At 70.5% G+C, this 57442-nt stretch carries 48 protein-coding genes (1 of these 48 only partly in view); 18 read left to right on the plus strand and 30 right to left on the minus strand.

Annotated elements, in window-relative coordinates; genetic code table 11:
* Window positions 1-65: 65 nt before the first annotated feature.
* The 3 genes from J2853_RS28220 to J2853_RS28230 form a co-directional block, all read right to left on the minus strand.
* A complete protein-coding gene (locus J2853_RS28220) occupies window positions 66-1070 on the minus strand; it encodes a LacI family DNA-binding transcriptional regulator (RefSeq protein ID WP_307563156.1) in 1005 nt (334 codons plus the stop codon).
* 146 nt (window positions 1071-1216) lie between these two features.
* Window positions 1217-3988: a glycoside hydrolase family 3 protein gene (locus J2853_RS28225; RefSeq protein WP_307563158.1), complete on the minus strand. Its 2772-nt coding sequence runs from the start codon at window positions 3986-3988 to the stop codon at window positions 1217-1219.
* A gap of 162 nt (window positions 3989-4150) precedes the next feature.
* Entirely contained in the window at window positions 4151-5356 is a 1206-nt protein-coding gene (locus J2853_RS28230) for an ROK family transcriptional regulator (RefSeq protein ID WP_307563160.1), read from the minus strand.
* Between the two features lie 213 nt (window positions 5357-5569).
* Here J2853_RS28230 and J2853_RS28235 point away from each other — a divergent pair, with 213 nt between their 5' ends.
* The 5 genes from J2853_RS28235 to J2853_RS28255 all read left to right on the plus strand — a co-directional run bounded on the left by J2853_RS28235 (window position 5570) and on the right by J2853_RS28255 (window position 11237).
* Entirely contained in the window at window positions 5570-7264 is a 1695-nt protein-coding gene (locus J2853_RS28235) for an extracellular solute-binding protein (protein ID WP_307563162.1), read from the plus strand.
* Entirely contained in the window at window positions 7257-8276 is a 1020-nt protein-coding gene (locus J2853_RS28240; protein ID WP_370879349.1) for an ABC transporter permease, read from the plus strand. The genes J2853_RS28235 and J2853_RS28240 overlap by 8 nt, the downstream gene beginning before the upstream one ends.
* Window positions 8273-9172: a carbohydrate ABC transporter permease gene (locus tag J2853_RS28245; RefSeq protein WP_307563164.1), complete on the plus strand. Its 900-nt coding sequence runs from the start codon at window positions 8273-8275 to the stop codon at window positions 9170-9172. Before J2853_RS28240 ends, J2853_RS28245 begins: the two co-directional genes overlap by 4 nt.
* Before the next feature lie 203 nt (window positions 9173-9375).
* A complete protein-coding gene (locus J2853_RS28250; RefSeq protein ID WP_307563165.1) occupies window positions 9376-10056 on the plus strand; it encodes a response regulator in 681 nt (226 codons plus the stop codon).
* Window positions 10053-11237, plus strand: a complete 1185-nt coding sequence (locus J2853_RS28255; protein WP_307563167.1) for a sensor histidine kinase — start codon at window positions 10053-10055, stop codon at window positions 11235-11237. The genes J2853_RS28250 and J2853_RS28255 overlap by 4 nt, the downstream gene beginning before the upstream one ends.
* On the opposite strand, the gene J2853_RS28260 is transcribed toward J2853_RS28255, so the two are convergent.
* On the minus strand, window positions 11186-11887 hold the full coding sequence (locus J2853_RS28260; RefSeq protein WP_307563169.1) for a hypothetical protein: 702 nt from the start codon (window positions 11885-11887) through the stop codon (window positions 11186-11188). The genes J2853_RS28255 and J2853_RS28260 overlap by 52 nt on opposite strands.
* A gap of 147 nt (window positions 11888-12034) precedes the next feature.
* On the minus strand, window positions 12035-13288 hold the full coding sequence (locus J2853_RS28265; RefSeq protein ID WP_307563171.1) for an MFS transporter: 1254 nt from the start codon (window positions 13286-13288) through the stop codon (window positions 12035-12037).
* Between the two features lie 88 nt (window positions 13289-13376).
* On the opposite strand from J2853_RS28265, the gene J2853_RS28270 reads away from it, so the two are divergent.
* Window positions 13377-13916 carry a CGNR zinc finger domain-containing protein gene (locus J2853_RS28270; RefSeq protein ID WP_307563173.1) on the plus strand — a complete coding sequence of 180 codons (540 nt, stop codon included), beginning with the start codon at window positions 13377-13379 and terminating at the stop codon, window positions 13914-13916.
* A 54-nt stretch (window positions 13917-13970) separates the two neighbouring features.
* On the opposite strand, the gene J2853_RS28275 is transcribed toward J2853_RS28270, so the two are convergent.
* The 4 genes from J2853_RS28275 to J2853_RS28290 form a co-directional block, all read right to left on the minus strand.
* Window positions 13971-14624, minus strand: a complete 654-nt coding sequence (locus J2853_RS28275; RefSeq protein ID WP_307563175.1) for a hypothetical protein — start codon at window positions 14622-14624, stop codon at window positions 13971-13973.
* 180 nt (window positions 14625-14804) lie between these two features.
* Entirely contained in the window at window positions 14805-16070 is a 1266-nt protein-coding gene (locus J2853_RS28280) for an ABC transporter permease (protein WP_307563177.1), read from the minus strand.
* On the minus strand, window positions 16067-16822 hold the full coding sequence (locus J2853_RS28285) for an ABC transporter ATP-binding protein (RefSeq protein WP_307563179.1): 756 nt from the start codon (window positions 16820-16822) through the stop codon (window positions 16067-16069). Before J2853_RS28285 ends, J2853_RS28280 begins: the two co-directional genes overlap by 4 nt.
* A gap of 92 nt (window positions 16823-16914) precedes the next feature.
* Entirely contained in the window at window positions 16915-18099 is a 1185-nt protein-coding gene (locus J2853_RS28290) for an efflux RND transporter periplasmic adaptor subunit (protein WP_307563181.1), read from the minus strand.
* A gap of 227 nt (window positions 18100-18326) precedes the next feature.
* On the opposite strand from J2853_RS28290, the gene J2853_RS28295 reads away from it, so the two are divergent.
* On the plus strand, window positions 18327-19070 hold the full coding sequence (locus J2853_RS28295; RefSeq protein ID WP_307563183.1) for a response regulator transcription factor: 744 nt from the start codon (window positions 18327-18329) through the stop codon (window positions 19068-19070).
* Window positions 19060-20877, plus strand: a complete 1818-nt coding sequence (locus J2853_RS28300; RefSeq protein WP_307563185.1) for a sensor histidine kinase — start codon at window positions 19060-19062, stop codon at window positions 20875-20877. The genes J2853_RS28295 and J2853_RS28300 overlap by 11 nt, the downstream gene beginning before the upstream one ends.
* A 35-nt stretch (window positions 20878-20912) precedes the next feature.
* On the opposite strand, the gene J2853_RS28305 is transcribed toward J2853_RS28300, so the two are convergent.
* The gene (locus tag J2853_RS28305; protein ID WP_307563187.1) at window positions 20913-21389 is read right to left on the minus strand and encodes a MarR family transcriptional regulator; all 477 of its coding nucleotides are present in this window, start codon (window positions 21387-21389) and stop codon (window positions 20913-20915) included.
* Window positions 21390-21490: 101 nt separating this feature from the next.
* Between J2853_RS28305 and J2853_RS28310 the strand changes: the two genes are divergently transcribed.
* A complete protein-coding gene (locus tag J2853_RS28310; RefSeq protein ID WP_307563189.1) occupies window positions 21491-22924 on the plus strand; it encodes an MFS transporter in 1434 nt (477 codons plus the stop codon).
* A gap of 89 nt (window positions 22925-23013) precedes the next feature.
* Here the strand turns inward: J2853_RS28310 and J2853_RS28315 are convergent, their stop codons facing one another.
* The 4 genes from J2853_RS28315 to J2853_RS28330 form a co-directional block, all read right to left on the minus strand.
* A complete protein-coding gene (locus tag J2853_RS28315) occupies window positions 23014-23697 on the minus strand; it encodes a TetR/AcrR family transcriptional regulator (protein WP_307563191.1) in 684 nt (227 codons plus the stop codon).
* Entirely contained in the window at window positions 23690-24541 is an 852-nt protein-coding gene (locus tag J2853_RS28320) for an oxidoreductase (RefSeq protein ID WP_307563193.1), read from the minus strand. The genes J2853_RS28315 and J2853_RS28320 overlap by 8 nt, the downstream gene beginning before the upstream one ends.
* A gap of 131 nt (window positions 24542-24672) precedes the next feature.
* A complete protein-coding gene (locus tag J2853_RS28325) occupies window positions 24673-25539 on the minus strand; it encodes an aldo/keto reductase (RefSeq protein ID WP_307563195.1) in 867 nt (288 codons plus the stop codon).
* Window positions 25540-25760: 221 nt separating this feature from the next.
* The gene (locus tag J2853_RS28330) at window positions 25761-26399 is read right to left on the minus strand and encodes a TetR/AcrR family transcriptional regulator (protein ID WP_307563197.1); all 639 of its coding nucleotides are present in this window, start codon (window positions 26397-26399) and stop codon (window positions 25761-25763) included.
* Window positions 26400-26572: 173 nt separating this feature from the next.
* Between J2853_RS28330 and J2853_RS28335 the strand changes: the two genes are divergently transcribed.
* Window positions 26573-28201: an FAD-dependent monooxygenase gene (locus J2853_RS28335; RefSeq protein WP_307563199.1), complete on the plus strand. Its 1629-nt coding sequence runs from the start codon at window positions 26573-26575 to the stop codon at window positions 28199-28201.
* On the opposite strand, the gene J2853_RS28340 is transcribed toward J2853_RS28335, so the two are convergent.
* From J2853_RS28340 to J2853_RS28380, 9 genes are all read right to left on the minus strand, one after another.
* On the minus strand, window positions 28191-31112 hold the full coding sequence (locus tag J2853_RS28340) for a glycoside hydrolase family 3 protein (RefSeq protein ID WP_307563201.1): 2922 nt from the start codon (window positions 31110-31112) through the stop codon (window positions 28191-28193). The genes J2853_RS28335 and J2853_RS28340 overlap by 11 nt on opposite strands.
* Window positions 31113-31229: 117 nt before the next feature.
* On the minus strand, window positions 31230-32045 hold the full coding sequence (locus J2853_RS28345; RefSeq protein WP_307563204.1) for a carbohydrate ABC transporter permease: 816 nt from the start codon (window positions 32043-32045) through the stop codon (window positions 31230-31232).
* Window positions 32042-32920 carry a carbohydrate ABC transporter permease gene (locus tag J2853_RS28350; protein WP_307563206.1) on the minus strand — a complete coding sequence of 293 codons (879 nt, stop codon included), beginning with the start codon at window positions 32918-32920 and terminating at the stop codon, window positions 32042-32044. Before J2853_RS28350 ends, J2853_RS28345 begins: the two co-directional genes overlap by 4 nt.
* Window positions 32921-33076: 156 nt before the next feature.
* Entirely contained in the window at window positions 33077-34381 is a 1305-nt protein-coding gene (locus J2853_RS28355; protein WP_307563208.1) for an ABC transporter substrate-binding protein, read from the minus strand.
* 8 nt (window positions 34382-34389) lie between these two features.
* The gene (locus J2853_RS28360) at window positions 34390-36678 is read right to left on the minus strand and encodes a TIM-barrel domain-containing protein (protein WP_307563210.1); all 2289 of its coding nucleotides are present in this window, start codon (window positions 36676-36678) and stop codon (window positions 34390-34392) included.
* A gap of 169 nt (window positions 36679-36847) precedes the next feature.
* Entirely contained in the window at window positions 36848-38254 is a 1407-nt protein-coding gene (locus J2853_RS28365) for a pyridoxal phosphate-dependent decarboxylase family protein (protein WP_307563212.1), read from the minus strand.
* A gap of 357 nt (window positions 38255-38611) precedes the next feature.
* On the minus strand, window positions 38612-39373 hold the full coding sequence (locus J2853_RS28370) for an SDR family NAD(P)-dependent oxidoreductase (protein WP_307563214.1): 762 nt from the start codon (window positions 39371-39373) through the stop codon (window positions 38612-38614).
* Window positions 39374-39560: 187 nt separating this feature from the next.
* Window positions 39561-41015 (minus strand): MFS transporter, encoded by a 1455-nt coding sequence (locus tag J2853_RS28375; RefSeq protein ID WP_307563216.1) that lies wholly within the window; start codon window positions 41013-41015, stop codon window positions 39561-39563.
* A gap of 266 nt (window positions 41016-41281) precedes the next feature.
* The gene (locus tag J2853_RS28380) at window positions 41282-41863 is read right to left on the minus strand and encodes a TetR/AcrR family transcriptional regulator (RefSeq protein ID WP_307563218.1); all 582 of its coding nucleotides are present in this window, start codon (window positions 41861-41863) and stop codon (window positions 41282-41284) included.
* A 152-nt stretch (window positions 41864-42015) separates the two neighbouring features.
* Between J2853_RS28380 and J2853_RS28385 the strand changes: the two genes are divergently transcribed.
* Together J2853_RS28385 and J2853_RS28390 are read left to right on the plus strand one after the other, a co-directional pair.
* A complete protein-coding gene (locus J2853_RS28385) occupies window positions 42016-44025 on the plus strand; it encodes a beta-galactosidase (RefSeq protein ID WP_307563220.1) in 2010 nt (669 codons plus the stop codon).
* Window positions 44026-44111: 86 nt separating this feature from the next.
* Window positions 44112-45293 (plus strand): pentapeptide repeat-containing protein, encoded by a 1182-nt coding sequence (locus tag J2853_RS28390; protein WP_307563222.1) that lies wholly within the window; start codon window positions 44112-44114, stop codon window positions 45291-45293.
* 159 nt (window positions 45294-45452) lie between these two features.
* Here J2853_RS28390 and J2853_RS28395 read toward each other — a convergent pair whose 3' ends face one another.
* Window positions 45453-46847 (minus strand): NAD(P)H-quinone dehydrogenase, encoded by a 1395-nt coding sequence (locus tag J2853_RS28395; RefSeq protein ID WP_307563224.1) that lies wholly within the window; start codon window positions 46845-46847, stop codon window positions 45453-45455.
* Between the two features lie 143 nt (window positions 46848-46990).
* On the opposite strand from J2853_RS28395, the gene J2853_RS28400 reads away from it, so the two are divergent.
* From J2853_RS28400 to J2853_RS28410, 3 genes are all read left to right on the plus strand, one after another.
* On the plus strand, window positions 46991-47446 hold the full coding sequence (locus J2853_RS28400; RefSeq protein ID WP_307563226.1) for a gamma-glutamylcyclotransferase family protein: 456 nt from the start codon (window positions 46991-46993) through the stop codon (window positions 47444-47446).
* 268 nt (window positions 47447-47714) lie between these two features.
* The gene (locus J2853_RS28405; protein WP_307563228.1) at window positions 47715-48518 is read left to right on the plus strand and encodes a purine-nucleoside phosphorylase; all 804 of its coding nucleotides are present in this window, start codon (window positions 47715-47717) and stop codon (window positions 48516-48518) included.
* 85 nt (window positions 48519-48603) lie between these two features.
* A complete protein-coding gene (locus tag J2853_RS28410) occupies window positions 48604-50265 on the plus strand; it encodes a phospho-sugar mutase (protein WP_307563230.1) in 1662 nt (553 codons plus the stop codon).
* Between the two features lie 133 nt (window positions 50266-50398).
* Here J2853_RS28410 and J2853_RS28415 read toward each other — a convergent pair whose 3' ends face one another.
* The 5 genes from J2853_RS28415 to J2853_RS28435 form a co-directional block, all read right to left on the minus strand.
* A complete protein-coding gene (locus J2853_RS28415; RefSeq protein WP_307563232.1) occupies window positions 50399-51052 on the minus strand; it encodes a hypothetical protein in 654 nt (217 codons plus the stop codon).
* Window positions 51053-51080: 28 nt separating this feature from the next.
* Window positions 51081-52160 carry an adenosine deaminase gene (locus tag J2853_RS28420; protein WP_307563235.1) on the minus strand — a complete coding sequence of 360 codons (1080 nt, stop codon included), beginning with the start codon at window positions 52158-52160 and terminating at the stop codon, window positions 51081-51083.
* Window positions 52161-52295: 135 nt separating this feature from the next.
* Window positions 52296-52649, minus strand: a complete 354-nt coding sequence (locus tag J2853_RS28425; RefSeq protein WP_307563237.1) for a cupin domain-containing protein — start codon at window positions 52647-52649, stop codon at window positions 52296-52298.
* Between the two features lie 187 nt (window positions 52650-52836).
* On the minus strand, window positions 52837-53463 hold the full coding sequence (locus J2853_RS28430; protein ID WP_307563238.1) for an AMIN-like domain-containing (lipo)protein: 627 nt from the start codon (window positions 53461-53463) through the stop codon (window positions 52837-52839).
* A gap of 395 nt (window positions 53464-53858) precedes the next feature.
* Entirely contained in the window at window positions 53859-55295 is a 1437-nt protein-coding gene (locus tag J2853_RS28435) for an MFS transporter (RefSeq protein ID WP_307563240.1), read from the minus strand.
* Window positions 55296-55382: 87 nt separating this feature from the next.
* Between J2853_RS28435 and J2853_RS28440 the strand changes: the two genes are divergently transcribed.
* The 3 genes from J2853_RS28440 to J2853_RS28450 all read left to right on the plus strand — a co-directional run bounded on the left by J2853_RS28440 (window position 55383) and on the right by J2853_RS28450 (window position 57058).
* On the plus strand, window positions 55383-55787 hold the full coding sequence (locus tag J2853_RS28440) for a MarR family winged helix-turn-helix transcriptional regulator (protein ID WP_307563243.1): 405 nt from the start codon (window positions 55383-55385) through the stop codon (window positions 55785-55787).
* Window positions 55788-55871: 84 nt separating this feature from the next.
* Window positions 55872-56201, plus strand: coding sequence for a PadR family transcriptional regulator (locus J2853_RS28445; RefSeq protein ID WP_307563246.1), 330 nt, complete (start codon window positions 55872-55874; stop codon window positions 56199-56201).
* Window positions 56198-57058 carry a hypothetical protein gene (locus tag J2853_RS28450; RefSeq protein WP_307563248.1) on the plus strand — a complete coding sequence of 287 codons (861 nt, stop codon included), beginning with the start codon at window positions 56198-56200 and terminating at the stop codon, window positions 57056-57058. The genes J2853_RS28445 and J2853_RS28450 overlap by 4 nt, the downstream gene beginning before the upstream one ends.
* Window positions 57059-57121: 63 nt before the next feature.
* Here the strand turns inward: J2853_RS28450 and J2853_RS28455 are convergent, their stop codons facing one another.
* Window positions 57122-57442, minus strand: partial view of a thymidine phosphorylase gene (locus J2853_RS28455; RefSeq protein WP_307563250.1) — the final stretch only. 960 nt of this gene lie beyond the right edge of the window; the window shows 321 of its 1281 coding nt (coding positions 961-1281); the start codon falls outside the window, past its right edge; the stop codon is at window positions 57122-57124.

Genomic DNA, 57442 nt, shown 5'->3' on the forward strand with positions numbered 1-57442 from the left:
GAGAGCCGGAGACGGGCACGTTCCTGAAAAGGAACGTGCCCGTCGTCATGCCGGGCGATGCCGGCTCAGGTGCTGTCGCGTACGGCCAGCCGGGGCTGGAGCAGCGTGCCGTCCGGTACGGCACCGCCTTCGAGCTTCTCCATGAGCAGTCGCACCGCCTGACGGCCGACCTCCTCGGCCGGGATCAGCACCGAGGTCAGGGCCGGGCTGGACCGTTCCGCTATGTCGTCGGGGCAGATCGCCACCACCGCGATGTCGCCGGGCACGCGCCTGCCGTACTGGCGCAGTGCCCCGAGCACGTGGTTGACCGCGGCCTCGTTGTGCACGACCAGCCCCGACAGGCCGGGCCTCGCGTCGAGCAGCTCCCCGACCTCGGCGGACACCTGGTCGAAGTTCTCCTCGCACGGCAGCGCGACTCCGGTCAGGCCGTGCCGGGCCACGGCCTCGGTGAACCCCTCCCTCGTCCGGCGGGCGAAGCCGGTGCCGCGCTCGTAGACCACCGAAGGGGCGCCGAGCAGTGCGATCTCCCGGTGCCCTCGTTCGGCCAGATGCTCCACGCAGAGCGCGCCCGCCCGCGTGAAGTCCAGATCAACGCAGGTCAGCCCGGCCGAGTCGGCGGGAAACCCGATCAGCACGCTGGGCTCGGCGAGCTCCCTGAGCAGCGGAACCCTGCTGTCGTGGAGCTCCACGTCCATCAGCACCAGCCCGTCCACCAGCGCGCTCGCCGCCGCCCGGCGAAGCCCGTCGGACCCCTCGTCAGCGGTCAGCAGCAGCACGTCGTGGTCGTACTGCCGCGCGGCGGTGACCACCGAGGTGGCGAACTGCATCAGCACCGGGACGTGCATGCCCGCCCGCAGCGGCAGGACCAGCGCGATGACGTTGGCCCGCTTGCTGGCCAGGGCCCTGGCCCCGGCGTTGGGGTGGTAGCCCAGTGCCCGCACGCTGTCCAGCACCCGCCGGCGGGTGTCGGCCGAGATCGCCCGCTTTCCGCTGAGCACGTAGGACACCGTGCTCACCGCGACTCCGGCGTGCCTGGCGACCTCGCTGATCGTCACCGCCCGCCCCGTCATGCTCCCCCCTCGTCCGGTGGCCGGGAACCCGCGTTCGCGGGCGCCCCGCGGCCACCGGCCGCCTCGTCACCCTGGCTCATGCGGTCCTCTCACCCGGCCGCTCGGAACCGTGTTCGGCGACGCCCCATACCTACCGGCTTCCTCGGTCATGCGCGTTTCCCAAAGTCGAGGGTGGCCACGGTGATTCCCGCGTTCTCGAGCACCACATAAAGATCGTGCACTCCACGGGCGTCCGCAAGGCCGGTACGCAACTCGGCGAGGTCGTAGCGGCCGGCCCGGGGAACGGGAAGGGCGCCGACGACCGGCCCATAGAGGGGATCGTCCAGCCGCAGGGTGATCACGCCGCCCTCGGTGCCGGCCGCCCGGACCGCCGCCGAGTCGGCCCCCGCCCCGAAGTCGACCGAGCGGAACAGGATCCACGCCCCCTCGGCCGTGGACCGTACGGCGTCGCCGGAGACCTTGGCCGCGTCCACGAACGCCACCGAGTCGTACTCGTCGTGGTTCACCGCGGGGATCGGGCCCGCGAGGGCGGCGCGGGGCGGGATGATCTCGCCCTCGACGTGGAAGCGGGCGCTCAGGCGGAGGTCGCGGGCGGAGCCGCCGACCATGATCTTGTGGGGCGCGTCCTCGACGACGAACCGGTTCCTGGTGACGTCCCAGAAGGCCAGCTCGCCGACGTCGAAGGTCCAGCGGACCTCGGTGCTCTCCCCGGGGGCGAGCCGCACCTTGACGAAGCCCCGCAGGCGGCGCAGGGCCTGCTTGACCCGGGAGCGCTGCTGGTGGGAGTAGATCTGGACGACCTCCACCCCGGCGCGGGAGCCGGTGTTGGTGACGGTGGCCGAGACGGTGACCCTGCCCTCCAGCACCGACACGGTCAGGTCGTCGTAGCCGAAGGTGGTGTAGCTGAGCCCGTGGCCGAAGGGGTAGAGGGGGGTGCCTCTGAAGTACTGGTAGGTCGCGTCGGTGGCGATGATGTCGTAGTCGAGCAGGTCGGGCAGCTCGCACGCCGAGCGGTACCAGGTCTGGGTGAGCCGCCCCTCGGGGTCGGCGTCGCCGAACAGCACCTCGGCCAGCGCGTGGCCGTACTCCTGGCCCCCGTGCGACGACCACAGCACCGCGGGCAGGTCCTCGTCGGCCCAGGTGACCGGGTAACCGCTGCTGATCACCATGACGGTTCTGGGGTTGGCCGCGCGCACGGCCCTGACCACGGCCTCCTGCGCGGCGGGCAGGTCCAGGTCGAGGCGGTCCTCGGTCTCCCTGCCGTTGACCAGCGGGTGGTCGCCGACGACCACCACGGCCACGTCCGCCGTCGCGGCGAGGGCGGCGGCGGCCTCGGCGCCGTTGACGATCCGCTCCATCGTCAGCCAGACGGCCGCGTCGGCGTCGTCGACCAGGCGGAACACCCCGTCCTCCAGCGCGACGTAGCGGCCGGTGGAGATGTGCCGGAGCGCCAGCGTGCCGCGCGGCCGGTCCTCCATCCGGAAGGTCTGGCGCACCTCCCAGCCGCTGGGGCCCGGCTGGTCGTTGACCAGCACGCCGTCGTCGTCCACCGACAGGTGGCGTCCGGTCGCCACGGCCCGCAGCGCGTATGATCCGCCGCCCCAGTCGAAGAGGTCGAACGGGTCCGGCTCGGCGCCGATCCCGAGGGGCCCGCCGTCGAGGTCGACGATGACCGGACCGCCCTCGGCGGACAGCGTGACCCGGTCCACGGCCTCGCAGAACAGGGTCTCGCATCGTTCGGAGAGCCCGGCCCGGGCGGTGACGGCGTACGGGAGCGTGCCCGAGTACCAGTCTTCCATCAGCGTGTCGCCGAGCTGGCCGATGACCGCGATCGTCGTGACCGAGGTCAGCGGGAGGATGCCGTCATTGCGCAGCAGCACGATCGAGCGCCGGGCCGCCTCGCGGGCCAGCGTCTGGTGCTCGGGGCAGTTGACGACCGCCTCGGTGATGTCGTCGTACGGTGTGGCGGGGTCGAACTCGCCCAGCCGGAAGCGGATGGACAGCGCGTGCCGTACCGCCACGTCGACGTCCGGCTCGGTGAGCAGGCCCCGTTCCAGCGCCCGGCGGATGTGTCCGAGGGTGGCCTCGGTCCGGTCGTCGTCCTGGGTGAAGCTGTCGAGTCCCGCCTTGATCGCGTGGGCGTAGGCCTCGGGAAGGTCGTCGTGGTAGGCCTGCAGCCCGGTGAGATTGCCGGGCGCGTAGGCGTCGCTGACCACCAGGACGTCGCCGGAGGCCCAGCCCCGCAGCACCTCGTTGATCAGCGGGCTGAGGTGGGCCGGCCGGCCGTTGACCAGGTTGTAGGAGGGCATCACGGCGACCGCCGCCCCGTGCTCCAGAGCGGGCCGGTAGGCGGGGAGCTCGTACTCGTGCAGCACCCGGGGCGGCAGGTCGCTGGAGGTGACGCAGCGGTCGGTCTCGTTGTTGTAGCCGAGGAAGTGTTTGAGCGTGGGCGCGGTCTTCAACACCGTGGGATCGCTCCCACGAAGGCCGGAGGCATACGCCGTGGCCATGACACCGGTCAGCCACGGGTCCTCGGAGTAGCCCTCCTCGTTGCGGCCCCAGCGGGGGTCGCGGAGGGGGTTGACCACCGGCGCCCAGACGTTGAGCCCGGCCGCGCCCGGGTCCTTGTGGTGGAAGGCCACGACCTCGTCGCTCGTCGCCTCGCCGACCCGCCTGACCAGTTCCGGGTCCCAGGTGCTCGCCAGCCCGACCGCCTGCGGGAACACCGTCGCGGGCCCCAGCCAGGCCAGCCCGTGCAACGCCTCGGTGCCGGTGCGGAAACGGCCCAGCCCGAGCCGCCCGACCGGTGCGTGGTACTGGTGCAGCAGCCCGATCTTCTCCTCCAGCGTCAGCCTGGCCTGAAGGTCGGCGATCCGCAGGGCGAGGGGGAGCTCCGGGTCGCGGAACGGTTCGTTCATGGGGGGGACCATCCCTTGGAGAGCGTCGAAGCGCTTCGACGAGCGCCCGTGAAAACGCGCCTCTGTCGAAGCGCTTCGATGATCGGTCCAGGAAAACTCCGTTCGTTACACGCGTGTTTCGAGCGGAGCTTCCCTGAAGGGTGCACTTCTGTGAGGCTCAGGTCAAGAGACTCGGGGCAAACGGCCCGAATCCACCGAGTCGAGAACGCGCGCGGCACCCCCCAGGGCCGCCGCGCCGTACCCCAGGGTGGAGGCCACGACCCTGCAGCCCCCGAGGTCCGGCGCGATCGTGCGCCCCCGCAGCTCGGCCTCCACCTCGGGCAGCAGCCACGGCGCCAGCGGCACGTAGTAGCCGCCCAGGATGACCACGTCGGGGTTGAGCAGGTTGGCCATCATGGCCACGCCCTTGCCGAGGTTGCGGCCCACGGTGCCCAGCACGTTGAGTGTGCGGGGGTCGCCCGCGTGGGCCAGCCGTACCACCTCGTCGAGCTCGACCTCGACCTCAGCGGGGGAGAGCGCGGCGTGCTCCAGCACCGCCCCGATCCCGGCGACGGCCTCCAGGCAGCCCAGCCGCCCGCAGCGGCACTCGGCGCCGAGCGGATCGAGCTGGATGTGGCCGATCTCCCCGGCGTATCCCCGCCCGCCGCGACGGAGCCGCCCGTCGAGGATGACCCCGGCGCCGACCCCGATCTCGCCGGTGAGATAGACCAGGTTGGCCACTCCCGCCTGCGAGCCGAAACGGTGCTCGGCCAGGGCCGCGAGGTTGGCGTCGTTGTCGACCTGAACGGAGAAGCCCGGGTCGCGCAGGGCCTTCGCGAGGTCGCCGGACAGATCGACGTCATGCCAGCCGAGGTTGGGTGCGATGCGCACGGAGCCGTCCGTGCCGACCAGCCCCGGCACGCCCACGGTGAGGCCGAGGACCTGGCGCTCCTCCTTCGCCATCCGGTTCACCACCCGGCGGACGATCGCCGCGACGCTCGCGATGGCCTGACCGGCCGTGACGGTCGCGCCGGCGAAGGAGCGCCGCCAGGACAGCAGCCTCTCCCCCGACAGGTCCACCGCGACGGCGGTGACGTAGTCGACGTTGATCTCGATGCCGATCGCGGCGTACGGCGAGCCGTCGAGCACCAGCATCGTGGCCGGGCGGCCGACGCGATTCTCGGTCAGCCCGGTCTCCCTGACCAGACGGCGGTCGATCAGGTCGGCGACCAGGCTCGACACGGTCGCCTTGTTGAGGCCCGTGGAGGCCGCGATGTCCGCCCGCGAGCACGGCGCGTGCTCGCGCACGAACCTCAACACAACGGCGAGGTTGGTGGCCCGGACGTCGGCGAAGTCGGCCGGCTGCGGGTCAGTCGTAGATGTGATCAAGGTCAGTCCCGCTCCCGCTCGGCCAAGCTGGCCCCATCATGCCCCATCGTTCACCAATCTGTGACCGCCCTCCGGCGTCCGGCGATCGGCGGTCCCTTGTGGCGGAGGTCACCCTCGACTAATTTGTTTGGTCGAAAGACGAACTAATTCTACGCACAGCCATCCCCCACCGACACCCCCTGACACGTGTCGAACCAATGAAGGGAGCGCGCCGTGAATGATCTCCCCCGAGGCGCGACGACCAGCCGCCGCGGGTTCCTCGGCCTGGTAGGACTCAGCGCCACGATGGTCGCCGGCGGCGGCCTGCTCAGCGCGTGCTCCACGCCGAGCGGCCCCAGGCCGGGCAGCGGAGGCGCCACGGCGGCGGCAGCGGACAGGCTGACGTCCCTGACCCCCACGTACACCGCCTTCCCCGGCGTCAAACCCGACGTCCCGGGTACCGTCTCCACCCTGCCCGGAGTGCCCGACGTCAGCGGCGGTTTCACCACCTACCCCGCCGCCCCCACCGCCGCCCTCTCCCAGAAGGCGGGCAGGGGCGGCACCTACAAGGCCATGACGCCGCTGTGGGGCCCGCCGCCGCCCGGCCTCGCGGACAACTCCTACTTCCAGGCCGTCAACGCCGACATCGGCGCGACCGTGGAGTTCCAGATCACCGACGGCAACGTCTACGGCGACAAGACGATCGCCCGGCTCGCCGCGGGGGACATCCCGGAGATCATGGTCATCCCCAGCTGGGAGATCGAGAAGATGGCGGACTTCAACACCGCCGTCGACCAGGCCTTCGAGGACCTCACCCCCTATCTGCAGGGCGACAAGGTCAAGCCGTACCCCCTGCTGGCCAACCTGCCGACCGCCGCATGGCAGTGGTCGGTCTGGAACAACAAGCTGATGGCCGTGCCGTACCCCACCGAGCCGTACCCCTATGCCCTGCTCTACCGCAAGGACCTGTTCGCCAAGAACGGCTGGAACGAGAACCCCACGACCGCCGACGAGCTCTACCTGCTCGGCAAGGAGATCACCGACCCCAAGGCCAAGCGCTGGGCGTTCGGCAGCATCCACGAGATGATGTGGCCGACCTTCGGCATCCCGCAGGAGTGGCGCTACGAGGGCGGAAAACTCGTCTACAAGTATGAGACGCCCGAGTTCGAGCCGATGCTCGCGTTCATGCAGAAGATCTACAAGGAGGATCTGGTCCACCCGAACGTCGTCGGCAGCAAGGGCGCCAACGAGAAGGACCTGATCGGGGCCGGGCAGATCCTCGTCTACCGCGACGGGCTCGGCGGCTGGAAGGAGCTGCTCCAGCAGCACACCGGCAAGAACCCCGAGTTCGCCCTGGGCGCCTTGCCGCTGTTCGCCCACGACGGCGGCACGCCGATCATGTATCACAACACCGCGGCGGGCATCTTCACCTTCATCAAGAAGGGTCTCCCGAAGGAGAAGGTGGAGGAGATCCTCTCCATCCTCAACTGGTCGGCGGCGCCGTACGGGACCAAGGAATACGAGCTCGCCAACTTCGGGGTGGAGGGAAAGCACTTCACCCGGGGCGCGAACGGCATCCCGGAGCTCAACGACCTCGGCCGCAAGGAGGTCGCCCCCACCTACAGCTTCCTCGGCGGGCGTCCGCTGTTCGTGGACTGGCCCTTTCCCGAGGCGGTCAAACTCAACATGGAGTGGCAGAACGCCGGCTTCAAGTACATCGAGAAGATCCCCTTCGACGGGATCCGGGTCCAGCGGCCGTCCAAGATGTCCGGCCTGCAGATTCCCACCGAGGACAAGTTCACCGACATCATGCGGGGGCGACGTCCGGTGAGCGACCTCAAACAGATCGTCAGCGAGTGGCGGAGAGACGGCGGCGACGAGGCCCGCGACTTCTACATGAAGGTCCTGCGGGACAACGGCCGTGCTTAGCGACCGTGTAAGGACCGGGCCGGCGGGTGACCTGACCTCACCCGCCGGCGCCGGCACCTCCAAGGATGTAGGTAAGAAGGCCGCCAGGACAAGCCGGACGCGCCAACCGCTGTCTTCCCGGTTGAAACGTGACTGGCAGTTGCTGCTGATGACGCTTCCCGCGATCGCCCTGCTGCTCGTTTTCCACTACGTGCCTCTGCTCGGCAACGTCATCGCCTTCCAGGACTACTCGCCCTATGTCGGCATGAAGGACAGCCCCTGGGTCGGCCTGTCCAACTTCCAGTGGCTGCTGCTCGACGAGAGCTTCTGGGACGCGACCCTCAACACGCTGTCGATCACGGCCTTTCAGCTGATCTTCTACTTTCCCGTTCCGATCATGCTGGCCGTACTTCTCGACAGCGTGGTACGGCCCCGCCTGCGCCTGTTCGTCCAGGGCATCGTCTACATGCCGCACTTCTTCTCGTGGGTGCTGGTCGTGACGTTGTTCCAGCAGATGTTCGGCGGCGCCGGCGTGCTGTCGCAGACGCTGCGCAATCAGGGGTATGACGGCATCGATCTCATGACAAATCCGGATACGTTCATCGCGCTCGTGACGGCGGAGACGATCTGGAAGGACGCGGGCTGGGGAACGATCATATTCCTGGCCGCCCTGGCGGCCATCAACCAGAATCTCTACGAGGCCGCCGCCGTCGACGGCGCGAGCCGCTGGCGGCGGATGTGGCACATCACCCTGCCCGGCCTGCGACCGATCATCATCCTGCTCCTCATCCTCCGTCTCGGAGAGGCGCTGAACGTCGGCTTCGAACAGTTCTTCCTCCAGCGCGACGCGGTCGGCAGGGACGCCGCCGAGGTGCTGGACACCTTCGTGTACTGGCGCACGCTGCTGACCGGCGAGTGGAGCTACGGCGCGGCGGCGGGCCTGGTCAAGGGCCTGGTGGGACTGATCCTGATTCTGGTGGCCAACAAGGTCGCCCATCGGTTCGGCGAGGACGGGATCTACAAGCGATCATGACGACTCTTCCCCCCTGGGCCGAGCGGCCGAGCCGCGCCGGCGGGCTCGTCAAAGGGCTCCTCCTCACGCTCATCACGCTGTGCGTCCTGTTCCCGATCTACATGGTCGTACTGACCAGCCTCTCCACGCAGGAGGCCGTGACCGAGGCCGGCGGCCTGGTCACGGTGCCCGGCGAGCTCTCCTTCGCCGCCTACGGGGAGCTCTTCTCCGGAGGGGTGGTGAGCAGGTCGGTCATGGTCAGCCTGGGCGTGACCCTCGTCGGCACGACGATCAGCCTGACCGTCACGGTGCTGGCCGCCTACGGCCTGTCGCGGCCGGGCTCCCTGCTGCACCGGCCGATGCTCTTCCTCGTCCTGCTGACGTTCCTGTTCGGCCCCGGGATGATCCCGAGCTACCTGCTGATCAGCTCTCTGGGACTCATCGACACGTACTGGTCCCTGATCCTGCCCGGCGCGGTCGCCGCGTTCAACCTCGTGGTGATGCGGTCGTTCTTCATGAACATCCCCGCCGAGGTGACCGACAGCGCGCGCGTGGACGGCGCGAGCGAGTTCCGCATCCTGCTTCGGCTCGTGCTGCCGATGTCGAAGGGCGTCACCGCGGTCATCGGCCTGTTCTACGCGGTCGGCTACTGGAACTCGTTCTTCAACGCCGTCCTCTACCTGAACGACAACGCCAAGTGGCCCCTGCAGGTCGTGCTCCGGCAGTACGTGCTCCAGGGGCAGTCCCTGATCGTCGGCCAGACGGGAAACACCACGATCGCGGGCCAGCCGCTGCCCCCCAGCCTCGCGATCCAGATGGCCATCGTCGTCATCGCGCTGCTCCCGGTGCTGTTCGTCTACCCGTTCGTCCAGCGGCACTTCACCAAGGGAGTGATCATCGGCGCCATCAAGGGCTGACGGAGAACGGCTCCTCGACGGACGGAGACCCGCGTACAGGCCTGGGCCGTATGGCCGGGGTCTTCGTCCGCAGGCACACGATTCCGAGCGTGTCAACGAACAACCTGAAGTGGTCCGGGTCCGTCACGTGGTGGAGGCCGGCCGGCCCACAATCCCTCTTCCTGAGGATCGTCAGTCCGCCATCGTCTCTATACCCTGTCCTCATGCCAGGCCCCCCCTTGACGATCAGGTTGATCATCGCGGACGATCAGGCCTTGATCCGGTTCGGCCTGCGGCTCATCGTGGAGACCGCCCCCGGCATCGAGGTCGTCGGGGAGGCGTCCGACGGACTCCAGGCCGTCGCCGAGGCCCGGCGACTGCGGCCGGACGTGCTGCTGATGGACATCTCGATGCCGCGGCTGGACGGGCTCAGCGCCGCCCGGCGGCTGCTCGGCGATCCCCACCCGCCGAGGATCGTCATGCTGACCACCTTCGACACCGACGAGAACCTTCATGTCGCGCTGCGCACGGGGGTGAGCGGTTTCCTGCTCAAGAACTCGCCGCCGGAGCGGCTCCTGGAGGCGATCCGTGCGGCGACCGCCGGGGACGCGCTGATCGACCCGGCGGTCACCACACGGTTGATCGCCGCCTTCGCCGGCCGCCACGAACCCACCGCGCCACCGGAGCTGGCCACGCTCACCCCGCGCGAGTCACAGGTGCTGCTCCTGCTGGCCCGTGGCCTGGCCAATATGGAGATCGCCCGGGAACTGAACATCGGGGAGGCGACCGTACGGACCCACGTCATGCAGGTGCTGCGCAAGCTCGGGCTCCGCGACCGGGTGCAGGCCGTGGTGTTCGCCTACGAGGCCGGAGTGGTCCGGCCCGGGGCACAGGACCTGCCGTGACACATCCGGCGCTTCAAGGCTGGCGACCCACCCTGCTCGATCTGCTGCTCTCCCTCGCCGTGGTGGTCGCAGGCCTGGTCGAGTCGTTCGGTCGCCAAGGGCCGCTGCCCGGGCAGATCGACCACCCGGTGCCGCTGGCGGCGGGCGCGGTCGCCGCCGGGGCACTGCTGCTGTTCCGGCGCAGGTTCCCGACGACCATACTGCTTCTGCTGACCGCGGACGGCTATGCGGTACGGGTGGTCACCGACGCCGGTTACTACGCCGCCTGGCACTTCTACTCCACGCTCATTTTGGTGCACACCGTGGCCAGCGCGGCGGAGCTGCGCAGCCGGCGCGGCCTGGGAGGGCTGGCGTGCGTGCTGACCACGTACGGCTACCTGCAGACCTTCCAGCACAACGACATGGCCGAAGTGCTGATCAGCGCCATCTTCATGGGCGTGGCGTACACCAGCGGCATCCTGCTGCGCCGCCAGATCGACCAGACGATGCGGCTCACCGTCCACACCACGCGGTTGGAGCTGGAGCGCGAGGAACGAGCTCGGTGGGCCGTGACGGAAGAGCGCAACCGGATCGCCCGCGAGCTGCACGACGTCATCTCACACAACGTGAGCCTGATGACCCTGCACACCGGAGGGGTGCGGATGCTGCTCGGCGACGACCGGGCGCGGGAGCGCGACCTGCTGCTCGGCGTCGAACGGGCCGGGCGGGAGGCGGTCGAGGAACTGCGGCTCATGCTGGGGATGCTCCGCGGCGCGGACGGCAACGATCCCGAGGCCCTCCAGCCGAGCCTGGACCGCCTGAACGACCTGGTCGCTCAGGTCGGGAAGGCCGGGCTGGAGGTCCGCCTGCGGATCGTCGGGGAGCCTTACCCGCTGTCACCGGGCCTCGACCAGTCGGCCTACCGGGTGATCCAGGAGGCCCTGACGAACGTGATCAAGCACGCCCACGCCGCCAAGGCCGAGGTCGTCATCGGGTACGACCGGGCGGAGCTCAGTGTGGAGGTCACCGACGACGGTATCGGTCACCCGCCGGGCGGTGGGCACGGGACGGGACACGGCCTGATCGGGATGCGGGAACGGACCGCGATGTACGGCGGTGCTCTGGTTACCGGTCCCGTCCCGGGCGGCGGCTACCGCGTGTCCGCCAGGTTCTCGCCCACCGGTTTGCCGGCGGCTTCCTGAACGACGGCCCCGCCGGACCATTCGACATCGGCCATCCGCAGCAGCCGCAACCCGATGACCCCGGAGCCCGCCAGGTAGAGCAGGCCGCCCACCGACGTGCCGATCGGGAAGATCGGTGCCCCCAGGATGCCCGCGAGCATCGCGAAGGGAGACCACCAGGGCGCGTGGCGTGCGTGGGCCAGCGCCAGGCCGAGCAGGAAAAGGCCGAGCAGCCCGGCGAAGCCCGGGATCTGGAACCCCCAGCGAGCTCCGGCGTCGGCGAATGCCTCGTCCGCGAGCTTGGCCCCTTCGGCCGGTGGCAGTGCGCGTTCGAGACGGGAGTAGAAGAAGTCGCCGAGCATCAGCCCGGAGAAGTTCACGATGCCGAGCAGCGCGAGACCACCGGCGATATGACCGAACAGGACCCCGCGATGCCGGATGAGGTGAATCATCCCGATGATGCCCGGGATCAGCAGGACCCAGCTCCAGTGCAGCAGCGAGGCACTGACCGAGACCTGTTCCGGGTACCTGCCGTAGACGCCGACGGTGTCACCCCCCTGCCTGATCGCCGGGTCCGCGACGAGACCCGCCACGTAAACGAGAGGCGCGGCGAGCAGGCAGATCCCGGCCGCGGACCTGCGCAATGTGTGTGAATCGGAAAGCACCGACATGAGACCTTCCTTGCGTGTCCGGCCCACCGGAGGCAGGCGGGTGGAGACGGAACGTTAGGCGGCGGCGATGCCCCGCCGCCTCCACCGCACGGGCTACCGGCCGTCCGCATCCTGTTGGGCGGCGTTTTCGCGGAGAGCCGGGAGAGGTCAGGGGCGGCGGCCCGGGGCCAGGGGCACGCCCAGCAGAGGTGCCAGCGCGGCGACGGCCCACACCACGCTCCACGAGGACTGCTCAAGCAGGACGGGGATGGCCAGGGGGACGACGAAGCCCACGGTGAAGAGTGTCGTCCCCTCCAGGCCGAGTGCCGCGCCCGCCCGGCGGGCGCCCGCCATGGTGGCGATCTCGGTGTAGGCGACGCCGTGCCAGGCGTTGGCGAGCACTCCCCCGGCGGCGAGCGCGGAGGCGGTGAGGAGGACGGGCGCGCCGGCGAGGGTGAGACCGGCCGCGCAGGCGATCACGACACCCGACAGCGCGCCGACCGTCCGGAAGTAGCCCCGGCGGTTGCCGTGCCTGTCGGTGTACCGGCCGCTCCAGACGCGCGCCGCCCCACCGCCGAGCTGTCCCACCAGGACGACCAGGGGGCCCGCGACCGCTCCGGCGTGCTCCGCGTCGTGCAGGAAGATCGCGGCGAAGGTGAGGACGGCCATCTGGGGGACGGACAGCAGGGCGCTCGCCAGCGCGAGGCGCCAGACCTCCCGGCTCCGGAGCGGCGAGCGCTCCCGCACCGGCTCGCCCGCCGTTCCCCCGCCGCCCTGTGGCGCGTCGTCGGGCTCGTGGAGCCACTTCCAGGTCGCCACCGCCGTGACCAGGCAGAACGCGGCCAGCACGGCGTAGACCGGGCGGAAGCCGTGACTCGCGGCGAGCCACGGCAGCAGGGCGACCCCGACGGCGCCGCCCACGGGGATCGCGGTCTGGCGGATGCTCATCGCGAGGCCCCGCTGCCCCTCCCGGAACCAGGTCATGACCGCGCGCCCGGACGACCCGTTGACGCTGCCTCCGAGGACACCGGCGAGCAGCAGCCCCGCCGCGAGCAGCGGCATCGGAGGCCGGCCGTCGCCGGTGGGGACGACGGCGAGGCTCATGAGCACGAGCAGCGCGCCGGTGGAGATCAGCCCGGTCAGCAGGATCCGCCGGTCACCGAAGCGGTCGGTCAGCAGCCCCCACACGATGTCGGACGCCGCGACGCCCAGCGCGGTACAGCCCAGGACCAGGCCCAGCTCCCCGGTCGACAGGCCGTAGTCGGCCCGCATCGTGATCGCCGTGACCGGGATACCGGAGAACATCGCGGAGAAACTCGCCTGCGCGGCCACGCCGACGCCGAGGATGACCCAGCGGTGCTCCGGCCCGAGGGGTGGTCTCCGGCGCGGCGTCTCCGGCACCTGGTCTGTGTGAGTGGGCACGGGCTCCCCTAAGGCAAATAACCGTTAAATGAGGTTACTCACCTTGGCAACACTGTCCATAACCTGTCAATACAGTTATGCTGAAGTCGTGGACTTCACCTTCATCAGCGGGAACCCGGGCCTCGACCTCGCCGGCACCGTCGGGCACCGGCGGCACGAGCGATGGGAGCTGCTGGAGTCACCGGAGGACCTGGCCCGATGGACGGTCTCGGCCGGGCTGCTCGACGCGCCGCCCGCCGTGGACCCGGCCGAGCTCGTCGCGGCGCGGACCCTCCGGGAGGCGATCTACCGGCTGGCCCGTGCGAGCTGCGACGGGACCGAGTACGGCCGGGCGGATCGCGAGCTGCTCAACCAGGCCGCGGCGGGGATGCCGGTGGGCGTCCGCCTCGGCGACGGGGCCCGCGTCGAGCGCGCAGGCGACCTGGCGACCGCGATGACCACCGTGGCGAGAGACGCGGTCGAGCTTCTCGGCGGCCCGTCCGCCCGGGACATCCGAGAGTGCGACGAGGAACGGTGCACCCGCCTGTACGTGGACGGCTCCCGGCGCGGCTCGCGCCGCTGGTGCGACATGCGCGAGTGCGGCAACCGGGCCAAGGCCGCCGCCTTCCGCGCCCGGCACCGCCTCTGACCTCCCTCGCCGAAGGCTGGACCCGCCCTCCGCTCCCCGACGGTCGTCATCGGGCTAGAGCCCCTTCCCGCCTCCGAAGGCCTTGACCTGGCACTCGTTCTGGATCTTCTCGATGTCCACCCCGTTCCCCGGGATGCTGTCGTACGTCCAGGAGATCTCGTTGGGGTCCGAGCCGGTGGCCGGAACGACGCGCACCTTGAATCCGTAACCCTTCATGCACTTCACCTGGGCTCTGACGGCGTCGGCGTAGTGCGGGTTCGTCTTGGGATTCATCTCCGGCGGCAGGAGCGGAACCTTGTCCTCGCACGCCTTCGCCGCGGCCTCTGCCGCCTTGATGCCCGCGGCGCTGGGAGCGCTGTTCGTCTTGGCCGGCATTCCATGGTTCTTCAGGCAGGTGGCGTATGCCTGCCGGTACTTCGTCACCTCCTCCGGAGAGCTGTCCAGCCGTAGCTGGGGGCGGTCGTCGTCCGCGGCGGGCTTCTTCGACGAGCCGGCATTCGCCGTGCCGGCACCGCCGCCGGCGGCTTCGCCGGGGGATTCACTGACCATCGAGGCGACGCCGTCGTCCTTGGCCGCGGCGCTGCCGCCCGAGTCGGCGCCGCCGCACGCGGTGAGCAGGAAGGAGCCGGCGAGCGCCACGGCGGCGAGGACGGCGACGCGTTTCACGGGGGTCCTGGTGGCGGTGACGTGACCGGTGGAAAGAGTCATGCGGAAGAGGATGCAGGGCCGATGTGAGGAACCTGTCAGGGAGCGGTGAGATTGTCTTGTGCCCTTCGACGGGGCACGAACGGATCCGCGACCGGCCCCATCGGGACCTGGCAGGTCGTACGGCCCGCACCACCCGAGGACCTGGTCCACCGGTGCCGGCGAAGGGGACGATCCTGTGAGTCAGGGTGCGGCCAGGGCCTCGGTGGGGGTCAGCCGTGACGCGCGAACCGACGGGTACACGCCGGCCAGCATGCCGACCACCACCGCGCCGCCGATCCCGCCGGCCACCGCCACCGCGGGGATGACCGGGGGCCATCCCTGGTAGGCCGCGTAACCGAGGGTCGCCGCCACGCCCAGTGCGGTGCCGATCACACCGCCGAGTCCGGACAGCGCCACCGACTCGGTGAGGAACTGGGCGCGGATCTGGCCGCGGGACGCGCCCAGCGCCCGCCGCAGGCCGATCTCGCGCCGGCGTTCCAGCACCGAGACGACCATGGTGTTGGCCACCCCGATTCCGCCCACCAGCAGGGCGACGCCGGCCAGCCCGAGGAACAGCGCGGAGAAGGTGCTCTCGGTCACGCGTTTGGCGGCGAGAGCGTCGGAGGGCCGGCTGACCTGGACCAGGTCGGGAAGCTCGGGGTGGAGGGTGGCGGGCAGCACCTCCCGCACGTCCTCCAGCGCGTCCTCTTTGACCTGCGTGTAGATGACCGTGGGGTGGCCGTCGAAGCGCAGGAGGTGGCGGGCGGCCTCCCAGCCGACCAGGACGGAGCGTTCTATGTCGGGGGCCAGCGGCATCGGGCCGAGGATGCCGGTGACGGTGAACCAGTGCTCGCCGATGAACACCTGCGGGGGTTCCCCGCCGGGCGCCAGGTCGTTGATTCCCAGACGGCCGGCGGCGACGTAGCCGAGGACCACGATGGGAAAATCGTCGGTCGCGGCGCTGAGGAACTTTCCCGTCTGGACGGTCCCGTTGATCGCGTCGAGCAGGTTGGCCCGGCTCGCGAGCACGCTGATCCCGGCGGAGTCGCCGGCGTCCGCCTTGTCCGAGCGGGCCAGGGCCGCGTGGGTGTTGGCGACCGCACTCGCCACCGTGACGGGTGCGATGCGGGCGGCCATGCCGTCCGCCTCTTCCGGCAGCAGGACCGGCGGGTCCTGGTCGGACATGGGTTCGGCGCGCAGCACGTTGGTGCCGAGCGCGGAAAGCTCGTCGAGCAGGGCCTTCTGGCTGGAGGCCGGGATGCCCGTCACGATGATCAGGGTGGCGATCCCGATCGAGACCCCCAGGGCGGACAGCGCGGCCCGCGCCTTCCGGGTGCGGATGCCCAGCAGGCCGAGCCGCAGCACGTCGGCCGGCGCCAGCCGTACCGGCCGGCGCCGTGCCACGGTCTCCGCGGTGCCGTCCGCGCCGCTCCCCCGGGCCGGAAGATCTGGGAGAACGTCCGTCATGTCCTGCCCCCTCGGTGCGTGTCGCTCATGATGCGGCCGTCGCGGATCTCCACCCGCCGGGGCAGCCGCGCCGCGATGTCCCGGTCGTGGGTGATGACCGCGATGGTGGACCCCTCGCCGTTCAGAGTGGTCAGCAGTTCGAGCACGGCCTGGCCGTTGGCGGTGTCGAGGGCCCCGGTCGGCTCGTCGGCGAGGATCAGCGCGGGCTCGTTGACCAGGGCCCGGGCGATGGCGACCCGTTGCCGCTCGCCGCCGGAGAGCTGGTGTGGCAGGTGCCCGACCCGGTGGGCCAGGCCCACGCGCGCCAGTGCCTCCAGCGCCAGCGGACGACGCCTGCGGTGCGGCACCCCGGCGTAGAGCAGTCCGGTCGCCACGTTCTCGGCGGCGCTGAGCCCGTCGGTGAGGTGGAACTGCTGGAAGACGAAACCAAGCAGCCGTCCGCGCAGCGCGGACAGCAGGCGGTCGGACAGGGTGGAGACGTTCTGCCCGCCGATCTCCACGGTGCCGCTGGTGGGCAGATCGAGCGTGCCCATGATGTTCAGCAGCGTGGACTTGCCCGATCCGGACGGGCCGAGGATGGCGAGCAGCTCGCCTTCCTCGATCACCAGCGAGACGTCGTCCAGTGCGGTGACCCCGCCCGGATACGTCTTGCTCGCCCGGTGGACCCGCAGGACGGGTGTGGCCGGCGCGGACCCCGTGCGCGTCGGCCGGAACCGCGCGTCGCGCGGGTCCGACGTGGACCCCGCGGGCATCGGCGGAACGGACGAGTCCGGCGCGGACCCCGTACGCGCCGGTTGAACCCGTGGAGCGGGCGAATCCGATGCGGAGCCCGGACGCGCCGGGCTCATGAGCTCGTCACCACTTTCAGGCCCGAAGTGATGCCGTCGCCGCTGACCTCCACCATTCCCCTGGCGAACATCCCGGTCTCCGCGGCGACCAGCCTGCCGTCGGTGAGCTGGAGTGCGTAGCCGCCCTCACGCAGGGCGAGCAGCGCGCCGACCGGTACGGCGAGCACGCCCCGCCGTACCCGGGAGGTGACGTTCACCTGGACCGCCGCGGAGTCCAGCGCCTTCACGTCCGTGCTCCGGTCCGGTGTGACCGTGACGTTCAGCTGCGGCGTACCGGACCCGCCCGGCGTCTCGTTGTCCCGCGTGTCCTTGCCGATCGCGGTGACCTTCCCGCTGATCTTCTTGTCGTCGGGGAGGACGACGGTCATCCGCGTGCCCCGGCGGATCGTGCCCACATCGGTGGCGTCCACCGGTACGGTCACCACCTTCCTCGTCGAGGTCACGGTCATCAGCTCCTCCGCGACCACGTCCCCGAGCTGCGCCTTCACCGAGCCGACGCGGACCGGCCCGGGAAGGACGACGACCTGGCCGACGTCCAGCGTGCCGGTCGGCTCCAGCCCGGAGTCCAGTTGCCACCGCTTGAGCGCCGCGCCGAGGGAGGCGGTGAAGACGTCTCCCGGCAGGAGGGGCTTGTCCCTGCCGGCAAGAGGCACCCGGGACGCGTCTGCCCCCGGAGCGGTTTTGGCCGTGGTGACAGCGGACGTCCGGGGCGGCGGAAGGCCGATGTCATAGCCGAGTGCTTTGAGGTTGTTCGCCACCACCGTCACGTCACGGCCCTGGACGCCCTCCTCACCCAGCTTGCGAAAGAGCGGCGTGTCACCGAAGAACGCCGTCACGGGCCGGTCGTCCACCCAGTACAGCGGCTTGCCCCTGAGCACCGCGGCGCCCGCCTTCGGCAGCCGGGTGACCAGTCCCTCCCCCACGCCCCGCAGGGGTCTCTCCGCGCCGAAGCCCAGGGAGCCGGGGAGCGTCCGGGTGTCCGACAGGTCGGTCTTGACCACGGAGGCGATCTCCACGTGGGGCTTGACGGTTCCCGCCGTCTCCGGTTTCCCCTCGTGACCGGCCAGCGCGACCGCGACCACCCCGGCCGCCGCGACGGCGATCAGCGCCACCGCTCCGGCGACGACCGGCTTCCACCTTCGCCCGCGCCCCCTCGCGTCCGCGGCTTCGCTACTCGCCACTGAAGTCCTCCAACCGGCGGCCCCCGCCGATGCCGGTCCCCACCACGGCGGCGCGTGGCAGGCGGATGCGTGGGCCGGGAACAGAGCTCGGGGATTTCGGCATGCCGACGAGGATTATCCGGAGATGTTAGGAACCTGTCAGGAACCCATGGTCGTCCCGTGATTCCGCCTCGGCCGACGGCCCGCTGGGCGGACAGTGGTGTCCAGGCCGACCTAAGCTCGGCGATATGTGCGCATATGTCCTAGTAGCGGAGGACGACCTGAAGCAGGCCGAGCTGGTCCGTCGCTATCTGGAAAGGGAGGGGCATTCGGTCGTCGCCGTACACGACGGACGCTCGGCGCTGGACGCCGTTCGCCGCCGGCTCCCCGACCTCCTCGTCCTCGACGTGATGATGCCCAGGGTCGACGGGCTGGACGTGTGCCGGATCCTGCGCGCCGAGTCGGACCTGCCGATGCTGATGCTGACCGCCCGGACCACCGAGGACGACCTGCTGCTCGGCCTCGACCTGGGCGCCGACGACTACATGACCAAGCCCTACAGCCCGCGCGAGCTGATGGCGCGCGTCCGCACTCTGCTCCGGCGGGCCCGTCCGGTCGTCACCGAGCCCGATCCGGTGCTGAGGGTCGGCGCGCTGGCGGTGGATCCCGGCCGTCACGAGGTCAGCGTGGACGGCAGGCACATCGAGTGCACTCCGGGCGAGTTCGAAATACTGGAGTTGCTGGCGACACAACCCGGCCGGGTGTTCTCCCGGGAGCAGATCCTCGGACATCTCCACGGCTTCGACCGCTACATCACCTCCCGGACCGTCGACGTGCACGTGATGAACCTGCGCAAGAAGATCGAGCCGGAGTCGCGCAGGCCCGCCCGGCTGGTCACCGTCTACGGGGTGGGCTACAAGCTGACCGCCCCCCGGGGCGAGGCCACCGGGGACGGTTCCGGCGGCCGGCAGGACACGCCTGATGCGCCGTGACGTGCCGCTACGCCGCAGCCTGCTCCTGAGGTTGCTGGCGGTCTCGGTGCTGGTGTCCGTCTGCTCCATCGTGGCGACCGCCTGGCTGACCGTACGGAGCACCACCGTGGCGATCCAGCAGGAACAGGGCCAGGCTCTCGCCGACGACGCCCGGATCTACGACGAGCTCCTCGGCTACGCGGCCGGCCACTCCACCTGGAAGGGCGCGGACAAGACGGTACGCCTGCTGGCGCAGCAGACCGGGCACCGGGTCACGCTGACCACCGAGGACCGCAGGCCGGTCCTCGACTCCGATTCGGGTCCGTCCTCGCTGCCCGCGAAGCCGACGGCGGTCATCGAGCCCCTGGCCGTCGACACCGCCCTGACCGCCGCCTCGTCGTCCGACCGCATCGATCCGCGTGCGGTCGGACCGTTCCGGCTTCCCCGCAAGGAGCGTGACGAGCTGCACACCGCGGCCCTGCGAACCGCCGCCTGCCTGCGCGACAACTTCAGAACCATCACCAAGATCGTCGATGGTCCCAGCGGGCGTCCGCGTGTCGAGACCCCCGCGCTCAACCCGGATTTCTCCACCACGAGATGCGCCAGTCCGGCCCTGGACGAACTGACGCCCACCGAGGTGAAGGCGCTCACCCGGCTCAACAAGCTCGTCAACGCCTGTCTCGCGCACCAGGCGGGGCCCATCGTGAAAGTCGGCCTGGACTTCACCTGGGGTGAGGTGACCACAGCGGTCACGGGCGACGATCGGACGGGCGGGCGCTCGACCACTCCCGCCAAGGGCAGCGAGGTGAGCGTTCCCATCTGCATCACCACCGGCCGGCACGAGCAACTCGCGCCCTACGTCGCCCCGACCGCGCTGCTCTTCGTCAGCAGCCGCGGCGGTGCCGCATCGACGATCTTCGACTTCTCGCCGGCCAACCAGGCGCGCATCGCCGGGGTCACGGCCCTGGTGCTGCTGATCACCATGACCGTCACCGTCCTGGCCGGCATCCGGCTGGTCAGGCCGCTGCGCGCACTGACCGGCGCGGCGCGCCGGATGGGAGAGGGAGACGTCACGGCCCGGGTCAAGGTCACGGGAGGGGACGAGATCGGCAGGCTGGCGACGGCCTTCAACGCCATGTCGGAGCGGCGCGAGCAACTGGAGGAACTGCGCAGGGCGATGGTCAGCGACGTCGCGCACGAGCTGCGCACCCCGCTCAGCAACATCCGCGGCTGGCTGGAGGCGGCCGAGGACGGAGTCGTCGCTCCGGACCGGACGCTGATGTCCTCGCTGCTGGAGGAGGCTCTGCTTCTCCAGCACGTCATCGACGACCTGCAGGACCTGGCGATGGCCGACGCCGGTGAGCTGAGGCTCCGCAGGGAGCGCGTCAACGCGGCCGACCTGCTCGCCCAGGTCGCCACCGCGCACGGGGGAAGCGCGGATACCGCGGGCGTCACACTGTCGACGCGCTCCGAAGGCGACCTGGAACTGCTCGCCGATCCGGTACGGCTGCGCCAGGCGGTGGGCAACCTGGTGTCCAACGCCGTACGGCACACTCCCGCCGGCGGCACGGTCGGCCTGAGCGCCCGCGGGGAGGGCGACCAGGTGGTGATCGACGTCGCCGACACCGGAGCCGGGATCGCCGCCGAGGATCTGCCGATGGTCTTCGAGCGGTTCTGGCGGGCGGAGAAGTCACGCAACCGGCAGACCGGGGGCAGCGGCCTCGGCCTCTCCATCGTCCGCAAGCTCGTGGAGGCGCACGGCGGCACCGTGTCCGCCACGAGTGTCGTCGGCGCGGGCTCGGTTTTCACCCTCCGGCTCCCCGTCTGAACGAGGCGCCTCCCTCCCCGGCGAAGACGCCGGCCTCAACCCTGCCGTAGCTCTCGGGTCTGCTTCCGTATGACGTCGTTGGCGCGGACGGCGAAATCGCGGACGATCGCCAGCTCCGCGTCGCTGTAGCTCTCGGCGAGATCCGCGTAGGCCCGGTTGATGTCCGCCAGGATTGCCTGCAGGTCACGGTAGGGACCTTCGCGTACCAGCTCGACGAGGACACGGCGCCGGTCGGCGCCGTCCCGGCGGCGGTGCACGTATCCCGCCCTCTCCAGGCGGTCCACGACCGAGGTGATGGCGCCGCCGCGCGTCAGCCCTATCCGTTCGGCGAGATCGTGAGGGGTCATGGACCCCTCCTTGTCGAGTACGGCCAGGCAGTTGAAGTCGGTCACGTTGATTCCGGCCCGGCCCGCGACGCCGACGTGAAACAGCGCCGACCACATGGCCGTCAGGCGCCCCTGATCGGATACGGCCGCGATCATCTCCGCTCGGCTTCCGGGTTCCGTTGACATGACGGCACAACCCTTCCTAATCTCTCTAAAATAGAGAGACTCTTAATTAGAGAAACTCTATTTTTGTACTGTCAGAGTAGTCGATCTCCCGGGAAGCAGCCGTGCTCGCATCCACTCCCCGAACCGGTCCACCCGCCTCGCCCCGGCGCTGGGCGGCGCTCGGCATCGTCCTGAGCGCCGCCTTCATGGACAACGTCGACGCGACCATCCTCAGCATCGCGCTGCCCCACATCCAGAACGACCTTGGCGCCGACCACACCACCGCCCAATGGAGCCTCGCCGGATACGTCCTGGCGTTCGCGTTACTACTGATCACCGGTGGACGTCTGGGTGACGCCTTCGGCCGCAGGCGCCTCTTCCTGATCGGTGTCGCCGGATTCACCGCCGCCTCCGTCGCGTGCGGCGCCGCCACGACGCCCGAAATGCTCATCGGCGGCCGCCTCGCACAGGGCGCGATGGCCGCTCTGATGGTGCCCCAGGTCATGTCGGTCATCGTCACCATGTTCGGCCCGGCTGAGCGAGCGTCGGCGTTCTCGCTGCTGGGTGCGGTTCTCAGCGTGGGCAGCGTCAGCGGGCCGCTGCTGGGTGGACTGCTGACCGAGTACGACGCGCTGGGGCTGGGCTGGCGCGCGATCTTCTACGTCAACGTTCCCATCGGGATCCTCGCTTTCGGCCTGGCCGTGTGGATCATGCCCGAGACCCGTTCCGACCGTCCGCTCCGGCTCGACCTGGTGGGAGTGGCCCTGGTGACGCCGGCCACGCTGGGGATCATGTACCCGCTTGTGCAGGGGCGTGCGGAGGGCTGGCCCACCTGGATGTTCGTCGCGATGGCCGCGGCGGTCGTACTCCTGATGCTGTTCGTCGCCCAGCAGCGGCGCCGCCACCGGCGGGACGGCTCCGCCCTGGTGCCGCCCACCCTGTTCCGGCAGAGGTCGTTCACGGTCGGGGTGGTCGTCGTGCTGCTGGTCTTCTCCGGTGTGACGTCGTTTTTCCTCGTGCTGACCTACCACCTGCAGTCCGGCCTGGGGTGGACGCCGCTACACACGGCACTGGTGACGCTGGCCTGGCCCGTCGGCATCACCGCGACCACTCATCTCGCGTTGCGCCACGGCGCGGCGCACGGTCGCCGGCTCATCGGCACGGGCGCGCTCATCATGGCCGCGGGCACCCTCGTCGTGATCGTCTCCACGCTGACCTCGGGGGCCGGCCTGACCTGGCCGCACGTCGCGGTCGCCGAACTGGTCATCGGTTTCGGCATGGGACTGTGCGTGCCGATCCTCACCACCGTGGTGCTCGGCGACGTTCCCGCCGACGACGCCGGTGCCGGTTCCGGCGTCGTCAACACCGGCATACAGCTCGGTACCGCCGTCGGAATAGCGATCGTCGGAGTTGTCTTCTTCGCTCTCGTCTCCACCGGGACCGGCGCCCCCGCGGACCGGTTCAGCTCGGCGACCGCGACGACGCTCTGGTACAACGCCGGCGTCTTCGCCCTGGCCGCACTGCTGAGTCCGCTGCTTCCCGCTTCCCGGAGATGACCTGGAAGGGGCGGGATCACCACAGCTGGAAGGAGCCCGATCGGCCCGCGGGTCGTGAGCCTCGCGGGCCTGGGCGTTCCGCCGGACGATCATAGGCCCGTGGCGCGGTCCTTCGCGCGGAGCCCGTTCAGTGCCGCCGCCGAGAGGGCGTCCGCCTCGGACACGCTGAGCGGCGCGTGGCCGCTGATCAGGCGGAAGATCAGCGGGCCGAAGAGGAGGTCGATCGCCGTCTCGACGTCGACCCCCGCGTCCACCTCACCCCGCTCGACCGCGCGCCGCCAGAGCCGGGCGCCGGCCTCCCTCCGGCCGGCCAGGAAGAGCTCCCGGAAGTATCGGGCCCCCTCGGGGTCGGTCACGCAGGCCGCGAGGAGTTGCGCGAAGATCGTCCCGGCCCGGCTGTGGTAGAAGTCGCTGACCTGGCGGACCTGCTCGGACAGGTCCTCCAGGGCGTCGCCGGTGTCCGGCAGCGGGACGGCGTCGCCCATCTCGACGCCGAACGCCTCGGCCGCGATGGCGATGCGGCTGGGCCAGTGCTTGTAGATGGTCGCCTTGCTGACGCCGGACCGCGTACTGATCGCGTCGATGGTCGCGGCGCACAGCCCGCCCTCGTTGAGCAGCTCACGGGTCGCCGTCAGCACGGACTGCTGGGCCCGGAGGCTGCGCGGCCGGGTGGGCCGGGCCGCCTTCGCCGGGGACGCCCAGTTCGCCTGGACAGGCAGTCCCGTCCATTCCGCCTGGTCCGGCAGAGGTCGATCCGGCTCGCCGTCACGCATCCTCGGCCCCGTTGCGGTAGTTCGTCGAGACCGAGGCCTCGCGCCACATGTCCAGCTCGTACTGGACGAACTGGATTTTGGCCTCGACCCGGGAGACCGCGTCCGCCCCGAGCTGGATGCGCAGCGGGGGCTCGGGAACCGAGGCCAGGTTGACGATCACCGACGCCGCCCTGGCGGGATCGCCCGGCTGCGTGTGGTTGCGCTCGCTCACGGTGTCGCGTATCGCGCCCGCCGTCTTGGCGTAGTCGTCGATGACGTCCTCCGCGGCACGCAGGCTGGAATCGTCCAGGAAATCGGTCCTGAAGGCTCCGGGCTCCACGACGGTGACCGACACGCCCAGGGGGGCGAGCTCGATCCGCATGGACTCCGACAGGCCCTCGATCGCGAACTTGGTCGCGCCGTAGATGCCCATGCCCGGTCCTCCCTGTGTGAAGCCGCCGACGGAGCCGATGTTGATGACGTGTCCCGAACGCTGCCCGCGCAGCACCGGCAACACGGCCCGGTTCACGTTCAGCAGCCCGAAGACGTTGACGTCGAAGACCGCGCGGACCGCGGAGTCGGACGCCTCCTCGACGGCTCCGAGCAGGCCGCGCCCCGCGTTGTTGACCAGCACGTCGATCCTGCCGAAGCGCTTCACGGCCTGCGTCACGGCCTCGTGGGCCTGGCGCTCGTCGGTGACGTCCAACGTGACGACGAGGAGTTCGCCCCCCGCGTCCTGGAACTCCTTCCTGGCCGCCTCGGCGTCGCGTACCGCGGCGACGACCTGCCGGCCACGCGAGAGTGCCTCTCGGACGATCTCCGCACCAAGCCCTCGCGAGGCTCCGGTGACGAACCAGACGCTCATCTCTTCTCTCCTTTCGGGGCGGGCCGGGGGCTTGAACTCGTCGCCGGTGCGGGTGGCCCGGATCGATCCGGACCACCCGGGTCGGACCTCGGACTTCCAGGTCCCCGGGTCGGGGCCTTGGCTCCGCCGGTTCAGACCTCCCGGGTCAGGGTCTCGAACTCCTCGTCGCTGAGCTCGATGAGCGCGGCGGCCATGTTGTCCTCCAGGTGCGAGACCGTGGAGGTACCGGGGATGGGCAGCATCACGGGCGAGCGCCTGAGCAGCCACGCCAGCGCGAGCTGCGACGGCGTGGCGCCGTGCCTCTTGGAGAACGTCTCAAGCGGGCTGCCCTCCTTCGCCAGCTTTCCGGTGGCGAGCGGGGCCCAAGGGATGAAGGCGATGCCGTTCTCCTCGGAGTACTTCAGCAGCGGCTCCGCGTCGCGCTTCGCGAGGTTGTAGAGGTTCTGCACCGAGACGATGGTCGCGAACTCGCTCGCCCGCTCGACGTCCTCGACGCTGACCTCGCTGAGGCCGATGTGCCGGATCTTGCCCTCCTGCTGCAGGAGGGCGAGCTCCCCGATCTGGTCGGCGAGCGGCACCTGCGAGTCGATGCGGTGCAGCTGGAGCAGGTCGATCCGGTCGACGCCGAGGTGGCGCAGGCTCAGCATGACCTGCTGCCGCAGGTATTCCGGGCGGCCGACCACCCGCCAGTCACCGGGGCCCGAACGGGTGAACCCCGCCTTGGTCGCGATGATCAGATCATCGGCATAGGGGTGCAGCGCCTTCTTGATCAGCATGTCGGCCACGAACGGGCCGTACGCGTCGGCGGTGTCGATGAAGTTCACACCGAGCTCGACGGCGCGGCGGAGCACGCGGACCGCCTCATCCGGGTCGCGCGGGTCTCCCCATACCCCCGTGCCGGTCAACTGCATGGCCCCGTAACCCAGGCGGTTGACGCGAAGGTCGCCTCCGATGGCGAAAGATCCCGAGGCGTCTGCCGGACGAACAGTAGTGGTCATTGTCTCCCCTAAAGACGAACTGAACGTTCAGTTCACTATAAGACTTCAGGTGGCGGCGGGAAAAATCCCCCCCGGATTCGACCGACCGCCGAGGGCCGCCGGGCCGCCCGACCCCGGACCCGGCCTTCCCACAGCGCCTGCGAGGACCCGCCCACGGTTCGGACACGACTCCCGGTGCGTCCCGTTCGGGCGTTCCGGCCCTGTCCGGTGGCCTGCCGCGTTCAGCGGGCCCGGTAACAGCGCAGCCACATGGTGACGCCGTCGTCGACGATCGCGGCGACCTCCGCGTCGGAGAGCTCACACAGCCCGTACCGGGACCGGTCGATCGCCTCGTTGAGCACCAGCACGATGAGCTGGCGGACCGCCAGGTCCAGATTGTCCACGTCAAGGACACCGAGCCGGACCTGCTGCTCCACCTCTTGCCTGATGGAGAGTTCGAAGGCGGGTCGCGCCTGCGTCCACTTCTCCATCAGCTCGGGCTGGCGCATCTGCTCGATGACGACGAGACGGCGGAACGCGGCGACGTCCCCGCCCAGGTTCAGGCGCACCATCAGGCGGAAGACCGTACGAAGATCCTGGTCGATGTCGCCCGTGTCCTCGAACTTCTCGGCGAACACGGCCTCCGAGTCCTCGACCACACCCTGCTGGACCATCTGGACGACGGCCGCGAACAGCTGTTCCTTGCCCTCGAAGTGGTTGTAGATCGTCTGCTTCGACACCCCGGCCTCCGCGGCGATCACCTCGATGCTCGTGTCGGCGTAGCCGTGCCGCAGGAACACCCGTTTCGCGGCGTCGACGATCAAATGCCGCTTCGCCGGACGGCCGGGGCGACGAGCGACCGCTTGACTTTCTGGACCCATGAGTCTAAGAATACAGAATATTAATTAGAATAAGCAGTCCAAGTATTCAGAGGAGCTCGGACACGCCCCCCATCCGGGCTGTCCCAGCGGCGGGAGCCACTCCGCCCGCACCACCCTCGGTACCTGGTCCTGTTCGCCATGCCCTCATCCGAACGGAACGAGCGAGGAGAGTCATGACCACCACCGATGTCGTCATCGTCGGCGGCGGCCCCAACGGGCTGCTGATGGCGTGTGAGCTCGCGTTGTCAGGCGTGCGCCCCGTCGTGCTGGAGCGCCTGCCGGAACGGGACGCGTCGCCCAAGGCCAACGGCCTGGTCGGCCGCGTCGTGCAGGTGCTGGACTATCGCGGTCTGTACGAACGGTTCAGCCGGAGCACGAAGCCACCGACGCCGAGCCCCTACTTCCAGTTCGGGGCCCTGACCCTGGACATGTCCGCGTGGAGCGGCAACTCGCTGTACACGCTCCCCATCCCGCAGCACCGCATGGAGGAGCTGCTCGAACAGCGCGCGCACGAGCTGGGTGTGGAGATCCGGCGCGGGCACGAGGTGACCGCGCTGAACCAGGACGCGGAAGGCGTCACCGTCGACGTGCGGGGACCGGACGGCTCCTACCGGCTGGCCGCCGGATTCCTGGTCGGTGCCGACGGCGGGCGCAGCACCGTCCGGAAGCGGGCCGGCATCGAGTTTCCCGGGATCACCGACGACGGTTTCATCGCGCGTAGCGGGCAGGTCACGATTCATCCGCCGGTGGCCGTCCCGGGTACCGGCGAGCTGGAGGTGCCCGGAATGGGACGGCTCCGGCCTGCGACCTTCACCCGCACGGAGAACGGAGTCTTCGCCTACGGGATGTTCCAGCCCGGGGTCTACAGGGTCGCCGTCCATGAGTGGGATCGGCCTCCGGCCGAGAGCCGCGCGCCCGCCACGATCGAAGACCTGCGCGAGGCCGTCAGCCGGGTCCTCGGCACCGACATACCGATGAGCGAACCGCCGACCGGTCAGGGTCCCCCACCGGTGAGGGACACGAACGGTGTCAATTCACGGCTGGCCGACCGGTATCGGCAGGGGCGCGTGTTCCTGGTCGGCGACGCCGCACATGTCCAGTCCGGGGTGGGAGGCCCGGGGCTGAACCTGGGTCTTCAGGACGTGATCAACCTGGCGTGGAAGCTGGCGGCCGTCGTCGACGGCTGGGCGCCGGAAGACCTGCTGGACACCTACCAGAGCGAGCGGCGCCCCGCCGCGGAGCGGGTGATCATGCACAGTCGTGCGCAGACCGCCCTGCTGTCACCCGGCCCGAACATCACCGCGCTGCGGGAGGTGTTCACCGAGCTGCTGGATGATCAGACCAACGTGCGGCGCATCTCGAACCTCATGTCCGGAGCGGACGTTCGCTACGACATGCGCCCCGACGGCCCCGCGCATCCGCTCACCGGTGGCTGGATGCCGGATCTCGTCCTGAGCACCGCGAACGGGCCGGCCAGGGTCGCCGGCCTCATGCACGCGGTCAGGCCGATCCTGCTGAACCTGGCCGACCGGGCCGATCTGGTGGAAGCGGCCTCCGGCTGGACGGACCGCGTGGACGTGGTCACCGCGACAAGCGTCGACCGCCCCGCGGACGCGGTACTGATCCGCCCGGACGGGTACGTCGCGTGGGCCGCCGCCCCGGGCGCACCGGGTGGGGCGGACGCGCTGCGGCACGCCCTGCGTACCTGGTTCGGCCTGCCGACGAGTCTCCGAGACTCTTCCGTACGGCTCGCGTCCCGTCACCCGCGTGACGCGAGCCGTACGGAGGGGATCAGCGGGTGAAGGTCAGATCCGCCAGGCGCGAGGCGCCCCTGAAGACCAGGTAGAGGTCATGCCTGCCGCCGGCTCCGGTGACCGGGGCGGTGGCCGTGGCCCACCGGTGGACGCCGCCGGTGGCGGTCACCGGGACCGTGGCGACGAGTTTGCCGGTCGGGGAGCCGAGGCGGACGTCGACGGAGGAGGAGGCGGTCGCGGCCACGCCCACCCTGAGGCCGGTCACGCCCTTGCCGAGGTCCACGTCCTCGAACGCGATCCACTCCCCCGCGGAGGCCTCCACCGCGTCCCCGCGGACCTTGGTCTCGTCGACCAGCTCGGCGCCCGAGTGGTCGTCGAAGTCGGCCGCCCGGGTGAGCCTGGTCAGGTCCCGGCTGGGGATCCGCTCGCCGTTCACCCGCACGGTGGCGCGCTGGCGGATCCGGTCCGACGACGAGCCGACCAGGATGTCGTGGGTGGACGGCTCCACCGCGAAGCGGCCCCGGGTCACGTCCCACAGGGCCAGGTCCGCGGTCCTGAGCGAGAGCCGCACGACCTTCGACTCGCCCGGCGCCAGGTGCACCCGCTGGAAGCCGCGAAGCTGCTTGACCGGCTGCTTCACCCGTGAGGTGTGCTGGTGGGTGTAGAGCTGGACGACCTCGTCGCCCGCCACGGAGCCGGTGTTGGTCACGCGGACGCTCACCTCGTAACCGTCGTCCTTCGCGACGGCCTTCAGCCCCTGGTAGCCGAAAGTGGTGTAGCTCAGGCCGTGGCCGAAGGCGTAGAGCGGGCTGTCCTTGGCGTACAGGTAGGTCGAGTCGTTCTTGATGATGTCGTAGTCGAGGATGTCGGGCAGCTCCGTGGTGCCCCTGGGCCACGTCTGGGTGAGACGGCCGGCCGGGTTGACGTCGCCGTACAGGACGTCGGCCAGGGCGTGGCCGGTCTCGGCTCCGGCGTGGGTGGTCCACAGGATCGCCGGGACCTTGTCCTGAAGGCGGTCGATGGTCGTCGGGTAGCTGTTCTCCAGCACCACGACGGTGTTCGGGTTGGCCTTGCGGACCGCCTCGACCAGTGCCTCCTGGCCTTCGGCGAGGTCCAGGTCCGTCCGGTCGTGGGCCTCGCGGCCGTTGATGAACGGCATGCTGCCGACCACGACCACCGCCACGTCCGCGCTCCTCGCCGCCGCGACGGCCTCGCCGATCCCGCTGCGTACGGTCTCCTTGGTGAAGCGGGTGGCGGCGGCGGCCGTCGTCAGGCCGAGCGTGCCGTCGGCCGCCGCCCTGACGTAGGTGTCCGGGCCGAACCAGGACTCGGCGGTCTCGTATCCGGCGTACCTCAGGAGCGTCGTGCCGTCGGCCTGCGCCTCCAGCTTGAACTGCTCCTGCACGAACCAGCCGGTGGGCTGGTCCTGGTTGTTGACCAGGGTGGACCAGTTGGCGCGGCTGACGTACTTGCCGTTGGCGACGCTGCGCAGGGTGACGACGCCCCGGCCCCAGTCGAAGACGTCGAACTGCTCGGTCGCGCCCGCCGTGGTCGCCGACAGCGTGAGGTCGGCGCCCGCGCCGACGCCCGCGGTGAGGTATCTCCCGTCGGCCTTGAGGGCGATCCGGTCGACGCCCTCGGTGTCGACGGTGGCGGCCCGCTCCTTGATGCCGTCGAGCGGGGTGATCCGGTAGGGCAGCCTGCCCGAGTACCAGTCGGTGTAGAGGGTCTTGGCCAGCGGCCCCACCACCGCGACCTTCTTCGACGGTTTGAGGGGCAGGGTCCCGTTCGCGTTCTTGAGCAGCACCGCCGCCTCGGCCGCGGCCTGCCGGGCGAGCCTCTGGTGCGCGGGGGCGTTGACCACGGCCTTGGTGATCTTCCCGTACGGCCCGCCGTCCGGGTCGAACTCACCCAGCCGGAACCGGATGCTCAGGATGTTCCGGATGGCCCCGTCGACGTCGGCCGGGGTGAGAAGGCCCTGCGACAGCGCCGCGTTGACCGAGTTTCTCGTCGGGGCGCCGTTGGTGTCGTCCACCGTGAAGCTCTCCACGCCCGCCTTGACCATCGCGGCGGCGGCCTCCGCCGGGGTGGCGTAGTAGGCCTGCGAGCCGGTCAGATTGTTGGGGCCTCCGGCGTCGGAGACGTTGAACAGGGGCCTGTCGGTCCAGGTCCTGACGGAGGCGTTGAGGTCGGTGACCGTCGCGGGCCGCCCGTTGATCAGGTTGTAGGCCGTCATGACGCCGGTGGCCGCGTCGGCCGAGACGGCGGCCTTGAAAGCCGGGACGTCGTACTCGTTGAGGACGCGCGGGCGCAGGCTGGAGGAGGTGGTGTCCCTGCGGACCTCGTTGTTGTTGGCCAGGAAGTGCTTGAGCACCGGGGCCGCCCTGAGACGGTCGGGGTCGTCGCCCTGGATTCCCGAGCCGTACGCCGTGGAGATCGCCCCGGTGAGCAGCGGGTCCTCGGAGTAGCCCTCCTCGTTGCGGCCCCAGCGCGGGTCGCGGAGCAGGTTGACCACCGGTGCCCACAGCTGCAGGCCCCAGACGCGGGGGTTCTCGGCGTGGTAGCCCCGGGCCTCGTCGCCGACGACGGAGCCGACCCGCTTGACCAGGTCCGGGTCCCAGGTGCTGGCCAGGCCCACGGCCTGGGGGAACACGGTTCCCTCCGCCGTCACGACGGCGCCGCCGTTGTCGACGTCGGTGGACCAGGCGACGCCGTGCAGCGCCTCCGTCCCGGTCTTGAACAGGCCGATGCCCAGCCGGTCCACCGCGGGCTGGTACTGGTGAAGCCAGGAGACCTTCTCCGCCAGGGTCAACCGGCCGAGCAGGTCGTCGATCCGCTGGTTCAGCGGCAGTGCGGGATCTCGGAAGGGATACTCGTAGGCCGCCTGGGCGGGAGCCGTGGTCAGGGCCAGGGTCAGGGCCAGTACGGCCGCCGCCGCCGGTGACGGGCGAAAGGACATTGCGCCTCCAAGGTCAGGGAGTCGAAGCGCTTCAGGTTCGGGACGCCATCCGCCCCCGAGCGGCGGGTGAGGTCATGGGAGGTCGCCCGCGGGCCGCGTCGCCCGCGACGACGGGGATCACTTGATCGCACCGACGGTCACGCCACGCGTGAGGGTCCGCTGGAAGATCAGGAAGAAGACGACGGCCGGGAGGATGCCGAGCAGCGCCGAGGCACTCGACATCGTGGCGTCCATCATCTTGTCCCCCTGGAGGACCCCCAGCGCGACCGGCACGGTCTGGTTGTCGTTGGAGATGAGGAAGACGAGGGGCAGGAAGAACTCGTTCCAGGTCCAGATGAAGAAGAAGACGAGCAGGACGCTCAGCGTCGGCCTGCTGATCGGCACCACCACCTGCCACAGCGCCCGCCACCTGCCCGCCCCGTCGAGGGCCGCCGCCTCCAGGATCTCGGGCGGGAACCGGCTGAGCACCGAGGAGAGCAGGTAGGTCCCGAAGGCACTCTGGATCACCGTGAAGATGATGATCACCCCGAGCCGGGTGTCGTAGAGGCCGACCTGCTTCGACAGGTAGTACAGGGGATAGACCAGCGCCTCCTGCGGCAGCGTGTTGGCCATCAGGAACGCGACCAGGATCCACACCCGGCCGCGCACCCGGCCGATGCCGAGCGCGTAGGCGTTGAGCACCGACAGGACCACCGCGAGCACGGCGACCGAACCGCTGATCAGCAGGCTGTTCCAGAGCTTGCCGCCGAAGTCCACCCTGTTCCAGAACCGGACGATCCCGTCGAGGTAGAGCTCCCCGGGCAGGCTCAGCGGCCCTCCCGAGGAGTAGTCCGCCGGGGACTTCACCGCGTTGAGCGTGACGACGACGAACGGCACCAGCATCACGACGGCCAGCACGACCAGCGAGACCAGGACGGAGTATTTCCGGATCATGATTCCCTGTCCTGAATCCGCAGGAAGAAGACCGTCACCATGATGATCAAGAGGGTGAGCACGGTGGCGATCGCCGAGCCGTAGCCGACGTTGGCCTTCTCGAAGAAGTTCTGGTAGCTGAAGTAGGACGGCACGAGCGTGGCCCCGCCGGGGCCGCCCCGGGTCAGGACGAAGATCGGCCCGAAGACCTTCAGCGCGGCGATCGTGCAGGTCAGCAGGACCACGTAGATCTCCGGCCGGATCTGCGTGATCGTGATGTGCCAGAACCGCCGCCACCATGACGCGCCGTCCGTCTCGGCCGCCTCGTACAGGGCGGGGTCGACCCGCTGCAGCCCGGCCATGAAGATCACGACCGGGTAGCCGATCTGGAACCACACCATGATCGCCATGACGCTCGGCAGCGCCCAGGAGGGATCGCCGAGCCAGTTCCTCGGCTCCATCCCCAGCAGCCCGAGCAGCTCGTTGAGCGCCCCGAACCGCGGATGCATGATCCAGCCCCAGACGATCCCGGCGACCGCGACCGGCAGGACCTGCGGCAGGTAGTAGGCCGCCCGCAGCGCGCCGGCCGTACGGGGGCCGAACTTCTTGCCCACGTGGTCGAACAGGGTCGCCGCCAGGACCAGCCCGATGATCGTCGGGATGATCGCCATCGCCACGATCAGCGCGACGTTGTTGCGGAAGGAGGCCCAGAACCGCTCGTCGGCGAGGAGCCGCGTGTAGTTGTCCAGGCCGATCCACTTCGGCGCGCCGATCCCCTGCCACCGGGTGAACCCGATCCCGACGTTCATCAGGAACGGCACGACGACGACCGCCGTGAAGAGCAGGGCGCTCGGCAGGAGGAAAACCCAGTACCCACCCCTGCGGGACCTCTTCATGCGAGGGCCTCTCCGTGTGTTCTCCGCGTACGGTCCGTGCCGCGCCGCCGCGGCACGGACCTCGACAATGGGGCGGTCGCCGTCGTCCGATCGGTCGCCGACGTTCGTCCGGCCGCTCGGCCGGTCACCGACGCTCGGCCGGTCACCGGCGTGCGGTCAGTTGCCGATGTCGGCGAGGTTCTCGTTGTACGGCCCGGCGATCTCGTCCAGGACCTGGTCGGGCGTCTTGGTGCCGTTGATGAGGTTCTGCACGCCCGAGACCAGCACGTCGTAGTAGCCGGGGGCCGGCCAGTCCGGGTAGAACGCCAGCCCGTCGGAGGTCGAGAGCCTGTTGAAGTTCTCGATCAGTTCCTTGCTCTTCGGGTCGGTGATCGCGGCCGGGTCGGCCGCCACCGGGATGCCGCCGGAGTTGCCGAGCAGGTTCTGGATGTCCTTCCTCATCGTGATGTCGATGAAGTCGTAGGCGAGGTCCTTGTTCTTGGCGTTCTCGGGGACGACCCAGATGTTTCCGCTGGACCCGGCGCTCATCGTGTTGCCCGGCCAGAGGAAGGAGCCCCACTCGAAGTCCTTGATCTCGGTGGCGAACCGGCCGTACCACCAGCTGCCCGACACCAGGATCGGATACTTCCCGCCGATGAAGGACACGCCCATGTCCTCGGCCTTGATCGCGGCGGAGTCCTTGCCGATGTAGCCCTTCTTGACCCAGTCGGCGAAGGTGTCGGCCGCGTACGTGAACTCCGGTCCCTTGAAGTCGACCTTGCCTTTGTAGAGCTGCAGCGCGTCCACCCACGGCCGCTGCGCCTTGCTCAGCGCGAGCTGGTAGAGGAGCTGCTGCGCCTGGTACTCGGCGCCGCCGACGGCGAGGGGCGTGGTCCCTGCCTTCGCGAACGTCTCCATCGCGGCGGTGAACTCGTCGAAGGTCGTGGGCACCTCGATGCCCTCCTTCTCGAACAGGTCCTTGTTGTAGTAGACCAGCACGTACTCGGCGTAGTTCGGGATGCCGAACCACTTGCCGGCGCCCATCACTCCGCGCTCGTCATACTTCGCGGTGGTCTGCAGCGAGGGGCTGAGCAGCTTGTCCCAGCCGCGTTTGGTCACCTCGGGTGAGAGGTCGGTCAGCAGGCCCTGCTTGGACAGCAGCCCGGCGGTGGCGTTGCCCTTGTTGTACTCCATCACGTCGGGGGCCTCGTCGGAGTTGAGGATCATGCCCGCCGACTGGCGGATCTGCTCGAACGCCTTCTCCTCCAGCTTGACCGTCACCCCGGGGTGCGAGGCCTCGAACTGCTTGATCGATTCGGCCCAGGCCTTGCCCATCGCGCTGTCGGCGCCCTCGTAGTGCCAGAGCTTCAGAACGCGGGGGCCCGCGGCGGCCGGCTGGTCCGGCGTCTGCTCGGCGCCGCCGCACGCGGCCAGCGCCAGCAGCACGGCCGCGACGACCGCGCCTGTCCTTACCTTGAACATGGTTTCTCCTAGATGGTGGTGATGACGACCGGGACGCCGGCCCCCACCAGCTCGACCCCCGCGATCCGCGCGCTCCCCGACACGGTCACCGTCAGCCCGCCCGCCTCCCGGGCCGCGGTGATCGTGGTGTCTCCTTCGAGGTCGGAGACGGTGGTACGGCTCTCGCCCACGCCGTAGGCGACCAGGGTGATCTCTCCGAACGACCCGTCCCCGACGGCCTCGCCCGGATCGGCGAGGACCGGGATGAGCGCGCCGTGCCGTACGAACAGCGGGATCCGGTCCAGCGGCGTGGAGACCGTGACGTGACGGCCGCCCGTCAGGACCTCTCCCGTCCAGTGGTCCACCCACTCGCCCGCGGGCAGGTAGACCTTCCGCACTCCCTCGGGGGAGGTCATCGGCGCCACCAGCAGGTCGCGGCCGAGGAGGTACTCCAGGTCGGCCTGCCAGGCCACCGGGTCGTCGGGGTGGTCCACGCAGAGCGCCCGCATCATCGGCGCCCCGGTCCTGGCGGCCTCGACCGCCGCCGTGTAGATGTACGGCATGAACCGGTAGCGCAGCTTCAGCGCCTCCACCGCCTGGGCCTCGACCTCGGGAAACTCCCACGGCTCCCGGCTGGTGGTGCCGTGCAGCCGCAGCAGGGGGGAGAAGGCTCCGAACTGGGTCCAGCGGACGTACAGGTCGTCGGTCGGGCGTCCGGTGAACCCGCCCGCGTCGTGGCTCCAGAACGGGATGCCGGACAGCCCGTGCGCCAGCCCGCCGCGCAGCGTGCTGCCCATCGCCGGGTAGCTCGTGTAGGTGTCGCCGCTCCACTGCGCCGCGTGCCGCTGGCCGCCCAGGAACGACGAGCGCGCCCAGACCATGCCGTGCCCGGCGATCTCCCTGGTCGCCTCGGAGACGGCGTCGTTGAACAACAGCGCGTAGACGTTGTGCAGGTCGGTGCCGCTCATGCCGTTGAACGCCACCGCGTCGTGCGGCACGCCCTCGGCGAAGTCGGTCTTGAAGACCTGCACGCCCTGGCGGAGCAGCGGCCGGAGCAGGTCCTTGAACCACTCGACGGCGGCGGGGTTGGTGAAGTCGACGATGCCGCAGGCGGGGTAGGAGCCGTGCCAGCAGTCGGCCACGTAGACCTCGCCATCCGGCTTTTTAAGGAAATATCCGTCTTCTGCGGCCTGCGGGAACACCGGGCTGAGGTGAGAGACGTACGGGTTCATCCAGAGGCAGACCTTGAAGCCCATCCCGTCCAGCTCGGCCAGCATGGTCTCCGGATCGGGGAAGTTGGCCGCGTCCCACCGCAGGTCGGACCAGTGCCCGTCCGTCTGCCAGTAGGTGTCCAGGTGCAGCACGTCGCACGGGATCCCGCGCTCCCGGATCCTGCGGGCCCTGGCCATCACCCGCTCCTGGGTGTCGACGAAGAACCCCGAGGAGATCCAGGTGCCGAACGCCCACTTGGGCGGGAGCATCGGGCGGCAGGTCAGCAGGTCGAACCGGTCGAGCACCTCGGGCGGGGTGGGACCGGCGATCACGTAGTAGTCGATCAGGTCGTCGGGGACCACGATCTGCACGCAGCTGTGCGTGGACTGGCAGACGTCGAACTCCACCGGCGCCCCGCTGTCGACCATCACGCCGTAACCCCGGCTGGAGAGGTAGAACGGCACGTTCTTGTACGCCCGCTGCGACTCGGCGCCGAACGCGTCGAAGTTCCACATGACCGGCCGCTGCCCGCGCTTGTCCAGCGGGGTGAACGACTCGCCGAAGCCGGTGAACGCCTCGTCGGCGGCGGCGGCGAAGCTCTCGTGGTAACCGACCACCGCGCCGTCGGAGCTGGACCGGCCGAACGGCAGGGTGCGCAGGCGCCCGCTGATGTCGGTGTGACCCCGGTCCTGCTCCAGCAGGAGCGCCCCGCTCGCGTCGGTGAACCTCAGGTTCCACGGCGCCAAGGTGATCTCCGCGCGGAGCGAGCCCGCGTCGATCAGGATCGTCCCGTCGCCGCTCTCCACCCGTGCCCCGGCGAACTCACCCGGCGTGACCATGGAGATCGCGGCGGCCGACCGGGTCCGCGCGTCCGCGTCCTGCCCGAGCCGTACCCGGATCGCCCCCTCGCCCGCCACGCCCACCTGGACCAGAAGCGTCTCCTCGGAGGAGGTCACGGCCTTCAGGATCACTCCGGTCGCGTCGGCGGCCACCGGCTCCGCCGCGGTCAGCGCCGACAGACCCGTCTCCCCGTGCGAGCGGACGGGCAGCTCCGGCGGATCGGCGACGAAGTACTCATGCGCGATCAATGGGGGGCGGTAGGGCATGGAGACTCCAGCGCTTCAGGCTTCCGGTTGCTGAGTTAGTTTTACGTCCAAACGAACAAACGTCAATGGAGTCGGCCCGCAGGACCGAGGACGGAAGCATGGCTGGGCAGTGGAAAGCCCCGGCCCTCAGATGGAGGAGCCGGGGCCGGGGTTCTCGGCGACGCGTCCCTTACGCTTCGGCGTCCGGTTGGGCACAGCGGAGGATCGCCGCGACGGACCGGTCCACGTCGCCCTGGTCGGTCGACCAGTTCGACACCGATATCCGCATCGCGGCCCGGCCCTGCCACGTCGTGCCGTTCGTCCAGCAGGTTCCGTCCCGCCGCACCCGCTCGATCACCGCGCGGGTGTGGCCGTCGTGGTCGCCGTCCGCGGCGCGGAAGCGCACCAGCACCTGGTTGAGGACCACGTCGTTGAGTATCTCGACCCCGTCGTGGGCGGCCAGCTGCTCGGCGAACGAACCGGCCAGCGTGCAGCAGCGCTCGACCAGCTCGGCGACGCCGGTGCGGCCGAGCGCCCGAATGGCCGCGTAGACGGGGAAGCCGCGGGCACGGCGGGAGAACTCGGGGGTGTGGTCGAGCGCGTCGCGTTCCCCCTCGGCTCCGTGGATGAGATAGCCGGCCCGTACCCCCATCGCGGCCCGGTGCGCCCGCGGATGGGCGCAGAAGACGAAGCCGGAGTCGTAGGGCACGTTCAGCCATTTGTGCCCGTCGGTGGCCCACGAGTCGGCCCGCTCCACCCCTGCCGTCAGATGCCGCAGCCGCGGACTGGCCGCGGCCCACAGCCCGAACGCGCCGTCGACGTGCACCCACGCCCCGGCCTCGTGCGCGACGGCGCAGATGTCTCCCACGGGATCGAAGGCGCCCGTGTTGACGCCGCCGACCTGGGCGCAGACGATCGCCGGACGATCGCTCCCGGCCAGTGCGTCCGCCAGCGCGTGCGGGAGCATCCGTCCCTGGTCATCCGTGTCGACCGAGGTGATCGTCGCACTGCCCAGGCCGAGGAAGCGCGCGGCGCGGTCGACGGTGTCATGCCGTTGCCGGCCGGCCAGCACACGCAGGCGGGGCGCCCCGGCCAGCCCCTCGGCCTCGACGTCCCACCCCTGCCGGCGCAGCATCTCGTGCCGGGCGGCGGCCAGTGCCGTGAAGTTGGCCATCTGTCCGCCGGTGACGAACCCCGCCGACGCGTGGGCGGGAAGCCCGAGCAGTTGTATCAGCCACTTCCCCGCCACCTCCTCCACCATCGAGGCGGCAGGCGCGAGCGCGAACAGGCAGGCGTTCTGGTCCCAGACGGTGGTGAGCCAGTCCGCCGCCAGCGCCGCCGGATTCGCTCCGCCGACCACGAACCCGAAGAAGCGACCGCTCTGCGTACCCACCAGACCGGACTCGGCCGCCGCGGCCAGCCCGGCGATGACCTCGCGCGGGTCCGCGGGCGCTTCGGGCAGCGGCCCGTCGAGCGCCGCCCGCAGGTCCGGCGCGCTCGTCACGCTGCCCACCGGCCGATCGGGCAGAGCTGTCAGGTAGGCCAGCGATCTCTCATACGCCTCGGCCAGCGGTGCGGCCCAGTCCGGCTTTTCCACCACGTCCTCCTCGCTCGCCACGGGACGGACTCCGGTGCCCGCGGCACTGTCTTCCGGCAGGTGTGCATCTTCGCGCGGTCCGGGGTCCGTACGGCGGTGCACACGCCCGACCGGGGCGACGGCCTGATCCCGCCTCCGGCCGGTGACGAGCGAGGCGTGCCCTTCAAGAGGGCTACCGGGTCGAGAGGCCGCCGGTCAAGGGCCGAGGGACCGCCGGCTGAGAGGGTCGCCTGTTGAGAGGGCCACCGTTTGAGAGCCGCCGGTTTGAGCGGGGCGCCGTTTGAGAGAGCCACCGTTTGAGAGAGCCACCGTTTGAGAGGGTCGCCGGCCGTCGCGACGGCCGGCGGACCGCACGGGTCAGGCCGTGGCTCCCCCGTCGACGGGCAGGTCGGCCCCGACGACGAAGCCCGCCTCGGGCGAGGCCAGGTACAGCACCGCCGCGGCGATCTCTTCGAGGCTGCCGACACGACCGGCCGGCAACTGCTCCCGCATCCGGGCGTCACGGTCGGCCCCGGTCTCGCCCTGCCGGTAGGACATCGGCGTGTCCGACGGTCCGGGGCTGACGGCGTTGATCCGGATTCCGTCGCGGATGTGGTCCAGCGCGGCGTTGCGGGTCAGCGCGCTCACCGCGGCCTTCGTCGCGACGTACGCCCCCAGTCCCGCGAGCCGCATGTGAGCGCCGAGGGTCGAGGAGACGTTGACGATGGCGCCGCCGCCGTTGCCCCGCATGTGGGCGATCTCGTGCTTCATCGACAGCAGGGTGCCGGTGAGGTTGACCGAGACGAGCGTGGACCACTGGTCCTCGTCGACGTCGCCCACGGGGCCGAACGCGGTGATGACGCCGGCGTTGTTCACCGCGACGTCGAGGCCGCCGTAGGTGTCCACGGTCCGTGCCACGAGCGCCGCGACCTCCTCGGACCGGGTGATGTCCGCGGTGATCGCCGTGGCGCGTCCGCCCTCGGACTCGACGAGCTTCACGGTCTGCGCCAGCGGTTCGGCGGAGCGTCCGGCCACGGCGACGGCCGCGCCCTCCCGCGCGAAGGCCAGGGCGATCGCCCGGCCGATGCCGGAGCCTCCCCCGGTGACGAGGACGACCTTGCCGGTGAAACGAGCGGTCATGGTGACTCCCAGGTTGGTGGTTGGTCGAAGATCTGACTGGTTGTGGAGCTCGCGCCCCCGGCGTCCGAAAAGGCGAGCGGTGCGGGCCGGCGGATGTCGCGCCTCCGGCCGGTGCGGGTCGTGGGAGCCCGCGCCGCCGGGCGATGTCCGGAGAGCGAGCCGTACGGCCCCGCCGGGCGATGTCGCGTCACTCCTCGCTCCGGGGCCGTACGGCGACGGCCGTCAACGCCAGGAGCGCGAAGGCGAACCCGGCGGCGCCCAGCGCCCAGGCGTAACCGCCGGTCGTGGCGGCCTGCGGGCTCGCGCCCCCCGCTGTGACGTGCGAGGTCCGGGCGGCCGCGACGGTCATCAGCAGAGCCAGCCCGACCGTGGGCCCCAACTCCATGGCGGTGTTCATGACACCTCCCGCGAGACCGGCCTGCCGCCGCGGGACCCCGGCGACGGCGAGGACCGCGGCCCCGGCGAAGACCGACGCGACTCCGGCGGGCAGGAGCACGATGCCGGGCAGCAGACCGGTGACGTACTCCGTACGCGGGTCGAGCCCCGAGAGCAGGAACAGCCCGCCGGCCGCGACCGCGAGTCCCGCGCCGACGACCGTGCGGGCGCCGAACCGGGCGATGAACCGGCCGGCGAGCCGACCGGCGATGAGAAGCGAGAGCGCGTAGGGCACGAAGGCCAGCGAGGTCCACAGCGGCGACCAGCCGCGGATCTGCTGGAGGTACAGCGCGAGAAGGAGGGAGACCGTCGTGGTTCCCGCGGCGGAGAGGGCGATCGCCGGCAGCGCGACGGCACGGCGCCGGTCGGCGAGGAACGCCGGAGGCAGCAGCGGATCCCGGCCGCGCAGTTCGACCGCGGCGAAGGCCGCCAGCAACGCCAGGCCGGTGACGAGCGGGACCAGGACCGTCGCCGAGGCCCACGAGTGCCCGTCCGTCGCCAGCAGGCCATAGCTGAACAGCGTGACCCCCGCTGTGGCGAGTGCGGCCCCCGGAAGATCGAGGGCGGCCGGTCCTGTCGGCGCGGCGGCGGGCAGCCACCGGGGCGTCAGCGGCAGCGCGACCACGCTCACCAGCAGCGCGAGGCCGAACATCCACCGCCATGACACCCAGGTGGTGACCACGCCGGACAGCAGGGTCCCGGCCGTCGCGCCCAGAACGGACAACCCACCCCAGGTCGCCATGGCGCGGGCGTACCTGTCCGGGTCGGGGAGGACCGCGCGAAGCACGGCCATGGCGGCCGGCGCGGTGAGTGCCGCCCCGACGCCCTGGGCGAAACGGGCCCCGACCAGGACCGCGAAGCCCGGGGCGAGCGCCGCGACGGCCGAGGCCGTCGCGAAGACGGCCAGCCCCGTGGCGAACAGCGCACGACCGCCGTACCGGTCGGCGAGCCGGCCGCCGAACAGCAGCAACCCGCTGAAGGAGAGCCCGTACGCCACGCTGACCGTGAAAAGGCCGGAGGGGTCGAGCCGGAACTCCCGGCCGATCTCGGGGAGCGGAACGGCGATCAAGGTGATCGTGAAGATCAAGGTGCTCTGAACGGTGCCGAGCAGCGCGAAGGCCCGAACCGAGCCGCTCCGCTCCGCCCGCTCCGCCCGCTCCGCCCGCCCTGCTCGCTCCACCGACTCCACCCGTCCTGCTCGCTTCACCGGTTCCACCCGCCCTGTCCGCGACGCCGCCGCACGTGCCCGGCCGGCGGCGAGCCGGGTTCCGTGATCGCCATGATCCCTTTCCAGAGCGTCCGAAAATTAAAGACCGATCGTTCTTGTTTTTGAGCAGCCGTCGGCACATCGCATGCCAAAGGCCGTCCCTCACCACCGTCACCGCCGGGCCACCACCGTCACCGCCGGGCCACCACCGTCACCGCCCGGCCACCACCGTCACCGCCCGGCCGATGGCGTCACCGCCCGGCCGGTCAGTCCAGCAGCGCCAGCGCCTGCGCGGCGGCGTCACGCAGGCGCTGCGGCCCGCTCTCCGCCTTGCCCATGACCCGCAGCCCCTGCATCAGCACGAGGAGGAAGCGGCCCAGCGCCCGGGGATCCCGCTCCTCGCCCAGCTCCCCCTGGGCCTGCGCCCGGATCAGTGCCGAGGTCAGCGCGGTCTCCAGGTGATCCCAGCTCGCCTGCACGCGGCGGGCCGCGACCGGGTCGTGCGGAGCCAGCTCCACCGCCGTGTTGACCACAAAACAGCCGCGGCGCCCGCTGTCGCCGGTCGCCTCACGGGCGAACCGCTCGACCAGCGCCCGAACGGCGGGCAGCACCGGCCCCGGCTGGGACAGCCCGGTGAGCAGGAAGGGGTCGACCGACTCGCCGTACCGGTCGAGCGCCTTCAGGTACAGCTCGCGCTTGCCGCCGAAGGTGGCGTAGATGCTGGCCCGGGCGACACCCATGCGCTCGACGAGGTCGGCCATCGAGGTCGCCTCGTACCCCCGCTCCCAGAACAGCTCCAGTGCCGCCCGCAGCGCCACGTCCGGATCGAACTCCTTGGTCCTGGCCATACCCCGAACATAGTCGAATCAAGAACGATCGGTCAACAAGGAGTCCGTCCGGCATCGAGTGGTGGCTGGGTCTCGGACGGTCGCGGCGCTTGAGGCGCGACGATGATCCATGGATAATTAGTTTAAGTTCCATCCTAATAAAGGGGTCCGGAGTGGACTGGCCGAAGGGGTTCGAGGGGCTGTGCTACGGAGGGGACTACAACCCCGAGCAGTGGCCCGAGGAGGTCTGGAAGGAGGACGTCGAGCTGATGCGGCGGGCCGGGGTCAACCTGGTCACCGTCGGGGTGTTCTCCTGGGCCCGGCTGGAGCCGTCGCCCGGCGTCCACGACCTCGGATGGCTGGACCGCGTCCTCGACCTGCTCCACGAGGGCGGGATCGGAGTCAACCTGGCCACCCCCACCGCCTCCCCGCCCCCCTGGTTCGGCCTGGCCCACCCGGACGCCCTCACCGTCACGGCGGACGGGGTCCGGCTCACCCACGGCAGCCGCGACACCTACTGCGTGAGTGCCCCGCCGTACCGTGACGCCTCCGTCCGGATCGCCACCACGCTCGCCGAGCGCTACCGGGACCACCCCACCCTGGTGATGTGGCACGTCCACAACGAGTACGGGACGCCGTGCCACTGCGACCACGTCGCCGCCGCCTTCAGGACCTGGCTCAGGGCGAGACACGGCACGCTGGACGCGCTGAACGACGCCTGGACCACCTCGTTCTGGAGCCAGCACTACTCGGCGTGGGAGCAGATCGTGCCGCCCCGCGCCACCCAGTACCTCCCCAATCCCTCCCAGGCGCTCGACTTCCGGCGGTTCGTCTCCGACGCGATGCTCGACCACTTCCGCGCGCAGAAGGCGGTGCTGCGCGAGCTCACCCCCGACGTCCCGATCACCACGAACTTCGTCCTCGGCGACTGGGCGCCGGTGAACCAGCGGCACTGGGCCGGGGAGGTCGACCTGGTCGCGATCGACCACTACCCGTCCTCGAACCCCCCGGAGGAGACCGCCTTCGCCGCCGACCTCGCACGGGGCTGGGCCGGCGGGAGGCCGTGGCTGCTGATGGAACAGTCGGTGGTGACCTACACCGGGCCCCGGATGGTCGCCAAGCGCCCCGGGGAGATCGCCCGGCTGAGCCTGTCGCACATCGCGCGGGGCTCGCGCGGAGCGATGTTCTTCCAGTGGCGGGCCTCGCGAGGCGGAGCCGAGCTCTGGCACTCGGGCATGGTTCCGCACGCCGGCCCCGACTCCCGGATCTTCCGCGAGATCTGCGAGCTCGGCGAGCTCCTGCCCTCCCTCAGGGAGGCCGTCCGCGCGCCGGTCGAGGCCGGGGCCGCGATCCTGTGGGACGCGGAGGCGGGCTGGGCCCTGCAGGCACCGGGTCTCCCGTCGGCGGAGCTGAGCTACCCGGAGGCCGTACGGCAGGCGCACCGGGTGCTCTACCGGCACGGCGTCACCGCCGACTTCGCCCACCCCTCGGCGGACCTGTCGGCGTACGGGCTCGTGCTCGTCCCCGGCCTCTACCTGATCACGGACGCCGACGCCGCGAACCTCCGCCGATACGTCGAAGGCGGCGGCACGCTCCTGGTCTCCTACCTCAGCGGGGTCGCCGACGAGCACGCCCGGGTCCGGCGGGGCGGCTACCCCGGAGCCCTGCGCGACCTGCTCGGCGTCAGGGTCGAGGAGTTCCATCCCCTGCCCCCGGACCTCGCGATCCCCCTGTCCGTCCCCGGCGGCGGCCCCCTGCGCGCCCACACCGAGGACGCCGGACGGCCCGGGGACGAGCGGCTCCCGAGCGGTCGCGGGAAAGCCGGGGAAACCGGGGAATCCGGGGAAAGGCAGGACACCGGGACGTTCTGGAGCGAGCACGTCCACCTGCGCGGCGCCGAGGCGCTGGCCCTCTACACCGGCTCGCACCCCTCGGCCGCCGCGCTCTCCGGCGTGCCGGCCATCACCCGTAACCGGTACGGAACGGGCACGGCGCTCTACCTCTCCACCCGGCTCGCCGACGACGCCTACGCCCGCCTGCTGGGCCTGCGACCGGCTCACGTTGAGCTCGTACGGCGTGGCGAGTGGCTGTTCGCGGTCAATCACGGCGACGATGAGAGGACGATGGCGAGCGGCCTGTGCCTGCCCCCCGGCGGCTACGCCGTCCTGAAGGTGCGCGACTGAAGATCTATGGCTGAAAGTGCAAGCGGGTGTCCAGCAGGATGCAATGATCCACTGACACGATCGGGGCTGCTTTGAAGGAGGCACCCGTGCGTCGTTCCATCCCCCTGGCACTCACCGCCGCGATTCTCGCGTTGTCGGGGACCACGATCTCTCCCGCCTCGGCCGCGACCGGGCCGTGCGATCGCGGTCAGGGCGCGGACCTGCGCGGCCAGGACTTCACCGGAGGCGCCCGGCTCCCCGCCGACCTACGCTGCGCCGACCTGACCGATGCCAAGCTCGACGGCGTCGAGCTCGTCCTGAAGGACCTCACCGGGGCGACCCTGCGCGGCGCCTCGCTCCGGCAGGCCAACCTCAACCTGAGCACGCTGAAATACGCCGACCTGCGCGGCGCCGACTTCACCGAGGCCAACCTCGGCCAGCTGCACGCCGACCACGCCGACCTGCGCGGCGCGATCCTGATCGACGCCGAGGCGGGGCAGGCGGAGTTCCCGTACGCGGACCTGAGCGGGGCGACCCTGACCCGGGCCGTGCTGACCCAGGCCGACTTCACCAACGCCAAGCTGATCGACACCGACCTCACCGAGAGCACCCCGGGCCAGCTCAAGGCGCGCAACGCCGACTTCACCCGGGCCAAGCTCCACGAGGCCAAAATGGGCCAGGCCAACCTGCGCAACGCGACGTTCAAGAACGCCGACGTGAGTGAGGCCGAGTTCACGCAGTCCGAGCTGGACGGCGCCGACTTCACCGGGGCGCTGGTCGAGGGGGCGTCCTTCGTCCAGGCCGACGACGCGGACCTGAGCGGTTCCGAGGGCACCCCGACGGGCATCGACCTGCCGTTCCAGCCGCCCGCCGACGTCGAGGACGACTTCGGCCCCCGGGTGGACAGGCGCCCCCCGCCCCCCGGCCCGCCGGTCGGGCTCATCCTGGTCGTGCTCAGCGCGATGGGCCTGGCGATCACCATGGTGACCTGGGGGGTCACCGCACAGCAGCGGAGCAGGCGCAACGCCCAGTTCGCCCAAATGCGGCGCAACGCCGAGGAGGACATCACCCGGCTGGGTGAGGAGATCGACCGACTCGACTACGAGTTCCAGGTCAGCGGGCGGGGAAGCATGACCGCCGACCAAGACTGGCGCCACGCGATCGACGCCTACGAGGCAGCCAAGATCTCGATGGCCGTGGCCCAGCGTCTGGAGGAGCTGCACTTCGTGGAGCAGGCCGTACAGGACGGCAGGGCCGCCCTGGGCCGCCTCAGGACCAGGTCCCTCTGAAACCCCCGGCCTCACCGGGCGGGCCGTCGCCTCCGGGCGGCGTGATCACCCTCGGCGCAGGAGAAACGCCGCCCGACGATCGCTCGCCATCGCGCTAACGCGAGCCGCCGAAACCCCGGACGGCACGAGGGGGTGACGGCTCTCCGGCGGTGTGGGCGGTCAGATGCCGCTGGGGGTCATCGGCTGCATCAGGCGGCGGGCCGCCTCGGTGACGGAGCCGGACAACGAGGGGTAGACCGCGAAGGTGTGGGCGAGCTGGTCGACGGTCAGCCGCTGCTGAACGGCGATCGAAACCGCCAGGATCAGCTCGGACGCGCGGGGGGCGACCACGATGCCCCCGAGGACGATGCCGGTGTTCGGGCGGCAGAACAGCTTCACGAAGCCGTCGTTGAATCCCTGCATCTTGGCGCGGGCGTTGGTGGCCAGCGGCAGCTTGACCACGTTGGCCTCGATCTCGCCCGCCTCGATCGCCTTCTGGGCGATGCCCACGGCGGCGATCTCGGGGTCGGTGAAGATGGTGGAGGCCACGGTGGCCAGGCGGAGCGGCTGCACGGCCTCGCCGAGGGCGTGCCAGACCGCGATCCGGCCCTGCATGGCGGCGACCGAGGCGAGCATGAGCACGCCCGTGCAGTCACCGGCCGCGTAGACGCCGGGCGCGGAGGTGCGGGAGACCTTGTCGACCTGGATGAAACCGCCCCGGTCGAGGGTGACCCCGGCCTCCTCCAGGCCGATCCCCGCGGTGTTGGGGACCATGCCGACCGTCATCAGGCAGTGGCTGCCCTCGGCGGTCCGGCCGTCCTCCAGCGTGACGACCACGCCGCTCGCGGTGCGCTTGACGGACTCGGCGCGGGAGCGGCCCATGACGTTCATGCCCCGGCGCCGATACACCTCTTCGAGGACCTCGGCGGCGTCGGCGTCCTCGTTGGGCATCATCCGGTCGCGCGAGGACACGAGCGTGACCTCGGAGCCCAGCGACCTGTACGCGCCCGCGAACTCCGCGCCGGTGACGCCGGAGCCGACCACGATGAGGTGCTCCGGAAGCTCCTCCAGGTCGTACAGCTGCCGCCAGTTGAGGATGCGCTCGCCGTCGGGCTCGGCGCCGGGCAGGACACGCGGGGTCGCACCGGTCGCCACGATGACGACGTCGGCCCGGATCGTCCGGTCCCCCGCCCTGACCACCTGCGGGTCGACCAGCCGCCCGGGAGCCCGGATCACCTCGACGCCCTCGGCGGCCAGCCGCGCGGCGATGTCGGAGGACTGCGCCCGGGCGAGTTCTTTCACACGTTTGTTGACCAGCGGCATGTCCGCGATGACGCCGCCGACGTCGCCGTCGGGGCCGCCGGTGAAGTGAACCCCGAGCATGTTGGCGTCGAGGAGCGCCTGCTTGCGCACGGAGCTCGCGATCAGCGTCTTGGACGGCACGCAGTCGGTGAGCACGCAGGCCCCGCCGGGGCCGTCCTGTTCGACGACGGTGACCTGCGCCCCGAGTTGCGCGGCCACCAGGGCCGACTCGTACCCGCCGGGTCCGCCACCGATGATCACGATCCTTGTCACGTACCCCATTCTCCCGCATAGCCGGACCGGCCGACGCTCGACACCCCTTGAAAACCGCGAAAGCTCCCTCAAAACCGGAGGAAATCGGCGCCCCGTCGAGGCGAAGCGGGCTTCTAGCCGATCTTGGATTAGTGTTTGATGCCGTGCCTGTCTACGCCGCCTACGGCAGCAACATGGACCCCAAGCAGATGGCCCAGAGGGCCCCGCACTCGCCGATCAGGGGGTCGGGCTGGCTTCAGGGCTGGCGTCTGACCTTCGGCGGGAACGACCTCGGCTGGGAGGGCGCGCTCGCCTCCATCGTCGAGGACCCCGACAGCCATGTCTTCGTCGTCCTCTACGACGTGCCCGAGTGGGACGAGACCTCCCTCGACCAGTGGGAGGGCGCGGCGCGCGGCCTCTATCACAAGGTCAAACTCCGGGTGCAGGTCATGGAGGGCGAGGAGGTGGCCTGGTTCTACGTGCTCGACGGATACGAGGGCGGACTGCCCTCGGCGCGCTACCTCGGCATCCTCGCCGAGGCGGCCGAGAACGCCGGCGCGCCCGACGACTACGTCAAGGACCTGCGCGGCCGTCCCTGCACGTCCATCGGGGGCCATTGACGCGCCGCCCGGCCGGTCCTCCCCGACCGGCCCGGGGCCGGTGACGCGCCATCGGGCCGGACTTCCCGACCGACACGCGCCGCCGGGCCGGGTCTCCCTGACCGGCCGACACGCGCCGCCGGGCCAGGACTCCCCGGCCGGCCGACACACGCCGCCGGGCCGGGCTCCCTGACCAGCCGACACGCGCCGCCGGACGGTGACGGACGTCTCCTCCGGTACCGGCCGACCTCCCGGCGGCACGCTCAGCCGGGCGAGTACGCTCTGCTTCGTGACCAATGACCCTTATGCACTCGCCACGGAGGCCGCGGCCGCACTGAAGAGCGCCGTCGGAATCGATTCCTTCGATGTCGCGCTGGTGATGGGTTCGGGCTGGGTCCCGGCCGCCGACGCGATCGGCGAGACGATCGCCGAGATCCCGGTGACCGACCTGCCCGGTTTCGCGCCGCCCGCCGTGGCCGGCCACGCGGGAAAGATCCGCGCCGTTCGCACCGAGTCGGGCTCCGTCGCGCTGATCTTCCTCGGCCGCACCCACCTCTACGAGGGTCGCGGCGTGGACCCCGTCGTGCACGGTGTGCGGACCGCGATCAGGGCCGGAGCCGGCACGATCGTGCTGACCAACGCCGCCGGGGGCCTCCGCCCCGAGACCCAGCAGGTCGGCGAGGCGGTGCTGATCAGTGACCACATCAACCTGACCGGCGCCAACCCGATTACCGGCGCCACCTTCGTCGATCTCACCGACGTCTACACCCCGCGCCTGCGCGACCTGGCCCGCGAGGTGGACCCGTCGCTGGCCGAGGGCGTCTACGTGGCCTTCCGCGGCCCGACCTACGAGACCCCGGCCGAGGTCCGCATGTGCAGGATCCTCGGCGGCGACATGGTGGGCATGTCCACCGCGCTGGAGGCCATCGCGGCCCGCGAGGGCGGCGCCGAGGTGCTCGGCGTCTCCCTGGTCACCAACCCGGGCGCCGGTCTCGTGGGCGAGCCGCTCAACCACGAGGAGGTGCTGGAGGTCGGCCGCGCCACCGCCACGCGCATGGGCGGACTCCTGTCCAAGGTGGTCGGCAAACTGTAGGGACGGCCGCGGGGGAACCCGGCGGCGGATGGCGGACCCGGCCCGGGCACACCACGGGTCTCCGCCCGGACATCATGAGGTGACGATGGACAACGGTCTTGTACGGCTCGCGCATTCCTGGCTGGCCCAGGACCCCGACCCCGAGACCCGGGCGGAACTCACGGCGCTGCTGGAGAGCGGCGACGACGAGGCGCTGCGCGAGCGGTTCGGGGCCAGGCTGGAGTTCGGCACCGCCGGTCTCCGTGGTGAGCTGGGCGCCGGTCCCAACCGGATGAACCGGGTCACCGTCATGCGCGCCGCCGCCGGTCTGGCCCGGGTGCTCGGTCCCGGCAGGCACGTCGTGATCGGTTACGACGCCCGGCACAAGTCCGACGTCTTCGCCCACGACACCGCCGCGGTGCTCACCGGTGCCGGGCTGCGCGCCTCGGTCCTCCCCCTGCCGCTGCCCACCCCGGTGCTGGCCTTCGCCGTCCGCCGTCTCGGCGCCGACGCGGGCGTGACCGTCACCGCCAGCCACAACCCGCCTCGCGACAACGGCTACAAGGTCTACTGGGGAGACGGCTCCCAGATCGTGCCGCCGATCGACGCGGAGATCTCCGCCGCCATCGACGCCACGGGGCCGGTCTCCGAACTACCCCTCGGCTCTCCTGCGGATCCCGCCTGGGTCACGCTGGGCGAGGACGTCGTGGCCGACTACCTGAAGGCGGTGACCGCGCTCCCGATCGGCGAGGCCCGTGACCTGCGGATGGCCTACACCCCGCTGCACGGTGTGGGCGGAGCCACGCTGAGGAGCGCCTTCCTGTCCGCAGGGTTCGACGCCCCCGCGACCGTCGAGGTCCAGGCGGAGCCCGATCCGGACTTCCCCACCGTCGCCTTCCCCAACCCGGAGGAGCCGGGCGCGATGGACCTCGCACTGGAGCTCGCCCGGCGCGTCGAAGCCGACCTGGTGCTGGCCAACGACCCCGACGCGGACCGCTGCGCGGTGGGCGTGCCCCTGCCCGGCGGCGACTACCGGATGCTGACCGGAGACGAGGTGGGCGCCCTCCTCGGCGAGCACGTGATCCGTCAGACCTCCGGCGACGACCGCCTCGTGGCCACCACGATCGTCTCGTCGTCCCTGCTCGGCAAGATCGCCGCAGCGTACGACGTGCACTACGCCGAGACCCTCACCGGCTTCAAGTGGATCATGAAAGCCGGGGACGGCGCCGAAGACGCACGCACCCTGGTCTTCGGCTACGAGGAGGCGCTGGGCTACAGCGTCGGCTCCGACCAGGGCCTGCCCGTCCACGACAAGGACGGCATCGGCGCCGCGCTGACCGTGGCCGGCCTCGCCGCGCAGGCCAGGCTGGACGGCCGTACCCTGCTCGACCTTCTGGACGACCAGGCCCGCAGGTACGGCCTGCACGCCACCTCCCAGCTCTCGTTCCGGGTGGCGGACCTGTCCCTGATCGACGGCGCGATGGCCCGTCTGCGAGCCGTCCCGCCCACCCGGCTCGGCGGTCACGAGGTCGAGTCGGCCGACGACCTGAACGAGGGTTCGGGGGGTCTCCCGCCCACCGACGGCCTGCGCTACCACCTGTCCGGCGGCACCCGCGTCGTCATCCGCCCCTCGGGCACCGAGCCCAAGCTCAAGTGCTACCTGGAGGTCGTGGTCCCGGTGACGGGCGAGGTCTCGCAGGCCCGGGCGCAGGCCGTACGGGATCTCGACGCCCTGAAGGCCGACCTGCCCGCCGCCCTCGGCCTGTGACCCCTTCCGGCCCGCACGCGCGGACCGGAAGGAGCGCCACCGGCGCGGTCGTCCCCGGGGCGACCCACAGGTCAGACGGTGCACCGGGACGAGGATGAGCTTCAGGTCGGGCGGCGCGCCGGGGCGAGGATGCTCAGACGATGACGGCGACAACGATCAGGATGGCCGTGGCCAGCAGGGCCGCCAGGGCACTCGGCGCCCAGGTGGCCTTCATCAGCCCGGTCCCGGCGCCCGGCTCCTTGACGGTCTCGGAGGTCGCCCCCCTGGCCTTCGCGGCGGCCGATCGCCTGGCGGCCTCGGCCCGTTCGGAGAGCTGTTCGGCCACCCAGTCGGCGTGGGTCTTTCCCGCCAGCATCTCGGCGGCGGCCTGCTCGCCCTTCGGGCGCACGGGTTCGGGCCTGCGCCGGTCGGCGGCGGCCGCGGCGTTCCCCCGCCGCACGGCCGTCGCCCGCTCACGGGCGGTGGCCTGCGGCGTCCAGCAGCGGACCCTGTCATTTCCCGAGGTGATCGTGATCACGTGGGAGACCGTGACCTCGTCCACACCCTTCCAGGGCACGAAGACGTTCTTGAGTGGATTGCGGACCAGCACGCCCTCCTCGGTCATGAGGATCGCCGGACGCAGGCAGGCGATGAAGACCAGCATGGTCAGCACCCCCAGCACCGCGGCGGCGACCATCGAGGCCGGCCCGCTGTAGCGGACGGTCAGATCGACCGCGTTGAACGCGGCGAACGCCATCCAGATCCAGCCGATGACCAGCGCGGCCTTCGACCGGAACACCTGTTTCATCGAGCTCACTCCACTCGTGCGAACCCGTTCACGCCTGCACCTTGAGCTGCGCGAACCCGGGCTTGATGACACCGTTGATGAGCGCCAGACGCTCGTCGAACGGCAGGAACGCCGACTTCATGGCGTTGATCGTGAACCACTGCATGTCGTCCCAGCCGTAGCCGAACGCCTCCGTCAGCTTGGCGAACTCCTCCGCGAGGGAGGTCGCGCTCATCAGCCGGTTGTCGGTGTTGACCGTCACCCGGAAGTTCAGGCGGCGCAGCAGGCCGATCGGGTGCTCGGCGATGGAGGTCGCGGCACCGGTCTGCAGGTTGGAGGTCGGGCACATCTCCAGCGGGATGCGCTTGTCACGGACATAGGCGGCGAGGCGGCCGAGCTTGGCCTGACCGTCGCCCTGCACCGTGATGTCGTCGATGATCCGGACCCCGTGGCCGAGGCGGTCGGCGCCGCACCACTGGATCGCCTGCCAGATCGACGGCAGGCCGAACGCCTCACCGGCGTGGATGGTGAAGTGGGCGTTCTCACGCTGGAGATACTCGAAGGCGTCAAGGTGCCGGGTGGGAGGGTAGCCCGCCTCGGCTCCGGCGATGTCGAATCCGACCACTCCGGCGTCGCGGTAGCGGACCGCGAGTTCGGCGATCTCCATGGACCTGGCCTGGTGGCGCATCGCGGTGAGCAGCGTGCCCACCCGGATGCCGCGCCCCTCGGAGCCGGCCCTGAAGCCCTCCTGCACCGCCTCGATGACCTCTTCGAGGCTGAGGCCCATGGAGGTGTGCTGCTCGGGCGCGTAACGCACCTCGGCGTAGACCACACCGTCGTCCGCCAGGTCCTGAGCGCACTCGGCGGCGACCCTGATCAGGTTCTCCCGCGTCTGCATGACGCCGACCGTGTGCTCGAAGGTCTCCAGGTAGAACTCCAGCGAGCCGGAGTTCGACGCCTCCGAGAACCAGGCGCGCAGGCTCTCCGCATCGGTCGCGGGCAGCTTGTCGTAGCCCGTTTCGCGGGCCAGGTCGATAATGGTCTCCGGCCGCAGACCACCGTCGAGGTGATCGTGGAGCAACACCTTGGGAGCGCGGCGGATCTCCTCGAGAGTGGGTAGCTGGCTCATCCCATCACCTTACCGTCGGGGCCTAATCAGCGATCTTGCGAGGGTACGGCCGGGCCCCGCCTTCGAACGTCCGCGTCGCGGAAGGGGAGACATGGCGAAGCCCGGCGAGCGGGAGTCATCAAAATCGCCGCGCGGTCATTCGGCGCGGTTGACGGTCTCGGGGGAGAAAGCGGGAAGGCAGACGGCGATGTACTCGGCACCCTCGGGACCGCAGCTGTAGCGGATCTTCTCTCCCGGCTCGCACGCGAACGCCTGTCCGGCGGCGACCTCGGTCGTGCCCTCGTCGTGCTCGACGATGACGGTTCCCCTGAGCACCAATGTGTACTCGGCGAACTCCGGCGTCTGGGCCGGCTCGTCCCATCCGGGCGGGGCCGTCATGTGCGCGATCGAGACGCGGTCGTCGCCGCTGTTGACCCGACCGACGTATTCGTCGATCACCTTGCCGCCCGGAACGGGAATCCGTGTCGCGCTGTCGATTTTGCGTACCATGAAGCCAGTCTGTCACCGGTTTCGGTGTGCGATGCCCATGACCAGGCGACTCGAAGCGCCACCGCGGTCTCGGGCTTCGATGTGCGGCGTCCGCGACCGGACGGTTCGAAATGCGACTCCGGTGCCCGGGATTCAGCGGGCGACGCCCCTGACCAGGCCGTTCGGCGCCGGGCCCCGGCGCCCGGGTTCAGTGGGCGACGTCAACGACCAGGCGGTTCGGGGCCTTCTGCTCCAGCACCCGGAATGCCGCCTTGTGGTCGAGGGCGACACCCACACCCACCACGGCCTCGAAGTCTCCGGTCTTGACCACGCTCCGGACGTTGCCAAGATCGGCCTGGAAGATCGGCCCGCCCGTCCAGGTCGGCTCGCCCGCCTCGGTGTGCGCGGTGGCCGGGGTCATGGACAGCTGAAGGTAGGCGCCGCCCTTGGCGTCGATCGGGTCGCCCGATCCGTCCTGGACGAGCTTGGGCACCCACTTCACGGTGTATCCGGGCAGGTCTCCCTCCATGTCGATCACTACCCGGTCGAATCCCTCGTGCCTGGCGAACCGCACCCCGGTGACACTCGGCGGCGCGTCGAGGGTTTTCTCCACCTTGACCTCCTCGGTGCCCGTGGGGGGTTTCAGCCCCAAGGGCGGGTCGGCGGAGGACGAGACAGGGGGAGAGCCGGAAGGCGAGGGGACCGGCGTGGTCGCCGTGACCGCGGTCGCCGGGGACGAGGCCACGGGCTGCGGGGTGGAACCGCAGCCGGCCAGCAGGGCCAGGGGAACGAACGCGAGGGGAACGAGGGCGCGGGGAACGAGGGTGCGATTCATGGTAAGCCTCCTGCCCCTTTAGATGCTCAGCACTCTGGAGAGGTTCACTCCGTCGGCCGCATCTGTCGTGGCCAGATCTTGACAGTCTGTCCAGACAGGAGTCAAGCATCTGCGTGGGGCCGGGATGTCGGCAAACCGCCTGGTCACCGCCGGCCCGGAATCCCACCGCCGCCGGCCCCCGAATCCCGGCGGCGGTGGGCCGGTGTCCCACGCGGGGACCGCGTCCCCCTGTCTCCGGCGGTTCCGCGTCCCCTGCGGTTTCCCGTCTCCGCGGCTTCCCGTCTCCGCGTTTCCACCGGCCCCACGCCCCCGTGTCCCCGTGGTCTCGCCGGTCCCGCTTTCCCCCGTGCAGCGGTCCCCCGTGCAGCGGTCCTTTCCCGGACCGCCTCCGGCCGTCAGACGGTCTCCAGCACCTTCTCCCCTCCGGTCTCGCCCTCCGCCAGGACGGCCGTGCGGGAACGGCGGAGGCCGGTGAGGGCGATCGCCAGGCCGACCACGCCGAGGATCACGGAGACCGCGATCGCGGCGTGGAAGCCGGCGAGCGGGTCCGCTCCCGTGTTGGAGGTGAGGACCGCCGTCACGACGGCCAGCACCAGTGCCCCGCCGACCTGTCCGGAGGTGTTGAGCAGGCCGGAGGCCAGGCCCTGCTCATCGTCGGCGACCCCGTTGGTGGCCTGGATGTTCAGTGAGGGGAAGGACAGGCCGAAGGCGATGCCCAGCAGGACCATTCCGGGAATGATCAGCGTGGCCAGGCTGGGATCTCCGTCCAGCCGGAGGAAGAACGCGTATCCGGCGGCCAAGGCGGCGGCGCCGATCACGATCAGCCGGGCGGTGCCGAACCGGTCGGCCAGTTTGCCCATCTTGGTGGAGCTCACGGCCACCAGCAGCCCGGCGGGCAGGAAGGCCAGCGCGGTCTCCAGGGCGGACCAGTGCAGGAAGTTCTGGAAGTACTGCATGGCCACGAACTGGAAACCGACATAGGAGCCGAAGAGGATCACCAGGCCGAGGTTGGCCCGGACGATCGGACCGGAGCGCAGGATGCCGAGCCGTACCAGCGGGTGCCTGACCTTCAGCTCGGTCACCACGAACGCGGCCAGCAGCACCGCGACACTCACCAGCGAGGCGACGGTACGGAGTGATCCCCAGCCCGACGCGGGAGCCTCGACCACGGTGTAGACCAGCAGCAGCATCGAGGCGGTGATGGTCACGGCGCCGATGAGGTCGTGGCCGCCTTCGGCCTTCTCCTCACGATGCTTGGGCAGGAACTTCAGGGCCGCGACCAGAGCGATGATCGCGACGGGGACCGGCATGAGGAACGTCCAGCGCCAGCCGAGCTCGGTCAGGAATCCCGAGATGACCAGGCCCAGGGAGAAGCCGCTGGCCCCCGAGGCGGTGAAGATGCTGAGAGCCCTGTTGCGGGCCGGGCCCTCGGCGAAGGTCGTGGTGATGATGGACAGCGCGGCGGGTGCGGTGAAGGCGGCGCTCACGCCCTTGACGAACCGGGCCGCGATCAGCAGGGTCCCGTCGTTGACCACGCCACCCAGGAGCGAGGCCACCGCGAACACGGCGAGGGCGATCAGGAAGACCCTGCGCCGCCCGAGCAGGTCGGCGGTCCGGCCACCGAGGAGGAGCAGGCCGCCGTATCCGAGCACGTAGCCGCTGACCACCCATTGGAGGGAGGACGTGGACAGCCCGAGGTCGTCCTGGATGGACGACAGGGCGACTCCCACCATCGAAACGTCGAGTGCGTCGAGGAAGACGACGGCGCAGAGCACGATGAGCGCGGCCCAGAGGCGCGCATCCCAGCGCCCATCGTGGGATGAAGAGGTCATGGTGGACGACCATACATGCAGATGCATCTAATGCAAAAGCATTTAATGCTTGTGCACTTAATGTTCATGCATGGTACGATCGCGCTCATGAGCGAGGAGTACGCGGTCCGCGCATGGCGTGAGGTGCTGGCCAAGCACGCCACGACCGCCTGTGCCCTGGAGCGTGAGCTCGCCGAACGGCACCGGCTCGGGATGAGTGAGTTCGAGGTCCTGGAGCGGATGGTCGAGGGCGGCGAGAGAAGATACCGGGTTCAGGAGATAGCCGACGCGGTTCACCTGAGCCAGAGCGCGTGCTCCCGGCTGATCGCCCGCCTGGAGAAGGCCGGCCTGGTGAGCCGCGACATCTGCGACGTCGACCGTCGCGGGATCTTCGTCTGCATCACCGAGGAAGGCCGCGCGCGCCACACGGCGGCCCAGCCCACCCACCGCGCCGTGATCCGCGAGATCTTCACCGCCTCGGAGCGACGGGAGCACGACCTCAACCTCGCGTGATCGCACCCGCGGAGACCTTACGGATACGACACGGTCGCCGGCCCGTCCCTTGATAAGTGAAACTTAGTAAGTTCTACTGAGTACATGGGACGTCGAACGCAAGAGCTCGGACGCTTCACCGACGTGGCGCTGCTGGTGCTCGTCAGCCTGGCCGAAGGCCAGAAACACGGCTACCGGATGATCCAGGACATCGAGGAGTTCTCGGGGACCGCGCTGGAGCCCGGCACGCTCTACGGTGCGCTGATGCGCCTGGAGGAGCGCGGCTGGATCGAGCCGGTCACCTCCGCCGAGAGGCGCAAGCCGTACCGGATCACCCCCTCGGGGCAGGACGCGCTCACCGAGCAGCTCGCGACGCTGCGACGGATCGAGCAGGCGGGTGCCAGGCGCACGGGAGTCGCCTGGGGGCTCGGATGATGCGCCCGCTCGCCGTGATGACGCTGCGGCTCTACCCGAAGGCGTGGCGCAGGCGCTACGCCGAGGAGGTCCGTGACCTGCTGGACGCGCGCCCGGTCCGGGCCCGCACGGTCGCCGACCTCGCCATGGGGGCGTTCGACGCCTGGATCAACCGCCGTCTGATCCCAGGAGGTTCCGCCATGCGCGTTCCCACCGCCGTCGTCCTCACCATCGGCTCCTACATCCTCTTCAACCTTTGGAATCCGGGCATCCGCCACATGCCCAGCCTTGAGCGGACGTGGAGCCTCGCCCTGGACAACAGCTCGGCGGCGACCCTGGGGCTGGCCGCGGTCGCCACCTTCCTGTTCGCCGTCACCCCCGCCCTGGCGGTCCTCGCCTTCGTGCCCGTGCTCGTGTCGGCGACCACAAGAAAGGCCCTCAGAGAGGGCCTCGGCGTCCTCGTGGTGACCATGGCCCTGGTCATCGCCCTGCCGATCTGGGCGATCGCGTACGTCTACTACGGCATGGCCTTCTCCGACCTGGGTTTCCCCATAGGCCCGTTCGGCGACGCGATGACGGGCGGGTTCTTCGCCCCGGTGATCGTCGCCCTGGCCCTGGGCCTGCGCGGGGTCGCCGCGAGGGATCCGCTGCTCGCCCCCGGCGTGCAGCGGGCGGGCAGGATGCTCGGCGTCGCCGCCGCGCTCAACGTGGTGGCCTGGGTGCCGATCCTGCTGTTGCTCGTTCTCGGCGCCCCGGGCGCGTCCACCCGATTCATGGTGGCGATGCTGGCGAGCGTCGCGTGCAGCGCCGCCATCTCGGCCCTCACCATCCGCGCCGTCACGGGCTCGGAACCCGCCCGGAGTCTCGTACGGATCTGAGCGCGCGAGGGGTACCGCTCGCGGCGAGCGGTACCCCTCGAAACGCGCCCGGCTGAGACGTGGTCAGGCCGTGATGCGGTCGATCACCAGGGGCAGCAGGTCCGGGTCGCCGGCCTCACCGATCACGTAGGCGCCCTCCAGCGCGGTGAGCGCCCGCTCGAAACGGGCGGTCTCGTCGGCGTGCAGGGTCATCAGCGGCTGCCCCTCGCGAACCAGGTCTCCCGGCCTGACGTGCAGCATGATGCCCGCGCCGAAGGACACCGGGTCCTCCTTGCGCTCCCGGCCCGCGCCGAGCCGCCAGGCGGCCAGGCCCACGCCGTACGCGTCGAGCCTGGACAGCACGCCGGACGAGGGCGCGGTGATCTCCATGGTCTCGGCGGCCCT

Origin of the sequence: Streptosporangium lutulentum, assembly GCF_030811455.1 — a bacterium.
Lineage (GTDB): Bacteria > Actinomycetota > Actinomycetes > Streptosporangiales > Streptosporangiaceae > Streptosporangium > Streptosporangium lutulentum.

Bases quoted from the DNA above. Each gene is read 5' to 3' on its own strand.
- J2853_RS28220 (WP_307563156.1), bottom strand. From the start codon at position 1,070: ATGACGGGGCGGGCGGTGACGATCAGCGAGGTCGCCAGGCACGCCGGA.
- J2853_RS28225 (WP_307563158.1), bottom strand. From the start codon at position 3,988: ATGAACGAACCGTTCCGCGACCCGGAGCTCCCCCTCGCCCTGCGGATC.
- J2853_RS28245 (WP_307563164.1), top strand. From the start codon at position 8,273: ATGACGACTCTTCCCCCCTGGGCCGAGCGGCCGAGCCGCGCCGGCGGG.
- J2853_RS28250 (WP_307563165.1), top strand. From the start codon at position 9,376: ATGCCAGGCCCCCCCTTGACGATCAGGTTGATCATCGCGGACGATCAG.
- J2853_RS28260 (WP_307563169.1), bottom strand. From the start codon at position 11,887: ATGTCGGTGCTTTCCGATTCACACACATTGCGCAGGTCCGCGGCCGGG.
- J2853_RS28275 (WP_307563175.1), bottom strand. From the start codon at position 14,624: ATGACTCTTTCCACCGGTCACGTCACCGCCACCAGGACCCCCGTGAAA.
- J2853_RS28280 (WP_307563177.1), bottom strand. From the start codon at position 16,070: ATGACGGACGTTCTCCCAGATCTTCCGGCCCGGGGGAGCGGCGCGGAC.
- J2853_RS28285 (WP_307563179.1), bottom strand. From the start codon at position 16,822: ATGCCCGCGGGGTCCACGTCGGACCCGCGCGACGCGCGGTTCCGGCCG.
- J2853_RS28295 (WP_307563183.1), top strand. From the start codon at position 18,327: ATGTGCGCATATGTCCTAGTAGCGGAGGACGACCTGAAGCAGGCCGAG.
- J2853_RS28300 (WP_307563185.1), top strand. From the start codon at position 19,060: ATGCGCCGTGACGTGCCGCTACGCCGCAGCCTGCTCCTGAGGTTGCTG.
- J2853_RS28305 (WP_307563187.1), bottom strand. From the start codon at position 21,389: ATGTCAACGGAACCCGGAAGCCGAGCGGAGATGATCGCGGCCGTATCC.
- J2853_RS28315 (WP_307563191.1), bottom strand. From the start codon at position 23,697: ATGCGTGACGGCGAGCCGGATCGACCTCTGCCGGACCAGGCGGAATGG.
- J2853_RS28320 (WP_307563193.1), bottom strand. From the start codon at position 24,541: ATGAGCGTCTGGTTCGTCACCGGAGCCTCGCGAGGGCTTGGTGCGGAG.
- J2853_RS28325 (WP_307563195.1), bottom strand. From the start codon at position 25,539: ATGACCACTACTGTTCGTCCGGCAGACGCCTCGGGATCTTTCGCCATC.
- J2853_RS28330 (WP_307563197.1), bottom strand. From the start codon at position 26,399: ATGGGTCCAGAAAGTCAAGCGGTCGCTCGTCGCCCCGGCCGTCCGGCG.
- J2853_RS28335 (WP_307563199.1), top strand. From the start codon at position 26,573: ATGACCACCACCGATGTCGTCATCGTCGGCGGCGGCCCCAACGGGCTG.
- J2853_RS28340 (WP_307563201.1), bottom strand. From the start codon at position 31,112: ATGTCCTTTCGCCCGTCACCGGCGGCGGCGGCCGTACTGGCCCTGACC.
- J2853_RS28345 (WP_307563204.1), bottom strand. From the start codon at position 32,045: ATGATCCGGAAATACTCCGTCCTGGTCTCGCTGGTCGTGCTGGCCGTC.
- J2853_RS28350 (WP_307563206.1), bottom strand. From the start codon at position 32,920: ATGAAGAGGTCCCGCAGGGGTGGGTACTGGGTTTTCCTCCTGCCGAGC.
- J2853_RS28355 (WP_307563208.1), bottom strand. From the start codon at position 34,381: ATGTTCAAGGTAAGGACAGGCGCGGTCGTCGCGGCCGTGCTGCTGGCG.
- J2853_RS28360 (WP_307563210.1), bottom strand. From the start codon at position 36,678: ATGCCCTACCGCCCCCCATTGATCGCGCATGAGTACTTCGTCGCCGAT.
- J2853_RS28370 (WP_307563214.1), bottom strand. From the start codon at position 39,373: ATGACCGCTCGTTTCACCGGCAAGGTCGTCCTCGTCACCGGGGGAGGC.
- J2853_RS28380 (WP_307563218.1), bottom strand. From the start codon at position 41,863: ATGGCCAGGACCAAGGAGTTCGATCCGGACGTGGCGCTGCGGGCGGCA.
- J2853_RS28410 (WP_307563230.1), top strand. From the start codon at position 48,604: ATGGACAACGGTCTTGTACGGCTCGCGCATTCCTGGCTGGCCCAGGAC.
- J2853_RS28415 (WP_307563232.1), bottom strand. From the start codon at position 51,052: ATGAAACAGGTGTTCCGGTCGAAGGCCGCGCTGGTCATCGGCTGGATC.
- J2853_RS28420 (WP_307563235.1), bottom strand. From the start codon at position 52,160: ATGAGCCAGCTACCCACTCTCGAGGAGATCCGCCGCGCTCCCAAGGTG.
- J2853_RS28425 (WP_307563237.1), bottom strand. From the start codon at position 52,649: ATGGTACGCAAAATCGACAGCGCGACACGGATTCCCGTTCCGGGCGGC.
- J2853_RS28430 (WP_307563238.1), bottom strand. From the start codon at position 53,463: ATGAATCGCACCCTCGTTCCCCGCGCCCTCGTTCCCCTCGCGTTCGTT.
- J2853_RS28435 (WP_307563240.1), bottom strand. From the start codon at position 55,295: ATGACCTCTTCATCCCACGATGGGCGCTGGGATGCGCGCCTCTGGGCC.
- J2853_RS28440 (WP_307563243.1), top strand. From the start codon at position 55,383: ATGAGCGAGGAGTACGCGGTCCGCGCATGGCGTGAGGTGCTGGCCAAG.
- J2853_RS28445 (WP_307563246.1), top strand. From the start codon at position 55,872: ATGGGACGTCGAACGCAAGAGCTCGGACGCTTCACCGACGTGGCGCTG.
- J2853_RS28450 (WP_307563248.1), top strand. From the start codon at position 56,198: ATGATGCGCCCGCTCGCCGTGATGACGCTGCGGCTCTACCCGAAGGCG.